We start from the raw sequence: 45,050 nt of genomic DNA on the forward strand, positions 1-45,050 counted from the left end.
GCCATGCGTGGATGGCCGTTCCCGTAGATCCACGCCATGCGTGGATGGCCGTTCCCATAGATCCACGCCATGCGTGGATGGCCGTTCCCATAGATCCACGCCATGCGTGGATGGCCGTCCCCGTAGATCCACGCCATGCGTGGATGGCGCTTACGGCATCCAGCCCAACAACTGCTGCAGGCGCTGATGCGGGTCGTCCATCTGCAGCAGCTGCAGGCGCTGCCGCTCGGCCAGCGGCAGCAGTTCGGCCAGCCGCCAGCCGACCCAGCTGGCCTGGTCCAGCAGCGCCGGGCTGGCCGGCGCGTAGGCCTCGCCGGCCTGTTCGATGATGTGCCCCAGCACCGTGGCCAGCAGCGCATGCTGCGGCTTCAGTTCGTCATCGGGGTCTTCTTCGCACCAACGCACGTCGGCCACGACCAGGCCGTTGTCACGTACGCGGGTACGCTCGACATGGAAACGACGCGTGCCACGCAGGCGCAGCTGCAGAACACCATCGGCGCCGACATCGAAATCCTCGATGCGTACCTGTACGCCGAAGGCCGCTGGTGTGGCCGGCTCCCCCACCTCCTGTCCTTCCAGGATCAGGCAGACGCCGAAGCCTTCGCCGTTGCGGCCGGTATCGCGCACCAGGTCCAGGTAGCGGCATTCGAACACCCGCAGGCCGACCGCCGCGCCGGGTACCAGCGCGGTGTGCAGCGGGAACAGCGGCAGCGACACGTCGCTGCTCATCGCGCCTGCAGGGCGGCGAGGAAGCGGCGCGGTGCGCCGTCGAAGCCACCGTTGGACATGAACACCACGTGGTCGCCGCTGCGCACGCTGGACTGCAGCTGCGCCAGCAGTGCGTCGGTGTCGGGCACGGCATGGGCCTGGCCGCGCACGGCGGCGATCACTGCCGCTGCATCCCAGGCCAGTTCCGGCCGGTGCAGGAACACCACCTCATCGGCCAGCGCCAGCGACGGCGCCAGTGCCTGCGCGTGTGCGCCCAGCCGCATCGAATTGCTGCGTGGCTCCATCGCCACCACGATGCGCGCCTGCCCGACCTTGGCGCGCAGGCCATCCAGGGTGGTCGCGATCGCCGTGGGGTGGTGGGCAAAGTCGTCGTAGACGGTGATGCCGTCGTGGCTGCCGATCACTTCCATGCGGCGCTTGACGCTGCGGAAGCGGGCCAGCGCCGGGATTACCTCGGCCGGGGCCACGCCCACCGCATGTGCGGCGGCCAGTGCGGCCAGGCCGTTGAGTACGTTGTGTCGGCCCAGCAGCGACCAGTGCACATCACCCAGCGCCTGCCCGCGGTGATGCACGCGGAAGGCGCTGCCATCGGCGGCCAGCAGCTCGGCATGCCATTCCAGCGACGGGTCGAAGCCGAAGCGCTCGACCGGGGTCCAGCAGCCCATCTGCAGCACCTTGGCCAGGTGCGCGTCCTCGCCATTGACGATCAGGCGGCCGCGCGCGGGCACCGTGCGCACCAGGTGGTGGAACTGGCGCTCGATGGCTTCCACGTCCGGGAAGATGTCGGCGTGGTCGTATTCGAGGTTGTTGAGGATGGCCACCAGCGGCCGGTAGTGCACGAACTTGCTGCGCTTGTCGAAGAAGGCGGTGTCGTACTCATCGGCCTCGACCACGAACTCCCGGCCCTGGCCCAGGCGGGCGGACACGCCGAAATCCTCGGCCACGCCGCCGATCAGGAAGCCCGGCGAACGCCCGGCACTTTCCAGCAACCAGGTGAGGATGGTGGTGGTGGTGGTCTTGCCATGGGTGCCGGCCACGGCCAGGGTGTCGCGGCCCGGCAGCACCTGCTCGGACAGCCACTGCGCGCCGGAAATGTAGCGCTGGTCAGCGTCAAGCACGGCTTCCACGGCAGGGTTGCCGCGCGACAGGGCGTTGCCGATCACCACCTCGGCGGTGTCCGGCGGCACGCTGTCGGCGCGGTAGCCCTGGTCCAGGACGATGCCCAGCTGCTCCAGCTGGGTGGACATCGGCGGATAGATGGCCTGGTCGCTGCCGCTGACCGTATGGCCCAGTTCCCGCGCCAGGGCCGCCACGCCGCCCATGAAGGTGCCGGCGATTGCAAGGATATGTACGCTGCTCATGACCGGAGATTGTGACCGATCAAGGCTGTATAGGGCCATTGCCAGCGGCCTGGGTCAGACAAGTCCTACACCGCTTGTGAGAAAACTCCAATCGGCTGTAAGGGATATCCCGATAGCGCAGGTATGTGAACCCGTACACAATTCAGCATGCCAGCCGCAGTACCCGAACCGGTCCTACTCCCCAAGAGGCCATCCCCAAGGGAGCTCATGCTGCGGAGCCCTGAGCAAGCTCATCGCTGGCACCTATGAAACGAAACAGGCCTGGTCCGCAAGGACCAGGCCTGTTTCGTTGTACCGCTACGGTGGCCGGCGCGCGGCCGGCCGACCGCCATCAACCCTTGATCGCCGCCAGGATGCGGGCTTCGATCTCGTCCAGCTCACCGACGCCATCGACGCGGGCCAGGGTGCCACGGCCGGCGTAGAAATCGACCACCGGGGCGGTCTGGTCGTTGTAGACCTGCAGGCGCTGGCGCACCGCTTCGGGGTTGTCATCGGCGCGACCCTGTTCCTGCGCGCGGCCGGCGATGCGCTCGACCAGCAGCTCGGTGGCCACGACCAGCTGCACCACCGCGTCCAGCGGCTGGCCGATTTTGGCCAGCAGGGCGTCCATCGCATTGGCCTGGGCCACATTGCGCGGGTAGCCATCCAGAATGAAGCCCTTGGCGACATCGGCCTGGGTCAGGCGCGATTCCAGCATGCCCAGCAGGATGTCATCGGACACCAGGTTGCCGGCATCCATCACCGCCTTGGCCTGCTTGCCCAGCTCCGAGCCCGCGGCGATTTCCGCGCGCAGCATGTCACCGGTCGAAATATGGGCGATGCCCAGCTTTTCCTTCAGGCGCGTCGCCTGCGTCCCCTTGCCCGAACCGGGCGGTCCCAACAGAACCAATCGCATTGACCTGACTCCAACGTGTTGAAAACAAAGAAGGTTAGCGCACCGGACGGACCGGTATCGCTGCACCGCAATAGCGCCACTTTAGCGCATCCGGGTAATGTCACTGCAATGTCCCCCTCCCAGAGCAGGTAGAAGCATGCGCAACGGTACCCTCCTCTACGCCCAGTCCGGCGGCGTCACCGCGGTCATCAACGCGACGGCGGCGGCGGTCATCGAGCAGGCCCGGGCCAAGGGCATCAAGGTCCTGGCCGCCCGCAACGGCATCCTCGGCGCCCTGCGCGAGGAGCTGATCGACACCAGCAAGGAGAGTGCCGCTGCCATCCGCGCCCTGGCCCACACCCCGGGCGGTGCCTTCGGTTCGTGCCGGGTCAAGCTGAAATCGCTGGAGGCTGACCGTGCCCGATACGACCGCCTGCTGGACGTGCTGCGCGCCCACGACGTGCGCTGGTTCCTCTACAACGGCGGCAACGACTCGGCCGACACCGCACTGAAGGTCTCGCTGCTGGCCAAGGCGTCCGGCTACGACCTGACCTGCATCGGCGTGCCCAAGACCATCGACAATGACCTGGCGGTGACCGACACCTGCCCGGGCTTCGGTTCAGCCGCCAAGTACACTGCGGTCTCCGTGCGCGAAGCGGCGCTGGACGTGGCGGCGATGGCCGAGACCTCTACCCGCGTCTTCATCTACGAGGCGATGGGCCGCCACGCCGGCTGGCTGGCCGCTGCGGCCGGCTTGGCCGGCAACGGCGAGGACGAGGCCCCGCACATCATCCTGCTGCCCGAGCGCGCTTATGACGAGGCCGCCTTCCTGGCCAAGGTCAAGGCCGTGGTGGAACGCGTGGGCTACTGCGTGGTGGTGGCCTCCGAAGGCATCGCCACTGCCGATGGCCGCTTCGTCGCCGATGCCGGTGGCGGCAAGGATTCCTTCGGCCATTCGCAGCTGGGCGGCGTTGCCGCACACCTGGCCGGGCGGGTCAAGGACCAACTGCGCCTGAAGGTGCATTGGGCCCTGCCCGACTACCTGCAGCGCTCGGCCAGGCACCTGGCCAGCAGGACCGACTGGGAACAGGCGCAGGCAGTGGGCAAGGCCGCCGTGCGGCTGGCACTGAAGGGCCAGAACGGGGTGATGCCGGTGATCGTGCGCAGCAGCGATGTGCCCTATCGCTGGAAGATCGAGGCCGCGCCGCTGGCGAAGATCGCCAACCACGAGAAGAAGATGCCCGCCGGCTTCATCCGCCGCGATGGCTTCGGCATCACCGCCAAGGCGCGCGCCTACCTGTCGCCGCTGATCAAGGGCGAGGCACCTCTACCCTATGGCACTGACGGCCTGCCGAAATATGTCACGCTGAAGAACGTGGCGGTGAAGCAGAAGCTGCCCGCGTTCGAAGGCTGAAAGCCAGTGCCGACCAAGGCAGGCTCCAGTAGATCCACGCCATGCGTGGATGTGGCATCAAGTGCCGACCAACGGTCGGCACCCACCTGCAATCAATGGCAGGCTTTGCCTTCCACCTGCAGTTGCGCGGCGAACATCGTCACCTGCGGGATCCTGCCGGCGGCCGCCTGCTTCTTCGCGTCTTCCAGATAGATGCGCGACTGGCCCTGCCCATCCAATGCCTGGGTGTTGCTTACCGGCAGGCGCCACACCCGCACCACCGCCTGTTGGGCCGGGCACGCGGCGCTGGGCACGCGGATCACGTCGTTGAGCTTCCAGCCCTTGTCGGCACTCGGCTGGGCCTTGGTGTAGTCGACGAAGCGCGCGCGTGGCTGGCATTGTTCGCTGGTGCGCACTGCAGAGAAGCGATACGGCTCGGCGGCCTGACCGGTGAATGCACCCTCCAGGCGCGCACACGCCTCGGGGATCTGTCGCAGCGTGTGCACCGCGCCCACCGCCTGTGGTGCACCGACGGCGCGCTGCAGCTCAGGGGTTTCCGCAGCGACGGCCGGCAACGCCGGGGCCAGCGCGGCAAGCATCAGCAGGGACAGACGCATGGGGGATCTCCTTCAGGACTGTGCGCAGGCTTGCAGAGATTGGCTTAACGGGGTGCAAAGGTCTGTGGCTCTCAAAGCATGCCCATGGACCGGCGGCGGGTCCCGCGCGCATGGCGATGCGTTCATCTGGAGGGCGCCCACGGGTCATGCGGCGCGGCCCGGCGCTACCATCCGGTCGCGGACGGACGCATACTGCGGCCACCAGGGAATGCTGAACACCGCCATACGTCGGACGACCGCCTCGGTCGGTACGGGTTGGTTGCAAGCTGCAGCCCGTCGTCCCCCTCGTGGTGCCGTTCATCGCCACTGGATGCTCACCATCCATTCTGCGGAGGGGTCTGATGCTGGAACGTCATGGGCTGTCACTGGCGCTGGGCTGCGCCATTCTCGCGATCCTGTTCGGAATCGTCTCGGCGCGCTGGATCCTGCGCCAACCCACCGGCAATGAACGCATGGTCGCCATTGCTGCGGCGATCCAGGAAGGCGCGCGTGCTTACCTCAACCGCCAGTACCTGACCATCGGCGTGGCCGGCGTGGTGTTGTTCGTACTGGTCGGCATCTTCCTCAGCTGGTATACGGCAATCGGTTTCGCGGTCGGCGCAGTGCTGTCCGGTGCTGCCGGCTACATCGGCATGAACGTCTCGGTACGCGCCAACGTACGCACCGCCGAGGCCGCACGCCATGGCATCAGCGCGGCGATGGACGTCGCCTTCCGCGGCGGTGCCATCACCGGCATGCTGGTGGTCGGGCTGGGCCTGCTGGGCGTGGCCGGCTACTACGCACTGCTGCTGCGTCTGGGCCTGCCGATGGAACAGGCGCTGCATGCACTGGTCGGATTGGCGTTCGGTTCCTCGCTGATCTCGATCTTCGCACGGCTGGGCGGGGGCATCTTCACCAAGGGCGCTGACGTCGGTGCCGACCTGGTGGGCAAGGTGGAAGCCGGCATTCCCGAGGACGACCCGCGCAACCCGGCAGTGATCGCCGACAACGTCGGTGACAACGTCGGCGACTGCGCCGGGATGGCGGCCGATCTGTTCGAGACCTATGCGGTCACTGTCATCGCCACGATGCTGCTGGGCAGCCTGATGCTGAGCGAAGCCGGCGCCAATGCGGTGCTGTATCCGCTGGTGCTCGGCGGGGTGTCGATCATCGCCTCGATCATCGGCGCGCTGTTCGTCAAGGTAAAGCCCGGAGGCTCGATCATGGGCGCGTTGTACAAGGGGGTGATCGTGTCCGGCGTGCTGGCGGCCATTGCGTTCTATCCGATCACCACCGGGTTGATGAACGACAACGTGCATGGCCCCCTGGCGCTGTACGGCTGCGCGCTGATCGGCCTGGTGCTGACCGGTCTGATCGTGTGGATCACCGAGTACTACACCGGCACCCAGTACACGCCGGTGCAGCACGTGGCGCAGGCATCGACCACCGGCCACGGTACCAACATCATCGCTGGCCTGGGCATCTCGATGAAATCCACCGCACTGCCGGTGGTGGCTGTGTGCGCGGCGATCTGGGGCGCCTATGCACTGGCCGGCCTGTACGGCATCGCCATCGCCGCCACCGCGATGCTGTCGATGGCCGGCATGATCGTGGCGCTGGATGCCTACGGCCCCATCACCGACAATGCCGGCGGCATCGCCGAGATGGCCGAGCTGCCTTCAGACATCCGCGACATCACCGATCCGCTGGACGCAGTGGGCAACACCACCAAGGCGGTGACCAAGGGCTATGCCATCGGCTCGGCAGCGCTGGCGGCGCTGGTGCTGTTCGCCGATTACACCCACAACCTGCAGGCCGCCAACCCCGGCCAGGAGTTCCGCTTCGACCTCAGCGACCACACGGTCATCATCGGCCTGCTGATCGGCGGCCTCATTCCCTACCTGTTCGGCGCGATGGCGATGGAAGCTGTCGGACGTGCCGCCGGAGCAGTGGTGGAGGAAGTGCGACGCCAGTTCCGCGAGATCCCCGGCATCATGCAGGGCACCGGCAAGCCGCAGTACGACAAGGCGGTGGACATGCTGACCCGCTCGGCGATCCGCGAAATGATCGTGCCTTCGCTGCTGCCGGTGGCGGTGCCGGTGGTGGTCGGCCTGTTGCTGGGGCCGCGTGCGCTGGGCGGCCTGCTGATCGGCACGATCGTCACCGGCCTGTTCGTGGCCATTTCAATGACCACCGGCGGCGGTGCCTGGGACAACGCCAAGAAGTACATCGAAGACGGCCACTTCGGCGGCAAGGGCAGCGAGGCGCACAAGGCTGCGGTGACCGGCGATACCGTCGGCGACCCGTACAAGGACACCGCCGGCCCGGCGATCAATCCGCTGATCAAGATCATCAACATCGTGGCGCTTCTGCTGGTGCCGTTGCTGTAGATCCACGCGGCGGGGCCAGAGCCTGTTCCCTGCGGAACGGGATCCGGCCCGGCTGCCGCCGCACAGGCAGCCGAGCATGGCATCGGCTCTACAAGAGCAGTCGAGCAGGCTCGACGCTACAAAAAGCCGTCAACGCCCGCGCAGGTAGAACGCTACCGGCACCATCACCTCCACCGGGTCGCCGGGCACCTCGGCCGGCGGCACCGGCACCGGGCTGGCGCGCTGCACGGTGTCCAGCGTTTCCTGGTCGAGCAGGGCGAAGCCGCTGCCGCGTTCGATGCGTGGACTGGACACGCGCCCGTCGCGGTACACGGCAAACCGCACATACACCACGCCCTGCTGGCGCAGCCGCTCGGACTGGCGCGGATAGCGGCGGTGCTGCTGCAGATGGCCCAGCAGCAGGCCCTGCCAGCTCGCATTGGCGCGGCTGCGCTCGCCCGCAGTGGTCTGTTGCGCCGCATAACGGTTCGAGGCTTCGGCGGCCACCTCCGGCGGTGCCGTGGTGCGGTCGACCGTGGCGTCGGCGCTGTCCTGCTCGGCGCTGGCCGGCACCGGCGGCTTCGGCACAAGGTCGCCCTTCGGCTGCGGTGGCACCTTCGGCGCGGGCACCTGCTCGGGCACGCTCTCGCGACGCTGCTGCTCCTGCTGCAGGGGGCCGGTCGGCAGCGCACGCGGCGGTGCCGGCGGTGCCTGCGCGGCGGGTGCCAGCTCCAGCATCAGCGCCGCGGGCGGGGCCACGGCAGCCACCGGCGCAGCGCGCGCATGCCACCACCACACCACACAGACCAGCAGCGCGTGTGCCAGCAGCACGATCGCCAGGCTGGTCGCCCAGCGCCGCAGCGTGCTCATCGCGCGCCCTGCTCCAGTCCCACCAATGCCACCTTCAGGTAACCCGCCGCACGCAGGGCATCGAGGGCCGCCATCAGGTCGCCATACGGCACGCGCTGGTCGGCGCGCAGATAGATGCGCTGCTGCGCATCACCGTGCGTGGCCGACTGCAGTGCAACACCCAGCCCATCGCGCGGCACCGGCTGTTCGCCCACGCGCAGCGACAGATCGGCCTGCACGGTCACATACACCGGGGCCTGTTCGCTGGGCGTGGCCTGCGCGCTGCTGGCCGGCAGCTGCACAGGCACCGAGACGGTGGCCAGCGGCGCGGCCACCATGAAGATGATCAACAGCACCAGCATCACATCGATGAAGGGTGTGACATTGATCTCGTGCGCCTCTTCGGGCGTGTCATCGCGGTCGGATGCGGTCCTGATCGCCATGGTCGTCGCTCAGTGCACCGCGCGCAGGGCGCTGGCCGGTGCGCGCGTGGCGGCACGATCAAGATCACGCGAGACCAGCTGCTGCACGGCCGCCGAAAGATCACCCAGCAGCCCGCGCAATCCCGCCAGCACACGGCTGAAGTGGTTGTAGACCAGCACCGCTGGAATCGCCGCGACCAGCCCCAGCGCGGTGGCCAGCAGCGCCTCGGCGATGCCCGGTGCAACCACGGCCAGGTGGGTGGTGTTGCTGTGCGCGATGCCGATGAAGCTGTTCATGATGCCCCACACGGTGCCGAACAGGCCCACGAACGGGGCGACCGCACCGATGCTGGCAAGCACACCGATGCCACGCCGCTGCATGCGGGCGGTTTCCAGTTCCAGCCGGTCAAGACGCGAAGCAACCCGGTCTTTGATGCCATCGCGACACGCCAGATCCTGCGACAGCCGCAGTTCGCTGCGGGCCGCGTGCAGCATTGCGGCGGCAGTGCCTTCGGCGAGCACGGCATCCACATCGTCAACCGGCAGGCTGGGTGTCTCCAGCAACCGCGCACGCGCCGCACGCAGCGCGCGCGCGTGGCGCGACAACTCCCAGCCCTTGGCCAGCAGCACGGTCCAGGTGGCCAACGACGCGGCGGCCAGCGCGATCATCACCGCCTTGACCACCACATCGGCGGCCAGATACATGCCCCACGGCGTCAGCGCGGGCGTAGCCAGGGGCGTGAGGTCAGCAGGCAGCATCGTCGGGGGTTCCATCAGCATCGGAGGGAGACGCGCGGCGTCGCGCCGCACGCGTTTCGGCATCGCCCAGGTCCACCAGCGGCGTGGGGTCGAGCCGGGGTGCCGGCCGGCTCAGCACATAGCCGGCACTGACCGCAAAGAACAGGCCCACGCCCAGCAGCAGCCGCCAGGAGGGCTGCGCGCCCCAGTAGAACAAGGCGAAACCTACGGCCATGCCGACGCTGGCGAAGACCTTGCCCTTGTGCGATACCGCCCCTTGCTCACGCCACAGGCGCAGCGGGGGGCCATAGCGCGGATGGGCCAGCAGGCGCTGTTCGAACGTCGGCGAACTGCGGGCGAAACAGCCCACCGCCAGGATCAGAAAGATGGTGGTGGGCATCACCGGCAGCAGCGCGCCGATCACACCCAGTCCGACCATCAGCCAGCCCAGCGCGAACCAGAGCCAGCGCATCAGCGGCGGCCGCTCATGCGCCGAATTCCACTTCGACGTGGCCGTGCACGCTGCGGAAAGCCGCGTCGGCAGCGTCGATCACCTGCTGTTCCTGTTCGGCCGACAGCGGCACCGCGTCCAGCGCCGCGGTGAATTCGCGCCAGTGGCGCGCGGCACCATCGGGGTGCGCGGCCAGGTGGCGGGCACCGAAATCACGGTCCAGGCCCAGTGCGGCGGCCATCTTGTAGAGCACGGTGCCGCCCAGATTGGAGCCTTCGGCCACGTACAGCCAGCCCAGCGCGGCCGGCAGCGGCAGGTCCGCCTCCAGCGGGGCGATGTCCTGCCCCGGCAGAGTCTGTTCCAGGTCCTGCAGGTCGCTGCGGACCTGGGGCAGACGACGGCGTTCGTGCAGTGACGGCAGCAGCTGGTCCAGCGCCGGGCTGGCGTACAGCGCGTCGATGCTGCGGTGGAAGCGGTACTGCACGCGCAGGAAGCGGGCGAAGTTGCCACGGTCGGCGAAGATGTCGCCGGCCATGATGCGCTTGTCGAGGGCACCATGGCTGTCACGGGTGGCGGCCTTCAAGCGCACGCTGCGGCTGTCGTCGGGGGAAGTTGTTGCGGTCATCGGGAAGTGCCAGGGGAAGCGTCGGTGATGAGACGTACCGCGAGGGGCTTCCCCCAAGGCGGCATGCGTTGATAATGCAGCTTACCTTTCCCCTGCCAGGCAGTTTCAGATGATCACCACCGAACCGAGCATGACCAACCTGTTCCTGCAGCTGGGGCTGGACGCCGGCGCTGAGGCCATTGCCCGGTTCATCGCCGACCACCAGCTGCCCACCGAAGTGGCCGTGGCCGATGCCCCGTACTGGAGCGATGCACAGCGGCAGTTCCTGGCCGAATCGCTGCAGGCCGATGCGGCCTGGAGCACGGTGGTGGACGAGCTGAATGAAGCGCTGCACGAGGAAGCGGTGAAGGCTGCGACCGGGCGCTGAGCACGGAATTGGTAACGCCAGGCATGGCCCGGCGCTACGGTTTCTGCTGCGTGATCCGCCGGGCGTGGCCCGGCGCTACCGTTTCCGCTGCGTGATCCGCCGGGCATGGCCCGGCGCTACCGGTCTGTCAGTAGATCCACGCCATGCGTGGATGGCCGGTCAATACTTCCAGGTCAACGCCAGGCGCGCGGTGCGGCCCGGGGCCGGCATCACGCCCAGGGCAAGCGGGTCCAGGTAGTAGCGGTCGGTCAGGTTGTCGACGTTGGCTTCCACCGACAGCTGGTCGTTGAAGCTCCAGCTGGCGAACACGTCCACCAGGGTGGTCGGCCGGTACAGCTGCTGGATCGCCGACAGGCCGACGTTCCATTCCTTGTCCAGCTTGCTGATCGGCCCGGCGTTGTGGACCACGCGGGTACCGAAGGTCAGCCGCTCGTCGAACAGGCGTGAACCCGCGGTCAGGTTGACCATGTAGCGCGGCGGGTTCTGCGTGTTGGAGTACGACCCCTCGAAGCCACCGTCGACGCAGTCGGGCGTGTTGGCCAGTTCTTCGATCCTGCGCTGCGCGCCATAGGCACGACGCTCGGCGGCGATATCCGGCGCGCAGGTCTTGGCCTTGAAGTAGTAGTGGGCCGAAAGATCGGCGAACAGCGTGCCGCTGTCATAGCTGGACTGGAACTCCAGGCCCGACACCTTGAACCGGTCGACGTTGCGGATCAGGCCGGCCGACAGCGTGCGGTAGTCGCGGGTAATCAGGTCGTCGATGCGGGTATCGAAGTAGGCCAGCTTCAGCGCCAGGCGATCGCCGGCGGTGAACAGGTCATGGTGGAGGGTGCTGGCACCGAGTTCCCAGCTGCGCGCACGCTCGGGCTTCAGTTCGGATACCGGCTTGGCTGCCGTGAACAGGCCCAGGGTGGTCTCGAAAAGGCTCGGCAGCTTGGTGCCTTCGGCATACTTCAGGTAGACCATGCTGTCTTCGCTGAAGCGGAAGGCGACGCTGGCGGTCGGCGAGAACGCGCTGTCGCGGCGACGGATCGGCGTGGACCAGGTCCAGCTGACCGGCACTTCCAGGTCTTCGGCATCATCGGCGTCGTAGAAATTCCATCCCGCGATGTCGGCCACCGTGCCCCGCTCATAGGGCGAGGCCAGCAGCGAAGCCTGGGTGAATTCACCGTTGGCATCCGGGTACCAGTTCAGCAGCGCGATGCGCTTGGCACGCCACGCCGGCAGATTGGGATCGCCGTTGAGCAGTTCGGTGTAGCGGTACTGGCCCTTCACCTCGTACTGGTCCGGGGTGGCCAGGCGGTTGCGGTCGTGCACGTCCACGCGGTTCCAGCGGCCCCCGGCCTGCACTTCCCAATGTTCGTCCGGCGCCCACTTCAGCGACGCCACGGCACTGTATTCCTTGCGCTCGGCGTTGCGCAGGAAGCGGTTGTTGACCAGGTCGTCGTGCATGATCGGCGCGGAGCTGCCCGGCGCGATGTCCTCATCGCTGTAGGACAGGCCGTAATCCAGGGTGAAGCGGCCCGCCTCGGTGTCGAAGATGGACGTGTTGCTGGCATCCAGGCCGAAGCGCTTCTGCCGCAGCGGGTTGCGGTAGGCGTCCTTGTAGCCGGGGTTGCCGCTGAAGCTCGGTGCGTCGTACCACTCGGTGCGACGGTCGTAGTACCACGGGGTGATGCCGGTCAGGCTGTTGTACATCACGCTGTCGGCGTCGGTGTACCAGGCGTTGATGCGCAGGTCGACCTTGTCGCTGTCCGGGTTGAAGCGGTAGCGCGCGCTGTAGCTGTCCATGTCGACGTGCCCCGGGTCCCACTGCGGCACGCGGTCGCGGTCCACGCGGATGATCTGCGAGGCCATGATCTCGCCGGCCGTGCCTTCATAGCGACGGTAGCCCAGTTCCAGGGTCTGCGCATCATCGATGCGCCAGGTGCCCTTGAGCAGCGCCGACTTCGACCGCGAGGACGTGTTGAACACCTCGGTCTGCGGCGGGTTCAGCGGCGCCAGAGTGCGACGGGTCTGCGGAAAGTCGTCGTAGCCGTGCTTGCCGGAAAAGTAGTTGCCGTTGTCGCGGTACGCATAGGCGGCAACCAGATCGAAACGATCCCAGTGGCCGGCCGCAGCGACGTTGAAGAACTGGCTGCCGGTGGCGTCGCGGTGGGTGCGCGGTGCAGCGTCATAGCCCGGCAGGTTGTTGGCACTGCCGTTGGCCAGGCCACCACGCACGCGCACGCCGACATCGCGGCCCTCGCGCAGGACGTCATCGACGTTCAGCGTTTCCATTTCCACCACGCCGCCGATGCCACCAGACGCGTTGGCCTGCAGGCTGGGGCCCTTGGTGATGGTCAGCCGCGAGATCAGGTCCGGGTCCAGATAGGTACGCTGCGACTGGCCGGCGTAGCCACGGTAGGTGTCCATGCTCGACTGGCCGCCATCGATGATGACCGGTACGCGGCTCTGGCCCTGGATGCCACGGATGTTGACGTCGAAGCCGTTGCCCACGCGCGGGTCACCGGCGGTGACGCCCGCGATGCCCTTGACGATGTCGCCATTGGAGGTGCCGCGGAAGCGTTCCAGCTGGGTGCGGGTGATCGTGGTGGTCGAACCGACGCTGCGGTAGCTGTCGAGCAGCCGCGCTTCATCGCTGACCGCACCACCTTCGATGTGCTCGCCGGACACGCTGAGCGTGTCGGTGACGATGACGCCGCTGCCAGCCTGGGCCGGCGCCGCTTCCAGGGTGACCGCATCGTTGCCGACGCGGCGCGCGACCAGGCCACTGCCCTGCAGCAGGCGCGACAGGGCATCACTGGCCGACAGCGTGCCGGTAACCGCCTGCGAGGTGACGCCGTTGCCGAGGGTGGCCGGATAGGCGACCTGTACGCCGGACTGGCGCATGTAGGTGCGTAGTGCGGCATCCAGCGGCTGGGCGGGAATGTCGAAGCGCAGCAGGGCGGCAGGTGCGGCCGTGCTGGACTGGGCCAGAACGGTCGGGGCGGTGCTGGCCAGGCCGGCGGCCAGCAGGGCGACGCACAGATGGGACGGGCGCGGCGCGCGGCCCGGACGACGGAAGTCGGACATGGGAAACCTGTGAGGGGAACGGAGCCGCAGGCGCGGCGTCATCCGCGCAGGCGCGGACACAACGACGTACGTGGCGGCGGCGGGTACGTTCGTGGGGTAAGACGAATGGGGTGGGCGCAACCCCAAGGCAGATTCACCGATTACGTGCGATGCGTGCGGCTCATCCACGCATGGCGTGGATCTACCGGTGGACGATGGCCACGCCGAGCGGCAGGCGGGTTACCTGCAGGCCAGCGGTGGCCGCCAGGGCATCAAGCGCCTGTTCCGGCTGGTCGATGCGCAGCGCGGCGCTGACCGCCGGCAGTCCCGACAGATCACCGCGCACGAAGGTCGGCCCACGCCGGTAGCGGCCCACATCGCGTACCGCATCGACCACGGTTGCCTCGTCCAGCAGCAGTTCCCCCTGGCGCCAGGCACCGACGCGGTCGGCGGCCACATCCGCCAGGCGGGTCACCCCGCTGTGCGCGCCATACATCGCGCGCTGGCCCACCTGTAGATAGGTCCATCCGCCATCCATCGGATTGGCCACACGCACACAGCCCTGCCCCACTTCGGTTTCCACCGTATCGCCGTGGCGGGCAACGGTGAACGCGGTGGAGATGTCTTCGACCACGCCGTTGCCGGCGGCCACGCTGAAACGCCGCTGCGCATCGGCGGTCACCTCGAACCAGGCACGGCCCCGCAGCAACTGGATGCGGCGCGCATGGGCATCGAAACGCACGGCAATCGCGCTGTCGGCGTCCAGTACCGCGCGGCTGCCGTCGGGCAACTGCACGACCTGCACATGGTGGTTGCTGCGATGGTCGGCCTGCAGGCGCAGCCAGGCATCCGGCCAGGCCACCAGCAGTGCCACCACGGCGGCGGCAGCGGCGGCCCAGCGCAGGTTACGCCGGCGCGGGCGACCCGCCGCTGGCGACGACGCCACTGCGGTGGCTGGCGCCAAGGGCGAGGGCCCGAGGCTGCGCCACAGCCGGCGCTCGTGTTCGAAGGCACGACGATGGGCCGGCTGGGCCAGCCAGTGCTCGAAGGCCTGCATGCCTGCATCGCTGTGCTCGCCCGAGGCCAGGAACACGACCCAGGCCCGGGCCTGTTCCGCCACGGGGTCATCTGCGTGGGCGCTGGTGGGGAAGTGCGGGCTCATCGGCTGGCGGGCGGGTGCGGTCAAGCGCGGTGGGAAGGACGGGGCCGCATCGCGCCCCATGGATCAAGACGCTCGTGGTGCCATGGGCCCCAAGGATGATGGATCATCGCCCGTCGCGCGCCCATGCCAGCCGGCTGAGGGCGCTGCGCACATGGTTTTCCACCGTGGTGACCGATACGCCGAGACGGCGCGCGATCTCGGCCTGGGTCAGGCCCTGCAGCCGGTTGAGGCGGAACATGGTGCGGGTGGGCTCGGGCAGATGTCCGGCCGCGTCCAGCACGCGCTGCAGCTCGTCCTGGGCCATCACCTGTTCTTCGGTGGACACCTCGTCCTCCTCCTGCCAGAGGTAGTGCTCGGCCAGCAGACGGTTGCGGCGCGTCGATTCGCGGCCATGGTCGGTAGCCAGGTTGATGGCCAGACGGTAAAGGTAGGCCCGGGGGTTGTCGATGCTCTGCTGGTTATCGACGCCACGGGCCTTGAGCCAGACTGCCTGGATCACATCCTCGGCGCCACTGTCGCCGCCGAGGATGCGCTGCACCCTGCGCAGCAGCGCCGGCCGTTCGCGGATCAGCAGTTCGGTGAGGGTGGCGGCATTGGAAGGCATGCGCGGGCGACGGGAGGTACGGGGGCGGCGCGCATGCCACTCCGTAAATGCGAATCAGTCACGTTTACTGCGGACCTCCGGCCCTCACAGGCACTCGGTCAGACCGTCGTAGACACTGCGCGAGGTACCGGGCAACGGCACATCGATGGAATCCCGAGCGGGAACGGCTTCCCAGGCCTGCAGCAGCGTCTCCAGCGGTGTGCCTGCGGCCAGCGACAGCGGGCAGGCATAGCTGCGCAGGTCCGCATCGATGCGGCCATCGCCCTTCACCGAGGTGTTGCTGCCGGCAAAGGTCCATATGCAGTGGGCCACATGCCCCGTGGCCCGCTCGACCGAGCAGCGCAGGCGCATGGCCTGCAGGTTGTAGTACTCGCCTTCGCAGAAGGTGTCGCCACAGACATCATCGAAGCCGGCCACGAGCGCGCGTTCGACGTCGCCAAAACGCTGCCAGCCGCTGGCCTGGTCCGGATACAGGCGGGCATCGACGTAGCCGTCGCTGGCGAGGAGGGGCAAACTGGCCAGGCACAGCGGCAGGCCGAACATCAGCAGAAGGGAGCGCATCATCCCTGCCTCCCTTGGTTACCGGCGCCCTGCAGGCAGCCCAGCAGCCCATCGAACAGGCCCCGGCCCAGCCCGGGGAACGCGCCCTCGCCCCCCTCCGGCCCCGACAGCGCCGCATGGAACTGCTCCACCGGCACCCCGGGCAGCAGATCAACCGGGCAGACCCAGCGACCGTTGTCGACCTCCACCTCGCCCGTGCTGGGGTGCACGCGCAGCTCGCTGGCGGCCACCACCCAGGCACAGCCGGTGACGGTGCCGGACAGCCGTTTCACCGCACAACGCACCTGCATGACCCGGTAATTGCTGTAGTCCCCGGCGCAGATCGTATCGGCGCAGATCCGGTTGAAACCCTGCATCAGGGCCGCTTCCAGATCGTAGAAGCGGTCCCAGTTGGCCTCGCTGGTGGGGTAATCAACCAGATCGACATGGCTGCCGGCCACCGCCGAAGGGGCGACAGACAGCAGCACGGCAAAGCTACAGCAATGCATCCAGCGCATGGTGGTACTCCTCGGGAATGAGGCAACCAGCCTGCGCCGGCAGGCACCACCGGGCCCATCGGGAAACCCCGCCCTGGCCGCTGCGCCGGAGGACTGGACGAAGGTCGGCCCTGCCCTACCCTGCACAGCGCCCGGCAAAGGCATAAAATGGTGAGCTATCCGTCTACATCCCCCACCTGGAGCACACCATGGGTCTGGAACTCGTCTCGCCCGGCAAGAACCCGCCGGAAGAAATCAACGTCATCATCGAGATCCCGAAGGACTCGGAGCCGGTGAAGTACGAAGTGGACAAGGAAACCGGCGCGATCTTCGTCGACCGCATCCTGTCGACCCCGATGCGCTACCCGTGCAACTACGGCTACGTGCCGAGCACCCTGTGCGGCGATGGCGACCCGGCCGACGTGCTGGTGGTCCTGCCGCTGCCGCTGGTCCCCGGTTCGGTGGTGCGCTGCCGTCCGGTCGGCGTGCTGAAGATGAGCGATGAGGCAGGCAGCGATGAGAAGATCCTGGCCGTGCCGGTCTCGAAGATCTTCAACGGCTACGCCCATGTCGAAGACATCGCCCAGGTCTCCAGCCACTGGCTGGAACGCATCGGCCACTTCTTCGAGCATTACAAGGACCTGGAAAAGGGCAAGTGGGTCAAGCTGGACGGTTGGGGTGGCGCGGCCGAGGCCAAGCAGATCCTGATCGAGGCGCACCAGCGCCACCTCGACAGCAAGGCCTGAGCCTGAACAGGATCGCTCCGGTGCAGGGCGCCGGAGCGATCTTGGTCACGTTTCAACACTGCGGGCCATCACTGTTGGCGCCGTATTAGGTAAATTGCGTCACTTCACACGTCATCGGCGCACGCCGTCGAGACAGCCAGGGGAATGTGTCGTGCGTATTCTGCTTGTTGGGGATTCAGACAGCCTGCCGGCTGAGCTGAGCGAATTCATTGCCGATCTTGGGGAAGACTGGCAGCCGCTGACCGCCGTCGATGGTCATACGGCGATGTCTGCGGTGGCTGCGCAGGGCGTGGACGCGGTCATCGTCTGCCCGCAGCTGCCCGACCTGAATGCAACCACATTGCTGGGTCAGATCCGTACGCTGCGCCCGGAAACCATCCGTATCGCGCTGGTCGATGCCCAGCATGGCAACCGGCCGCCGCCGGCGCGCCTGATCGGCGTGGCCCACCGCTTCCTGCCGTTGCCGCTGGCACCGGAAGTGCTGCTGGAAGCGCTGACCAGCCTGGAAGAGCTGCGCGAGGTGCTGGACAGCCCGCGCCTGCGCGACGCCATCGGCCGCATCGAGAAGCTGCCCTCGCCGCCGCACCTGTACCTGAGCCTGACCCAGGCGCTGGAACACGACGACGACACCGACAGTGGCGACGTGGCCAAGCTGGTCGCTGCCGATCCGGCAATCGCGGCCAAGGTACTGCAGCTGTCCAATTCGGCGTTCTTCAGCCAGGGACGCACCATTGCCGACCTGCGCACGGCGGTGACCCGCCTGGGTCTGGCCACGCTGCGCGACCTGGTGCTGGCCAGCGAAGTGTTCTCCGCGCCGACGCTGTCCACAGCCGAGCGCAATTCCTTGCAGCAGCGTGCACTGATGGCTTCGCGGCTGGCCGCCCGCCTGCTGCCCGAATCCAGCGCCGAGCTGGGTGCTACAGCCGCCCTGCTGGCCGATATCGGCCTGCTGCTGCCAGGCGTGCGCAACGAGCGCAGCGAGCCGGCGCAGGCCGGCGACCCGCGCCCAGGCCATGCCGAGGCCGGTGCCTACCTGCTGGGCCTGTGGGGCCTGCCGATGCCGATCATCGAAGCGGTGGCCTTCCACCTGCAGCCGCAGCGCGCCAGCACCCGCAGCTTCTGGGTAACCGGCGCAGTGCATGTGGCCTTGGCGCTGGTCAACGGCGAACCGGTGGATGAGGAGTACCTGCAGCGTGCCGGCGTGCTGAACAAGCTGCCGCAGTGGCGCGAGCACGCCAACACCCTGATGGGGCTGGCACCGACCGAAGCCTGATCCACGCGGCATCGGAGGAGAACGAGGGGCAGGCCGCAGGGCCTGCCCTTTTTTCATGCGCAGCCAGGCCCGCGCACAAACAAAGAGGGCGGACCTATCGGTCCGCCCTCCTCTCATGCGTGTTGCGACGCTTCGATGGATCAGAAGCGCTGGGTGTACTTCATGTACAGGAAGCGACCCACATCGAAGCCACCGTAGTAGGCGAACGCCGAGTTCGGGGCCGAGTACATCAGCGGACCCTTGTGATCGAACACGTTGTTGGCGCCCAGGGCGATGGTGGCATCCCACGGAGCCTTGTAGCTGACCTGCAGGTCGTGGAAGGTGTTCGAACCGGTCTTGCGCAGCGGGTCAGCTTCGCCGTTGGCAAAGTGGTCCGGCGCATTGCACCAGAACTCACCGGTGTCGATGCAGCCTTCCTTCATGCCCGAGTAGTAGCGGGCGGTGTAGTTCACACCGAAATCACCGTACTGCCAGTTGATGCCGAGGTTCGAACGCACGCGGAACAGGCCGGCTTCGCCGACGCGACCGATCATGATGTTGTCGCCGTCGCTGTTCTGGCCCTGCTCGTCGTACTTGGCGGTGTAGCTCGTCGTCCAGTCGATGTTGAACTGACCGATGGCCAGTTCCGGCAGACGGTACTTGATGCCCAGGTCGTAACCTTCGGTTTCCATCTTGCCGAGGTTGGCGGTGCCGTAGGTAATGGCGCTGACGTGGCCGTCATCGGCACGCACGACATCGGCACAACGGGCCGAGTTGCCCAGCACGTAGCAGTCACGCAGGATGCGGTCGACGCTGTCAGCGATGATCATGTCGCTGATTTCGTACTTGTACCAGTCCAGCGAGAGGTCCAGGCCCTGCACCCACTGCGGGCTCCACACCAGACCGAAGGTGGTGCTCTTGGAGGTTTCCGGCTTCAGGTTCGGGTTGGCACCGGAGATGAACTGGTCACCCGACTGGCACGGCAGGGTCGAGCAGACCTTGCCCGCCTGGCCCACCTGGGTGTAGCCCACCGGCACGCCGGCCTGACTGCACGCTGCGTTGCCGTTGACCGAGCCCGGAGCGGTGATGCCGCACGGATCGATGTACGACTCGAAGCTCGAGCTCAGGCCACCGTACAGGTCGCTGATGGTCGGCGCACGGAAGCCTTCAGCATAGGTACCGCGGACCAGCAGGCCTTCGATCGGACGCCAGGTCAGGCCGAACTTGCTGTTGGTGGTGCCACCGAAGTTGCTGTAGTCCGAGTAACGGCTGGCAACGTTCAGGGTCAGTTCCTTGGCGAAGGCCACGTCGGCCAGCAGCGGCACGTTCAGTTCGAGGTAGACCTCGTTCAGATCGTACTCACCGCGGGTCGGCTTCTGCCCCAGGCCGGTGGACTGGCCCGACTGCGCGAAGGCGTCCGGCACGTAGCTGCCTTCTTCCTTGCGGTGCTCGACGCCCATGGCGAAGCCCAGATCACCGGCCGGCAGGGTCACGATGGAACCGGCCAGGTTGGCGGTGAAGCTGGTGGTCTTGGTGACACCACGGGTGGTGAAGGTCGGGAACAGGAAGTCCTGCAGATCCTGGTCAGCCAGCGAACCCTGGCCTGCAACGCCGTACGGCAGCAGCGGGTTCCACGGGCGGCAGCCCGACAGCGCCGGGTCCAGCACGCCAGCGACGCCGCACTGGGCAACGCCGTTGCCATCGATGTACGAAGCGCCCAGGGCCTGGCGGGCACCGATCAGGCTCATGTCACCGCGGTTGGTCTTGATCGACTCGTTGCGGTTCCACAGTGCGCCGACGTCCCAATCGAAGGTCTTGCCGGCGAAGTCGAAGTAGCCGCTGATGGTCGGGGCGAAGCGCAGGGTCTTGAGCTGGCTGTCGGTGGTACGCGGCACTTCCCACAGGCGACGGCGGAAGCTGACGTTCTGGCCGACCGGGTTGAAGGCACTGCTGCCGCTCAGCGGGGTGTTGATGTCCGACGAAGCGGACTGGTACGGATAGCCGGCGATCTGCTGGAAGGTCTGACGCTCGTTGTAGAGCAGGTCAGTGTTCAGGCTGATCGAATCGGTGAAGTCGTAGGTGCCGTTGATATAGACCGACTTGCGCTTCACGCCGGTCAGCAGGGTCATCTGCTGGTTGGCATTGGCGTATTCGTCTTCAGTCAGCTCGTGGTAGTCAGCGGGGTTCTTCGGGTCGCCGCCCTGGTTCAGGGTCTGCCACACAGCGGTCTTGCTGTCTGCGCAGTTGTACAGGGTCGGGTTGCACCAGCTGCTGTTCTGGCTGACCGGGCTCCAGTCTGCCGAGGTCGAGTTCGGACCCAGCGCGCCGTCACGGCTGTACCAGCGGTCCTTGGCCCACACCGGATCCTGCTTGTTGTACTCGGCCGACAGGGTCAGGCTGCCACGCTCACCGCGGGCGCCGAGGGTCATCGAGTAGGTTTCGGTGTCACCGTCGCCGTTGCCGTACTGGCCGACGTAGACGTTGGCTTCGCCACCGTCGAAGTTCTTGCGGGTGATCACGTTCACGACGCCGGCGATGGCATCCGAACCGTAGATCGAGGACGCGCCGTCCTTCAGGATCTCGATGCGCTCAACGGCCGACATCGGGATCTGGCTCAGGTCCTGCAGGCCCGAGGTGGTGGCGCCCAGGCGCTTGCCGTTCATCAGCACCAGGGTGCGCTCGGCGCCCAGGTTGCGGATGTCGACGTAGTAGCCGCCGACGTTCTCGCCCGAAGCCAGCGACTCCGAACGGGAGATGGCCGGGGAGCCTGCCGAGGTCAGGTTGTTCAGCACGTCAGCGACGCTCGAGAAGCCCTGCTTTTCAAGGGACTCACGGGTCATCGTCAGGATCGGCTGCTGCGTCTCCATGTTGGCGCCGCGGATGCGCGAACCGGTGACCGAAATACGATCGAGGTCGGTGGTGCCGGAAGCAGCTTCCTGAGCGGAAGCGAACGCCGGCGTCAGCGCCAGCGCAATGCCGGCCGGCAGCAGGCCGAGCCGCACTGCGGGATTACGGAAGTTCATCAATCTCTCCAAGGTACGTGTTAGCAGCGTGTTAAAACACCCCAGCACGTTACGATTGCGTTGCAGCGCTGTATTTGCGCGAGACACCCGGAGACTTTGCTGATTGTGGCGGAAGCTTCGCGCCGTTTTCACGAAAACGCGAAGCCGAGGTGCCATAGCGCGCCCGGAATGCACGGGCAAAGCTGCAGCAATTGTCGAAGCCGCTGGCCGCCGCCACTTCGCCCACCATCATGTCGGTGTCGCGCAGCAGATCGGCCGCGCGTTCCAGGCGCAGGCGCGCGGACAACGACTGCGGGCTTTCCTCGTACAGGCTCTGGAACGTCTTGGAGAGATACCAGCTGGAGAAGTTGGTCAGTTCAGCCAGTTCGCCGATGCGCACCACGCGGTGGCTGTTGCCTTCCAGATAGAGGCGGGCGCGCTGCATGCGGCCGAACACCTGGCGCTTGCGGCTGCGCGAGCGGCCCGGGCAACGCTGCACGTTGTCGGCCAGGCTGCGCTGCAGGCCCGCCAGGTGCAGCAGCAGCGGGCGCAGTGCCGGCGCGGGCAGGCCACTGGCCAGCGCATCGCGCCACAGGCGCAGTCCGACGCGGGCGTCGCCCCTGCTCATCTGACCGCGACCTGCATAGAGGCCACAGTCGGCCATCTCGGCCAGCACGCGCAGCGCTTCGGGATTCAGGCTCAGGCCCACGCACAGACCGTTGCGCCCGGCCTGCACCAGTGGACGCGATTCCTTCTCGAACGCGATCCATTCACCCTGGCGGAGCCGGAACCGGCCTTCCTTCGCTTCCACCCACGACGTGCCGCGCACCTGCATCCACACGGTAAAGGTGGTGCCGGCGGTCTGCAGGCTGCCCAGGCGGGCAACGCCCAGGCAGGTCGGAGCTACATCGTCGACGGCCTTGTCGAGGGAGACGGTTTGGCCGCGATCGGCCAGGGTGAGTTGACGCATGAGGGCACCACGGATTTGCCAAGTACAGGCCTCCGTTTTGCCCAATCAGGCAGCTCGGCGTCAGGAAAGACTGACGAGATCACCACGAATTCGCGCCGAGATCGCTACGAAAAAGTTACGAAGGCCCTTTTTTTTTGAACATCAGCAACTTGCTGAAGGCGGGGAACAATGCCGGTGACTGTTTCGGCAGGCGCATGACGCCGATGTCCGCACCATCGCTGACGGCCAGGGACACATAGAGGTCATTGCCGTCGGCGCTGGCGCTGAGACCATTGCCGCCACTGAGCCGCAGCGCGTCCAGGCAGCGCTCCGGTTCCTCCCGGCCATCACGCATGCGCAGCAGCGTGGTGGCGCAGGCATTGGTGGTGCCGAGGTAGTCGAGGCCGCCCTGCCCCGCCACGGTCCAGACCCGGTAGCGCCAGCGGCTGGGCTGATCCTGGCTGATCTGCTGCACGCTGGCCGCGTCCAGCGCCGCATCGATGGACCACAGGCCGCTGGCGGCCAGACGGGTGTACACGACCCGACCGCTGCTGCGATCAAAGCGGGCCTGCGAGACGCCGTCCACGCTGGCCAGGCGCCGCCACGGTTGCCGGGTGCGGTCGAACAGACTCAAGCGCGTGTGCTGGTCGGCGTCACGCTCGAGGATCAGCAGTTGTCCGGGGTCCGCACCGTACAGCGCCTGCAACGGCTGCTCGACCGGCACCGGCAGCAACTGCAGCCGTTCGTCACGCGGGGCGATCTCATAGAGCACGGCCTTGCCGTGCCGGTCGCGTCCTACCACCAGCACCTGCCGGCTGTCCTGCGACCAGTCCGGTGCTTGCCGTGCCTCCGGCCGCAGGCCTTCAATCGGCCGCAGCGAATCGGGCCGCCGCATGTCGGCCCACCACAGCGCGAAGCTGCCCGAGCGGTCGGAACTGAAGACCAGCTGGTGGCCATCGGGGGCCAGCATCGGCTGTCCATCACGCCCGCTGGAGGCAAACAGACGCTCGCTGCTGCCTGAGGAGGACATCCTGAAGATGCCAAACTGGGCGCGTCGATGGACGAAGGCGAGCATGTCACCCCGCCGCGACACCGCTGGCCACTGCGCATCGTCCAGGCCGGCATCGCGCAGCGTGCGTCGCGCGACGTCCAGATAGTAGAGACGAGCTTCGCTGTCCACCCGGCGACCAAAGACAATGCTCCGGCCATCGCCCAGCCACGCCCAGCCGCGCAGTTCGGCCGCTTCGTTGGTCAGCTGTTCGGGCGTGCCGCCCGCTGCCGGCACCCGCCACAGATCGCCCAGTTGCGGGTTGCGTACGAACACCAGCCAGCGGCCGTCGGGAGAGTAGCGTGGCGCGTAGTCGAAGTCGTCCTCGTCAACGGCGTAATCGAGCGCGCGCCATTGCCCGGTCGGCAGGTCCAGCACGCGGATGCCGCGATGCGCGTAGCGGCCCACCATGCTGCCGAACACCAACCCGCGACCGTCCGGGGTCCAGTCGAAACTGAGCAGTTCGGTACCATCGCAGCGGGTGGCCTGACGCAGCGCACCGCCGGTGGCACTGGCGATCAGCACCTGGCAGCTGCCGTCGGCACCAAACCGCGCGAACGCGATCTCGCGGCCATCGGGCGACCAGGCAGGGAAGCGATCGTTGGCGCCTTCCGGTGGCGCCAGCAGCTGCCGCGCCGGGGCATTGCCCGAGGTCTGCACCTTGATGGCGTTGCCGCCTTTGCCGTCCTCGTTCGCACCCTCGTACGCCACCTGCGAACCATCGGGCGAAAGTGTGGGATAGGTCTCAAAGCCAGCGGTGGCGGTAATGAGTCGATACGGACGTTCAGGGCTGCCGATCACCCGCGTGCCATCTTCAACGGCCGCATCCACCGGCGAGCTCGACAGCGTCGGGCGACGCGCCAGCAGCGCGGCCATCACCAGCAGGGCCAGCAGCATGGCAACGCCCAGGGCCAGCAGCAGGCGCCGACGCCAGTAGCGCCAGCGACGACGTGCCGGCGACTGCGCCCTGGGCAGCGCTGCGGCGTCCGGTGCGTCAACAGCCGGAGCGACGACGGGCACTGCATCGTCCACCCGATCGGGTGCCACATCGGCGAGCACCTGTACAGGCACGAGCAGACGGTAACCGGTCTTGGCGATGGTCTCGATGTAAGCCTGGCTGTTGTCGTGGCCGCTGCTGAACGCCTTGCGCAGCTGCGTCACGGCCTGGGTCAGCACGTCATTGGTGGGCAGCGTGTCCGGCCAGACCTCGGCGAACAGTTCTTCACGGGTCACCACCCGCCCCGGCTGACGCAGCAGCACGCGCAGCACGCCCAGCGCCTTCGGCGTGAGCCGGCGCGGACGACGCGCACCCGCAACCTCGACCTCACGCGAGGACAACGTCACGATGCACTCGCCGATCCGGATCCGGTCGGCTTCAGACGGCTGGGTTTCGCTGCTGATCATCTGCTACAGGAAGATTAAAACGAGCCACGGATGCAACGGCTGTCCGGCACAGCGTGTCCGAGGCGCAGCGAGAAGCCAGATTCCGCAAAAAGCATCGGCGCATACCGCAAAAAAAACGAAGCCGGCGAATACTAGCCTATGCAGGTTGCCTCGCCTATGCGTGGTGGACATCAGGCTCTCTCTCGCCGACGCATTCACATAAGCAGCACCATCATTCGCGCCCCTCTGGGCGCGAAATTTTTATCCTGGGTTCATTTTCAGAGACGTCGGATCATGGTCAATCCGACAAGCCGCGAAACGACCAGAGCGACGTACATGACCCCGGAAAACTGCTCCAGCATGACCAATGCGCGTGCCTGTGGATGCAGTGGCACGACATCGCTGAGGCCCACCCCGGACAACAAGCTGAAGCTCAGGTAAAGCAACTCCATCCAGGTGCGCTGCGGCCCTTCTGTGCTGCCCTGGAAACTGCCCGGATACCACTGCTGGCAGACTGCGAATGCGAACGCGAATGCCCACGCGAGCAACGTGAACGTGGCCCCAACAGCGAACAGTTCATCGCGCGTGACTTTATGGTCCTGCAGCATGTAGGCGATCAACGCCCCGGCGGTGTAGAAATACAGCAGGCTCTCCAGCAACTGTGCGGTGGTGCCCAGCGCCGGGCGATCCAGCAGCGCAGCGGCAATGGAGAACACCACCGAAGGAATGGCCAGCAGAAGGGCCAGCCAAGTGCCCAGCGGGCTGCGCTGCACCACCCACAGCGCAAGGCCCAGCACCGCCATGCCGAACACACCCAGTGCTGCCCGCCCGGCTGCAGTGTCATCCAGCGCCGGGTACGACAGCACGGCCATCAGCTGCGCACCCAGCAACCAAGCGGAAGGATGACGGCGGGCGATGGCCAGCCAGCGGGTGGTGATGGCAATGGGCATGGCATGCCTCCGGGGGCGATGGGTGCGAGCATAGCCGGTACTGCACGCACGTGAGGTGGTAGCGCCGGGCCATGCCCGGCGGCTTCCACAGACCGCTGCGCTCGTCGGGCATGGCCCGGCGCTACCACTGCCACCCCGCCTCGGTGTAGTCGCGCACATCCTGGGTGATCTTCATCGAACAGAAGTGCGGGCCACACATCGAGCAGAAATGTGCCTGCTTGTGCGCGTCCTTCGGCAGGGTCTCATCGTGGAAGGCCTTGGCCTTCTCCGGATCCAGGCCGAGGTGGAACTGGTCTTCCCAGCGGAACTCGAAACGCGCCTTGCTCAGTGCGTTGTCGCGCACCTGCGCGCCCGGATGGCCCTTGGCCAGGTCGGCCGCGTGCGCGGCGATGCGGTAAGCCATGATGCCGTCGCGCACATCCTGGCGATTGGGCAGGCCGAGGTGCTCCTTCGGCGTCACGTAGCAGAGCATCGCGGTACCGAACCAACCGATCATCGCCGCACCGATCGCGCTGGTGATGTGGTCGTAGCCCGGGGCGATGTCGGTGGTCAGCGGTCCCAGCGTGTAGAACGGGGCTTCACCGCACTCGCGCAGCTGCTTGTCCATGTTTTCCTTGATCAACTGCATCGGCACATGGCCGGGGCCTTCGATCATGGTCTGCACATCGTGCTTCCAGGCGATCTTCGTCAGTTCGCCCAGCGTCTCCAGCTCGCCGAACTGTGCCGCGTCGTTGGCATCGGCGATGCAGCCGGGGCGCAGACCGTCGCCCAGCGAGAAGGTCACGTCGTAGGCCTTCATGATTTCGCAGATCTCTTCGAAATGCGTGTAGAGGAAGTTCTCCTTGTGGTGCGCCAGGCACCACTTGGCCATGATCGAACCACCGCGGCTGACGATGCCGGTCACGCGCTTGGCGGTGAGCGGCACGTAGCGCAGCAGCACACCGGCGTGGAGGGTGAAGTAGTCCACGCCCTGCTCGGCCTGTTCGATCAGCGTGTCGCGGAAGATCTCCCAGCTCAGCGCTTCAGCGCGGCCGTCGACCTTTTCAAGCGCCTGGTAGAGCGGCACGGTACCGATGGCCACCGGGGAATTGCGGATGATCCATTCGCGGGTTTCATGGATGTGCTTGCCGGTGGACAGGTCCATCACCGTGTCGCCGCCCCAGCGGATGGCCCAGACCAGCTTCTCCACTTCTTCGGCAATGCCTGACGACAACGCGCTGTTGCCGATATTGGCGTTGATCTTGGTGAGGAAGTTGCGGCCGATGATCATCGGCTCGCTTTCCGGGTGGTTGATGTTGTTGGGCAGTACCGCGCGCCCGCGTGCGATTTCATCGCGCACGAATTCCGGGGTGATGATCGTCGGGATGGCGGCACCGAAGGACTGCCCAGGATGCTGCTGCAGCAGCGCTGCATCCTGGATCGCTTCCAGGCGCTGGTTCTCGCGGATGGCAACGAATTCCATTTCCGGGGTGATGATGCCGCGTCGCGCATAATGCATCTGGGTGACATTGGCGCCGGCGCGCGCACGACGAGGCAGCCTGCGTGCGGGGAAGCGCACCGCGTCGAGCTTCGCATCCTGCGCGCGTCCCCGGCCGAACACGGAACTCAGGCCATCGAGCTGTTCGGTATCGCCGCGCGCTTCCACCCAGGTGCGGCGCAGCGCGGGCAGGCCTTCGGAAAGATCGATAGGCACATCCGGATCGGTGTAAGGGCCGGAGGTGTCGTAGACGGTGACCGGCGCGTTCTCTGCGCCACCGAACAGGGCCGGCGTGCGGGTCAGTGCGATCTCGCGCATGGGCACGCGCAGGTCTGGCTGCGAACCCGGCACGTAGATCTTGCGCGAACCCGGAATCGGTCGGGTCACCGACTCGGAAAGTTGCTGGGCCTGTTGCTGCAGGGCGGAGGGCTGTGCGTTCATCGGGCATCGTCCAGTTGGGTCAGGGACGAAGCGGCGGCGCACTGCGCACCGCGCCCGGACGGTCCTTGGGCGGACTCCGGGCACGGTTGCACTGCAAAGCTTCCCTACGCCGGTATGAACCGGATCAGGTTCCAAGGGACTGTCTCAACCGTGGCCATCGGGCCGCGGTACCCCCGCTTCTTGGCGGGCATTAGAGCACAGCGTCAGCGGTTCGGGGTCAGAGCCCGCTGCGCCGCAACGGGCTCTGACCTCCACCTCGTTAACGGAACGGTGACACTCCGTTCAGTAACGTGATTGCTCGCCGCCCACGCGGCCCTCGCTGCCAGCTCTGGCTCGCTCCCCTCAATCCCTTGATCGGAGAAGCTCCTTCATGGTGTTTCGCGTTTCCATCGCACTGGTGCTCGTACTGGTGCTGCTCGCCGGCTTCGCGCCAGGCCCCTTCAATACCGTGGTGCAGTCGGTCCTGGCCGATGTGATCCGCAGCGTCGGCTGGTTGTATCTGCTGGTGGTGTTCCTCGCATTGACCTTCCTGATGTACCTGGCCTTCGGTCGCTTCGGCAACCTGCGCATCGGTGGCGAGGACGCCGAACCCGAGTTCTCGCGCGCCAGCTGGATGTCGATGCTGTTCGCTGCCGGCATGGGCATCGGCCTGGTGTTCTGGGGTGCGGCCGAACCGATTTCCCACTTCACCAAGCCACCAGAAGGACTGGAACCGCAGAGCATGGATGCCGCACGCGCCTCGATGCGCTATGCGTTCTTCCACTGGGGGCTTCATCCTTGGGCAATCTACGCACTGATCGGCTTGGCAATGGCGTGGTTCCAGTTCAATCGCAACGGCCGCGGCCTGGTCAGTGACATGCTGCAGCCGATCATCGGCCGCCACCATCGCGGCTGGATCGGCAAAACGGTCAACGTCGCCGCCGTGGTCGCTACCGCAATCGGTGTGGCCACCACGCTGGGCTTCGGCACCATCCAGATCGCCGCTGGCGTCGAACGCGTGTTTGGCCTGCAAGCGACCGTTGCGGTGCAGATGATCATCATCGCGGTAGCGTTCGTGCTGTACATGGCCTCCACCGCCAGCGGCGTGGAACGTGGGGTGAAATGGCTGTCCAACTTCAATCTGGCCTTGGCCGCGCTGCTGGCAGCGATCCTGCTGGTGCTGGGGCCCACGGGCTTCATCTTCGATACGTTCACGACCACGCTGGGTTCCTACCTCAACCAGCTGGTGACCATGAGCCTTCGCATGTCGCCGTTTTCCGGCAGCACCTGGGTGGCGGATTGGACGATCTTCTACTGGGCATGGTGGATCTCGTGGGCGCCGTTCGTGGGTTCGTTCATCGCCCGCATCTCGCGGGGCAGAAGTGTGCGCGAGTTTGTGATCGGCGTCGTGCTGGCACCCACGCTGCTTGGCTTCTTCTGGTTCTCGGTGTTCGGAGGTACCGCGTTGTGGTCGCAGATCTTCGGCCATGCCGACCTGGTGCAGGCGCTGGGCAACGGGTATGAAACGGTGCTGTTCACCCTGTTCGACAGCATGCCCGCCGCCCTGCTGCTTTCATGCATAGCCCTGGTACTGCTGATGATCTTCTTTGTGACCTCGGCCGATTCGGCGGTGCTGGTGCTGGCCAGCATGTCCACCGACGAGGCCGGCGATCCACCGCTGAAGCGCAAGCTGGCGTGGGGTATTGCGGTTGCACTGATCGCAGCGGCATTGCTGCTTGCCGGCGGACTGGATGCGCTGCAGGGGATGATCACGATCGCGGCGCTGCCGTTCGCGTTGCTGATGGTGCTGGTGATGGTGTCGCTGTACCGGGTGCTGGACCAGGATTACACGCGGGAGCGACGCCAGGCGCAGCGCCAGCGACACATGATCGACTCGTGGATTGCGCGGGAGATGGCGGCGCAGGAAGAGACCCAGGCGGAGGCGGCGCGCGCGCAGGAGCGGGACTGAGGGTGTTTTGCAGCCCGCGGCTGCACCGCTTTTTCAAGCAAATGCAACGGCAGGAGCAGAAGCGGCTCTGGGTTGATATGGGTTTGGCGGGGAGGGGGCAGATGGCGGGACACGCCGCAAGTACGTCCCTGTAGGCTCGGCCACGGCATCCATGCCGTGGACGGTCCCGCCATCTGCCCCCTCTCCGCCTCCGACAGTTTCCCGGTGACGGCAGTAGATCCACGCCATGCGTGGATGAGGTATATCGGAAAACAAGAAGGGGTCGGATGCGTTTTCCTGCGGAAAACGCATCCGACCCCATCCAAAGCGCACGGCTGTTGCTGTTGCTGTTGCTGTTGCCTTTGCTCTTGCTCTTCTTTTTTCTTTTCCTGCGGTGGCGGCCACGGAAACTGTCCGTGGCCGGGCGGGTGGGTTGGGCGGGGGTGTCAGCCGCATGGATGCGGCTGCCAAGCCTCCAGGGACGGATTCACGGCATCCCCCGACCAGCCCACCCGCCCGGCCAACCCAAGCATCACTGGAACCACCCCCACCGCAGAGGGGGCTGCGCCCGTTGGCCGGAAAACTCAGTACCCCGCCGCCTGCCCATCCTTGCGGCTCTCCGACGCGCCGTAATACACGCCCGTCTCCGGGTCACGCATGATCGCCTGGTAGCCACCATACGGGCCGTCGGCAAACACGATGCGATGCCCCTTGCGCATCAGCGCACGCACCGTCTCATACGGGAAGCCGGTTTCCAGGTTCACTTCACCGCCATCACTCATCGCCATCGCCTGCCCGGTCGGTTCGGTCGAACCTTCGTGCTGGATGCGCGGCGCGTCACCGGCTTCCTGCAGGTTCATGCCGAAATCCACCAGGTTCATCACGATCTGCGCGTGGCCCTGCGGCTGCATCGCGCCGCCCATCACGCCAAAGCTGGCGTACGGCTTGCCATCCTTGGTGATGAAACCGGGGATGATGGTCTGGAACGGGCGCTTGCCCGGTGCGTAGCCATTGGGATGGTTCTTCTGCAGCACGAACATCTCACCCCGGTCCTGCAGGATGAAGCCCAACCCCGGCGGTGCCATGCCGCTGCCCATGCCGCGGTAATTGGACTGGATGAGCGAAACCATCATGCCGTCGGCGTCGGCCACGGTCATGTAGATCGTGTCGCCCTCCTCCAGCTGCTTCGGCGTGCCCGGCTGCACTTCCTTCAACGCCTTGTCCATGGAGATCAGCGCACGGCGCTGGGCCGCGTAGTCCTTGGAAATCAGTTTCTGTACCGGGGCCGGTTGGAAGGCCATGTCGGCGTAGAAGCGTGCACGGTCGGCGAAGGCCAGCTTCTTGGCTTCGACGAACAGGTGCACGTGTTCGGGCGAGCCGAACGGAATCTTCGAAAAGTCGTAGCCTACCAGCACGTTGAGGATCTGCAGCGCGGCGATGCCCTGGCTGTTGGGCGGCAGTTCCCACACGTCATAGCCACGGTAATTGCTGCTGACCGGCTCGACCCACTCGCCATGGTGGTCGGCCATGTCCTGGTAGCTCAGGTAGCCTCCGTTGGCCTTGAAGTAGTCGCCGATGATGTGGGCGATGGCGCCCTTGTAGAAGGCATCGCGGCCGCCGTCGGCAATCTGCTGCAGGGTGTCGGCCAGGTTCGGGTTCTTCCACATCTCGCCCTTGCGCGGGGCGTGGCCGTTGATCGTGAACTGCTCGCTGAAGCCAGGGTACTTGGACAGCTTGGGTACCGAGCGGTCCCAGTAGTAGGCGATGACCTCGGCCACCGGATGGCCCTCGCGCGCGTAGCGGATGGCCGGGGCCAGGTTGTCGGCCATCGGCTTGCGGCCAAACCGCTCGTGCAGGGCGAACCAGCCGTCGACCGCACCGGGCACGGATACCGGCAGCGGGCCGGTGGCGGGGATCTCCTTCAGGCCGCGGCGCTGGAACTCGGCCAGGGTCAGCGACTTCGGCGAGCGGCCCGAGCCGTTGTAGCCGTAAAGCTTCTGCGTCTTCGGGTCCCAGACGATGGCGAACAGGTCGCCGCCGACACCGTTGCCGGTCGGCTCCATCAGGCCCAGGGTCGCGTTGGCGGCGATGGCGGCGTCAACCGCAGAGCCGCCTGCCTTCATCACGTCCAGCGCGACCTGGGTGGCCAGCGGCTGCGAGGTGGCGGCCATCGCATGTGGGGCGATCACCTCCGAACGGGTGGCGAAGGTGTGGCCGGTGATGCGGTCGGCGGCGAAGGACAGCGCGGGCATCGCAGCGAGGACGGCGGCGGCCAGCAGGGAACGGGCAATGCGTCGGGACACGGTCGGGTTCCGATGGAAGGGTGGTCCCCGATCTTCGCCGTTGCGGCCTTCACGCGGTATCGGGCAGAGGTCATGGGCGCCTGGATATCCCGGCGGGAGCGGGCGGGGGCGGCTGGTCAGGACACGCAAAAGCCCCTCCATGGTGCTCGATGGCGCCATCCATGGCGCAAACGGTCCTGCCCAGCCGCCCCCGCCCGCTCTAGACAGATTGCTGCGAGCGCGGACACAACGGCCCCTCATTCCCGCGCAGAAAGACCCCCTGAAAAGAGTGAATTCCGGTTCACCGAAACACTTTCGCTGGAAACCATCCTTGTGCCACAAGCGATTGCGCCGGATGCAGCGGAAACAAAAAAAATATCCGTTGCCAGGGTTGACACTGCCGAATCGCCCATGTTTCCCTCGGTCTCATGTTGCATCACACCACGCCACTGCGAACCCACGTTGAAGCCGCCGACATCGGCGCCGCCTCGCTGCGTTCGATTCTTGTGCTCGTACTTATTACCCAGCCTACAGGTGCGGGACGAGCCAGCGTGTAAGCAACAGACACACCGGAACTCATCAAAAACCCGCACCCGCCCCGGTGCGGGTTTTTTCATTTCAAGACCTGGTTTCAGACGCAACCACCATGAACACCTCCAACAGCAAAACCCGGACCTGCCACACCACGACGCCTCGTGGTGGCTGTGCCCGTGCGATGCGCCGCGCCTCCCCCACCGTTTTCCCCTGACCGGCCGGTACGTCGCTTCGACTGCCGGCCGTCTTTTTCTTCCCACGCAAGGAACCTCCCCCATGAGCACCAACGACCTGCCCCAGACCAAGATCGCCGTCATCGGCTACGGCAGCCAGGGCCGCGCCCACGCACTGAACCTGCGCGAATCCGGCTTCGACGTGGTGGTAGGCCTGCGCCCGGGCGGCCCGACCGAAGCCAAGGCGCAGGCCGACGGCTTCACCGTGGTGGCGCCGGCCGAGGCGGTGAAGAACGCCGACCTGGTCGCTGTGCTGACCCCGGACATGGTGCAGAAGAAGCTCTACAACGACGTGCTGGCGCCGAACATGAAGCAGGGTGCCTGCCTGCTGTTCGCCCACGGCCTGAACGTGCATTACGGCATGATCGAGCCGCGCGCCGACCTGGACGTGGTGCTGGTTGCGCCGAAGGGCCCGGGCGCACTGGTGCGCCGTGAATACGAGATCGGCCGTGGCGTGCCGTGCATCTGGGCGGTCTACCAGGATGTCAGCGGCAACGCAGCGCAGCACGCGCAGGCCTACGCCGCCGGCCTGGGCGGCGCGCGCGCCAACCTGATCCAGACCACGTTCAAGGAAGAAACCGAAACCGATCTGTTCGGCGAACAGGCGGTGCTGTGCGGCGGTGCCTCGGCACTGGTGCAGGCCGGTTTCGAGACCCTGGTGGAAGCCGGCTACCAGCCGGAAATCGCCTACTACGAAGTGCTGCACGAACTGAAGCTGATCGTTGACCTGTTCTACGAAGGCGGCATCTCGCGCATGCTGGAATTCATCTCCGAAACCGCCCAGTACGGCGACTACGTCAGCGGCCCGCGCGTGATCGACGCTGGCACCAAGGAGCGCATGAAGGAAGTCCTCAAGGACATCCAGGACGGCACCTTCACCAAGAACTGGGTGGCCGAGTACGAAGCGGGCCTGCCGAACTACAACAAGTTCAAGCAGGCCGACCTGGAGCACCCGATCGAGAAGGTGGGCAAGGAACTGCGCGCCAAGATGGTCTGGTTGCAAGGACAGGCCGCGTAATCACGCGGCCCTCCCCCACCCGCTTTGCAAGGTTCCCCATGAACTCTCCCACACACCGCAGCGCGCCGCCCAACGGCGCGCGCTGGCTGACCCAGGCGCTGGAGGCCGAGGGCGTCCGTACCCTGTTCGGCTATCCCGGCGGCACCATCATGCCGTTCTACGACGCGCTGGTGGATTCGTCGCTGAAGCACATCCTGGTGCGCCACGAGCAGGGTGCGGCGCTGGCAGCCAATGGCTTCGCCCGCGCCAGCGGCCAGGTCGGCGTCTGCGTGGCCACCTCCGGCCCGGGCGCCTCGAATCTGGTCACCGGCATCGCCGATGCCATGCTGGATTCGGTGCCGATGGTCTGCATCACCGGCCAGGTCGGTACGCCGCTGCTGGGCACCGACGCTTTCCAGGAACTGGATGTGTTCGGCCTGACCCTGCCCATCGTCAAGCACAGCTGGCTGGTGCGCAGCGTCGACGACCTGCCGCGCGTGGTGGCCGATGCGTTCCGCATTGCCCGCGAGGGCCGCCCCGGCCCGGTGCTGATCGACCTGCCCAAGGACGTGCAGCTGGCCGACGCCAGCCACCTGCCGGCGCACGTGCCGGCCACCGTCGAGCCGCCCGCTGCCGCAGCCGATGCAGCCATTGCCGAAGCCATCTCAGCGCTGACGGCGGCCGAGAAGCCGGTGGTCTACGCCGGCGGTGGCATTGCCCTGGGCGAAGCCGTGCAGGACCTGCGCGACTTCGTCGAGGCCAGCGCCATCCCCACCGTGATGACCCTGCGTGGCCTGGGCGCGCTGCCGCCGCAGCACCCGCACTCGCTGGGCATGCTGGGCATGCACGGCACCCGCGCGGCCAACATGGCCGTGCAGGAAAGCGACCTGCTGCTGGTGCTGGGCGCTCGCTTCGATGATCGTGCCACCGGCAAGCTGGCCGAATTCGCCCCGTTCGCCCGCGTGGTCCACATCGACGCCGACGCCTACGAGATCTCCAAGCTGCGCAGCGCCGATGTCGCCGTGCCCGGCAACGTCGGCCATGCCATCCGCGCCCTGCGTGCGGCCTTCCCCTCCCCCAAGGCCCACCAGGACGCCTGGCGCAAGCGCTGCGCCCAGCACCGTGATCGCTTCGCCGCCCGCTACGACGCGCCCGGCCAGCACATCTATGCCCCGGCGCTGCTGAAGCGCCTGAGCGAAGTGGCGCCCGCCGATACGGTCATTGCCTGCGATGTCGGCCAGCACCAGATGTGGGTCGCCCAGCACTGCCGCTTCAACCACCCGCGCAACCACCTGACCAGCGGCGCGCTGGGCACCATGGGCTTCGGCCTGCCGGCGGCGATGGGCGCGCAGTTCGCCTGCCCCGACCGCACCGTGGTGCTGGTGTCCGGCGATGGCAGCTTCATGATGAACGTGCAGGAGCTGGCCACCATCGCCCGTTGCCGCCTGCCGGTGAAGATCGTGCTGCTGGACAACAGTTCGCTGGGCATGGTGCGGCAGTGGCAGGAACTGTTCTTCGCCGAGCGTTACAGCGAGATCGACCTGTCCGACAACCCGGACTTCGTCGCCCTGGCCAAGGTGTTCGGCATCGCCGCCACGCGCATCGACAGCCGCGATGACGTGGAAGGTGGCCTGGCCGCACTGCTGGCCGAGCCGGGCCCGGCACTGCTGCACGTGGCCATTGATGCGCGCGCCAACGTGTGGCCGCTGGTGCCGCCCAACACCGCCAACAGCACCATGCTGGAAAGCAATCCCGCCCATGCACGCCAGGAGACCCCCAATGCAATACCGGCTTGACCTGGTGCTGCACCCGGCCGAAGGCGCGCTGCTGCGCGTGATCGGCATGGCCGAGCGACGCGGCTTCGCACCGCGCGCGATCAACGGCGCGCCGGTGGCCGCCGATGACGGACGCTGGCACCTGCAGCTGGTGGTCGATGGCCAGCGGCCGCCGGACACCCTGTGCCGGCAGATGGAAAAGATCTACGACTGCGTGTCGGTACAGCTGACGCCCGTGGAAGGAGCTGCCTGATGAACACCCGTACCGTAGTGACCACGGTGCCGGCACGGAGGCGTCTTCTTCGCCGCCCGTGCCCGCACCGGGCGCATACCGGCAACCCGCTGGTGGCCCATGCCGGCCGCTGATGCCAGCACCGAAAGCGATGTCGGCGACGTAAGCGTTGCCGACGTACTGGCTGCGCAGGCCCGCCTGCGCCGCTTCCTGCCGCCTACCCCGCTGCATCATGCCGAGCGCTTCGGCACCTGGCTGAAGCTGGAAAACCTGCAGCGCACCGGTTCCTACAAGGTGCGCGGCGCATTGAACGCACTGCTGGCCGGCCGCGAGCGCGGCGATACCCGGCCGGTGATCTGCGCTTCGGCCGGCAACCATGCCCAGGGCGTGGCCTGGGCCGCCTATCGCCTGGACGTGCCGGCCATCACCGTGATGCCGCACGGCGCGCCGGCCACCAAGATCACAGGCGTCGCCCACTGGGGCGCCACCGTGCGCCAGCACGGCAACAGCTACGACGAGGCCTTTGCCTTCGCCGTGGAACTGGCGCAGCGCCATGGCTACCGCTTCCTGTCCGCCTTCGACGATGCCGATGTGATCGCCGGCCAGGGCACGGTCGGCATCGAACTGGCTCCGCATGCACCGGACGTGGTGATCGTGCCCATCGGCGGCGGCGGCTTGGCCTCCGGCGTGGCGCTGGCACTGAAGTCGCAGGGCGTGCGCATCATCGGCGCGCAGGTCGAGGGTGTGGATTCCATGGCCCGCGCGATCCAGGGCGATGTCAGCGAGATCGCCCCGGTGCCATCGCTGGCCGATGGCGTGCGGGTGAAGGTGCCCGGCTACCTGACCCGCCGCCTGTGTGCCTCGCTGCTGGATGACGTGGTGATCGTGCGCGAAGCCGAACTGCGCGAAACCCTGGTCCGCCTGGCCCTGGAAGAACACATCATCGCCGAGGGCGCAGGTGCATTGGCCCTGGCCGCCGGCCGCCGCGTGGCCGGCCGCCGCAAGTGTGCGGTGGTGTCCGGCGGCAACATCGATGCCGGCGTGCTGGCCGGCCTGCTCACCGACATCCGCCCCCGGCCGCCACGCAAACCGCGCCGGCGCCGCGCTGAATCCCCGCGCCCACCCGCCCGGACCAGCGCCTCCACCTCTTTCCCTTCCCACCTGCAAGCCGCAACGCCCGCTGTCGAGGAGATTTCCCTGTGACCACCATCGAACGAATTACCACCCCGCGCATCCGCATCTTCGACACCACCCTGCGTGACGGCGAGCAGTCCCCCGGCTGCAGCATGAGCCCGCCGCAGAAGCTGGTGATGGCGCGTGCGCTGGACGAACTGGGCGTGGACATCATCGAGACCGGCTTCCCGGCCAGCTCGCAGTCCGACCGCGAAGCGATGGCCCTGATCGGCCGTGAGCTGCGCCGCCCGAGCCTGACCCTGGCCGTGCTGTCGCGCTGCCTGCAGGCCGACATCGAAACCTCCGCACGTGCTCTGGAAGCGGCTGCCAACCCGCGCCTGCACCTGTTCCTGTCCACCAGCCCGCTGCACCGCGAGCACAAGCTGCGCATGACCCGCGAGCAGGTGCTGGAATCGGTACGCAAACACGTCACCCTGGCCCGCTCGTACGTCGACGATGTCGAATTCTCGGCCGAAGATGCGACCCGCACCGAGCTGGACTACCTGATCGAAGTGGCCCGCGTGGCGATCGCTGCCGGCGCCACCACCGTCAACCTGCCCGACACCGTCGGCTTCACCACGCCGGAAGAGATCCGTGCGATGTTCCAGCAGGTCATCGCTGGCGTGGCCGACGTACCCAACGCAGCCAACGTGATCTTCAGCGCGCACTGCCACAACGACCTGGGCCTGGCCGTGGCCAACTCGCTGGCCGCCGTGGAAGGTGGCGCACGCCAGGTCGAGTGCACCATCAATGGCATCGGTGAACGCGCCGGCAACTGCTCGCTGGAAGAAATCGCCATGGTGCTGAAGGTGCGCCAGGCCTTCTACGAGCAGGACACCGCGATCAACACCCCGCGCATCGTCGGTACCTCGCAGCTGCTGCAGCGCCTGGTCGGCATGCCGGTCCAGCGCAACAAGGCAATCGTCGGCGCCAATGCCTTCGCCCACGAATCGGGCATCCACCAGCACGGCATGCTGCGCCACCGCGGCACCTACGAAATCATGCGCCCGGAAGACGTGGGCTGGGAAGATTCGCAGATGGTGCTGGGCCGCCACAGTGGCCGCGCCGCCGTCGAATCGCGCCTGCGCGCGCTGGGCTTCTGGCTGGAAGAAGATGAGCTGAAGCTGGTCTTCGAGCAGTTCAAGACGATGTGCGAGCAGCAGCGCGTGGTCACCGACGCCGATCTGCAGACCTTGATGCAGGGCGGTGCCAACACCCAGGGCTACCGCCTGGCCTCGATGACCATCAGCGATGTCGGCAGCCGCGCCAATGCCCTGGTCGAACTGTCCGACCCGGAAGGCAACCGCGTGGCCGAAACCGCGCAGGGCGACGGCCCGGTCGATGCCCTGTTCGGCGCACTGTCCTCGGCCACCGGCGTGCAGCTGCAGCTGGACAGCTACCAGGTGCACAGCGTGGGCATCGGTGCCGATGCGCGTGGCGAAGCCAACCTGAGCGTGCGCCACGAAGGCGTGGAGTACGACGGCACCGGCACCAGCAAGGACATCATCGAAGCCTCCGCACTGGCCTGGCTGGACGTCGCCAACCGCCTGCTGCGGCAGCGCCAGGCGGCTGCCAGCAGCACCGACACCCCGACCGCCGCCACTGCCTGAGGAACCAGAGATGAGCGCCTTCGACACCGCCACCCCGGCCGCTGGCCAGCAGTGGAACGCCCAGGACTATGCGATCGATGCCGGCTTCGTGCCGCTGCTCGGCGGCGCGGTCGCGCGCCTGCTCGACCCGCGTGCGGGTGAACGCATTCTCGACCTGGGCTGTGGCGATGGCGTACTCAGCACCGAACTGGCCCTGAGCGGTGCACGCATCCACGGCGTGGATGCCTCGCCGGAACTGGTCCATGCCGCCCGCGCGCGCGGCGTCGATGCGCAGGTGATGGATGGCCACGCGCTGACCTTCAACGCCGAGTTCGATGCGGTGTTCAGCAATGCCGCGCTGCATTGGATGGGCAAACCGGACCGCGTGCTGGAAGGCGTGCGCCGCGCCCTGCGCCCCGGCGGCCGCTTCGTCGCCGAGTTCGGCGGCCATGGCAACGTGACCACGATCATCGCCGCGGTGCAGGCCGCACGCGTGGCCCATGGCCACGGCGCCAGCGCGTTCCAGTGGTACTTCCCCACCGCTGATGCCTACGCCGACCGCCTGCGCCAGCACGGCTTCCAGGTGCAGCTGATCGAAACCACGCCGCGCCCGACCGCGCTGCCGACCGGCGTGGCCGGCTGGCTGCGGGTGTTCGCCGCGCCGCTGCTGGACGATCTGCCAGACGATGCCCGCGCCACCGTGCGCGAGGCCGCCGCAGCGCTGCTGGTCGAACTGCCACGCAATGCGGCCGGCCAGCCGCTGGCCGACTACGTGCGCCTGCGCGTACTCGCCCGCCGCCGCTGACTTGACCGTTCCGCTTTCTTTATTGATTTTGCTCTTTCGTACTTCTGCCAGGCATACGCATGACTTCCGCACCCCGCACCCTGTACGACAAACTGTGGGACGCCCACGTGGTGGTTCCCGAATCCGACAGCGCGCCCGCCGTGCTGTACATCGACCTGCACCTGATCCACGAGGTCACCTCGCCACAGGCCTTCACTGAACTGCGCGCGCGCGGCCTGGTGCCGCGCCGCCCGGACCGCACCAAGGCGACGATGGATCACTCCACCCCGACCCTGCCGGCCGGTGCCGACGGCAAGCTGCCCTACGCCAGCGCCGCCTCCGAGGCGCAGGTCGCCACCCTGGCGCGCAACTGCGCCGAGCATGGCATCGAGCTGTTCGACATGGCCTCCGACAACCGTGGCATCGTCCACGTCATCGCGCCGGAACAGGGCTTCACCCAGCCGGGCATGACCATCGTCTGCGGTGACAGCCACACCTCCACCCACGGTGCCTTCGGCTCGCTGGCTTTCGGCATCGGCACCAGTGAAGTCGGCCACGTGCTGGCCACGCAGTGCCTGCTGCAGCGCAAGGCCAGGACCTTCGCGATCACCGTCGACGGCCCGCTGGCACCGGGCGTCGGTGCGAAGGATGTGGTCCTGCACATCATCGGCGTGATCGGCGTCAACGGCGGCACTGGCCACGTCATCGAGTTCCGTGGCAGCACCATCGAAGCGATGGACATGGAACAGCGCATGACCCTGTGCAACATGTCGATCGAAGCGGGTGCGCGCGCCGGCATGGTCGCGCCCGACCAGGTCACCTTCGACTTCGTGGCCAACACCCCGCGCGGCCCCAAGGGCGCCGATTTCGACGCCGCCGTGGCCCGCTGGCAGCAGTTGCGCAGTGATGAAGGCGCACGCTTCGACAGCGAAGTACGCATCGACGCCGCCGACATCCGCCCGACCCTGACCTGGGGCACGCACCCGGGCACCGCCATCGCCGTGGATGCGCCGATTCCGGCCGCCAACGATGCCGCCGCGCAGAAGGGGCTGGACTATATGCACTTCCACGCCGGGCAGGCGCTGGCTGGCACGCCGGTGGACGTGGTGTTTGTCGGCTCGTGCACCAACGGCCGCCTGAGCGACATGCGCGACGTGGCGCAGGTGCTGCGTGGCCGCCAGGTCGCCCAGGGCGTGCGCATGCTGGTGGTGCCGGGCTCGGAAATCGTCAAGCGCCAGGCCGAGGCCGAAGGCATCCACGAGATCGTGCGCGCGGCCGGTGCCGAATGGCGCGAGCCGGGCTGCTCGATGTGCATCGCCATGAACGGTGACCTGGTCGCCCCCGGCCAGCTGGCCGTCAGCACCAGCAACCGCAATTTCGAGGGCCGCCAGGGCCCCGGCTCGCGCACCCTGCTGGCCTCGCCGATGAGCGCGGCGTGGGCAGCGGTGAAGGGCCAGGTGGCCGACACCCGCGAACTGTTCGCACAGGAGGTGGCGTGATGGCCGGTTTCCGTACCCTGACCTCGTCCAGCGTGGTGCTGGCGCAGACCAACATCGACACCGACCAGATCATTCCGGCGCGGTTTCTGTCCACCACCGAACGCGCCGGCCTGGGCCGCAACGCCTTCAATGACTGGCGCTGGCAGGCCGACGGTTCACCGGTGGCCGGCTTCGCATTCAACCAGCCGCACAATGCCGGCCGCAGCATCCTGCTGGCCGGTCGCAACTTCGGCTGCGGTTCCTCGCGCGAACACGCACCGTGGGCGCTGACCGACCTGGGCCTGCGCGCCATCGTCAGCAGCGAGATCGCTGATATCTTCCGTGGCAATTCGCTGAAGAACGGCCTGCTGCCGATCGTGCTGGACGAGGCCGACGTGCAGGCGCTGATGCAGCGCCCGGACGATGAACTGACCATCGATGTGGCCGCACGCGAGCTGCGCACGCCCGATGGCCGCGTCTATTCCTTCCCGCTGGATGGCTTCTCGCAGACCTGCCTGCTGGAAGGTGTCGACCAGTTGGGGTATCTGTTGGGCCGTGTCCCTGAAATCGAACGTTACGAGAGTGAGCATGCACGCTGAAATTGTTGTCCTGCCCGGTGATGGCATCGGCCCGGAAGTGGCCGCCGCCGCAGTGGCCGTCCTGAAGGCCGTCGCCGAACGCTTCAACCACACCTTCACTTTCAGCGAGCACGACATCGGTGGCATCGCCATCGACCGCCATGGCGAGCCGCTGCCGGCCGCCACCCTCGCCGCCTGCCAGGCCGCCAACGCGGTGCTGCTGGGCGCGGTGGGTGGCCCGAAGTGGTCCGACCCGAATGCCAAGGTACGCCCGGAGCAGGGCCTGCTGGCAATCCGCAAGGCGCTGGGCCTTTACGCCAACCTGCGCCCGGTGCGCACCCATGAGGCCGCGCTGCACGCCTCGCCGATCAAGGCCGAGCTGCTGCAGGGCGTGGACTTCGTGGTGGTGCGCGAACTGACCGGCGGCATCTACTTTGGCGACAAGACCCGCGACGCCGACAGCGCCAGCGACCTGTGCCGCTACACCGTGGCCGAGATCGAACGCGTGCTGCGCAGCGCCTTCCGCCTGGCCCAGCAGCGCCGCGGCAAGGTCACCTCGGTGGACAAGGCCAACGTGCTGGAAACCTCGCGCCTGTGGCGCGACGTGGCCGCGCGCATCGGCCGCGAGGAATTCCCGGACGTTGCCCTGGAGCACCAGCTGGTCGATTCGATGGCCATGCACCTGCTGGCCAAGCCGCGCGAGTACGACGTGATCGTTACCGAGAACATGTTCGGGGACATCCTCACCGATGAAGCCTCGATGCTGGCCGGTTCACTGGGCCTGCTGCCGTCGGCCTCGCTGGGCGAACCGGGCGCGGTGGGCATCTACGAGCCGATCCATGGTTCAGCACCGGACATCGCCGGCAAGGGCATCGCCAATCCCTACGCGACCATCTTCAGCGCCGCCATGCTGCTGCGCCATTCGCTGGGGTTGGAAGCCGAAGCTGTAGTAGTGGAAGCCGCCGTGCATGCGTCGCTGGATGACGGCGTGTTCACCGCCGACCTTGCGGCCAAGGGGCAGGCGGTCAGCACCGCCGCAGCGACCGACGCGGTGCTGGCAAAGCTCAACTGATCCGGCCTTTCCTTCGGACCTTGCGCGCAGCCACCCATGGGGTGGCTCTACTGTAGAGCCACCCCATGCGTGGATGGTTCGAACCCCGCGCAGTAGAGCCACGCCATGCGTGGATGATTCGAACCCCGCGCAGTAGAGCCACGCCATGCGTGGCTGCCTTACTTGGTGGTGTACCCACCATTGACCAGAATCGTCTGCCCGGTCATCCACCAGCCATCGGTCACCAGGAAGCGGATCCACGGCACGATATCGGCGATATCAGTCAGGCCGGTACGAGTGAATGCGGACAGCGCCGCCGCAGTCTTGTGGTACGCCTGCGCATCGGCACTCTCGGCCGGGTAGAAGAACGGCGTGTCCATCGGACCGGGGCCGATCGCGGTCACCGAGATGCCGCGCTCACCGAACTCCTTCGACGCCGCTCGGGTGAAGTGCTCGACCGGCGCCTTGGTGCCGGCATAGCTGGAGTAGAACGGCGTGTAGGCACCCAGCAGCGAGGTGACCAAGGTGCAGATGCGACCACCGTCGTTGACGTGGCGACCGGCTTCCTTGAGGAAAAAGAACGCCGCCTTGGCGTTGACCGCGCTCATCTCGTCGTACTCCGCTTCGCTGATGTCCAGCAGCGGCTTCTTCAATACCTTGCCCACCGTGTTGATGGCGATGTCGGGACGGCCGACTGCGGCCACGGCATCGGCGAACAGGCGCTCCATCGCTGCCGCCGACGTCAGGTCGCCCTGCAGTGCCACCGCCCTGCTGCCCGCGGTCTGCACCGCAGCGACGGTGGCTTCGGCGTCGGCCTGGGTGGCGGCACTGTTGTAGTGAACCACGATGGCCTTGGCACCTTGTGCGGCGAAGTCGCGGGCGATCAGCCCACCCAGGTTCTTGGCGCCACCGGCGATCAGCACGGTCTTGCCCTTGAGGGAATGGTTGGTCATGGCCTCAGTCTCGGAAGGGGGCTACCCGGGGTGGCAACCCTGCCCTGACGACGATATCGTGCAGAAAAAGCGGATAAAGCCCGCCACATTGACTTAACTTTCCAGAGCCAGCGAACAATGGATCGGATTGATCGCTTCCGCATCTTCACCCGGGTGGTTGAATGCGCCAGCTTCACCCGCGCCGCCGACCAGCTCGGCCTGCCCCGCTCAACGGTCTCAGCGGCGGTGGCCGAACTGGAGCAGCGGCTCGGCGTCCGCCTGCTGCAGCGCTCGACCCGCCGCGTCTCCACCACCCACGACGGCGATGTGTTCCATGCGCGCTGTCTGCGCCTGATCGCCGAGGTCGAGGACGCCGAGTCGCTGTTCCGCCAGGACGACGCGCAACCGGTGGGCCTGCTGAAGATCGACGTGCCCAGCCGCATCGGCCGCCGCATCATCGCCCCTGCCCTGCCAGATTTTTTCGCGCGGCACCCGCAGGTGGAAGTGGACCTGGGCATGACCGACCGAACAGTGAACCTGATCGAAGACGGCTGCGATGCCGTGCTGCGGGTCGGTCAGTTGGGTGACTCCAGCCTGGTGGCACGCACACTGGGCCAGCTCGACTTCGTCAACGTTGCCGCGCCGGGCTATCTGCGCGAGCACGGTGTGCCGCAGCGTCCTGCCGACCTGCAGCAGCATCGTGCGGTGAACTATGCCTCGCCGACCACGGCGCGGGTGGAACCGTGGGAGTGGCAGGAGGGCGCGCAGCTGCGCACATTGCCGATGCCAGGCTGGGTGCGGGTGAACAGTGCAGAGGCATCCATCGCCTGCTGCGTGGCCGGGCTGGGGTTGCTGCAGATTCCGCGCTACGACGTGCAGGTCGAACTGCAGTCAGGCGCGTTGGTAGAGGTGATGCCGCAGTACGTGGCGCAGCCGTTGCCGGTGACCCTGCTGCAGCCGCATCGGCAGCACCGTGCGCAACGTGTGCAGGTATTTCTGGAGTGGCTGCTACCAGTGCTGCGAACCGGCCTGCAATTGCAGTAGATCCACGCAATGCGTGGATGGCCGGGCCGGGGTATCCGCAGCCACCCGTGGGGTGGCTCCACTGATGGCACGGAAGGCGCGTGCATCCGTGCCAACCAAGGTTGACACCCACCTGGGAAGGGACCAACCGACCCCGGCCGGATATTACGCCCCGGATTCGTCCGGCTTGACCCGGAACCACGCTGCATACAACGCCGGCAGGAACACCAGGGTCAGCACCGTGCCCACGATCAAGCCACCCATGATCGAGATCGCCATCGAGCCGTAGAACGCGCTGCGTGACAGCGGGATCATCGCCAGCACGGCGGCAAGCGCGGTCAGCACGATCGGGCGGAAGCGGCGCACGGTGGCGTCGATGATCGAATGCCAGCGGTCATGCCCGGCGTCGATGTCCTGCTGGATCTGGTCGATCAGGATCACCGAGTTGCGCATGATCATGCCCGCCAGCGCAATCGTGCCCAGCAAGGCCACGAAGCCGAATGGCGCGCGGAACAGCAGCAGGAACAACGTCGCGCCGATGATGCCCAGCGGCGCGGTCACCAGCACCATCGCCGCACGCGAG

Annotated in this window: 38 protein-coding genes and 1 riboswitch; of the genes, 16 read left to right on the forward strand and 22 right to left on the reverse strand. The window is 67.0% G+C overall.

The genetic code is table 11. The annotated features are described in order from the left end of the window. Positions 1–150 precede the first annotated feature (150 nt). The 3 genes from ACQKDV_RS01930 to ACQKDV_RS01940 all read right to left on the reverse strand — a co-directional run bounded on the left by ACQKDV_RS01930 (position 151) and on the right by ACQKDV_RS01940 (position 2,985). Positions 151–729: an LON peptidase substrate-binding domain-containing protein gene (locus ACQKDV_RS01930; RefSeq protein WP_427782107.1), complete on the reverse strand. Its 579-nt coding sequence runs from the start codon at positions 727–729 to the stop codon at positions 151–153. Further along, positions 726–2,090, reverse strand: coding sequence for a UDP-N-acetylmuramate:L-alanyl-gamma-D-glutamyl-meso-diaminopimelate ligase (gene mpl, locus ACQKDV_RS01935; protein ID WP_427782108.1), 1,365 nt, complete (start codon positions 2,088–2,090; stop codon positions 726–728). The genes ACQKDV_RS01930 and mpl overlap by 4 nt, the downstream gene beginning before the upstream one ends. A 331-nt stretch (positions 2,091–2,421) precedes the next feature. Continuing rightward, on the reverse strand, positions 2,422–2,985 hold the full coding sequence (locus tag ACQKDV_RS01940) for an adenylate kinase (protein ID WP_427782109.1): 564 nt from the start codon (positions 2,983–2,985) through the stop codon (positions 2,422–2,424). A 136-nt stretch (positions 2,986–3,121) separates the two neighbouring features. Between ACQKDV_RS01940 and ACQKDV_RS01945 the strand changes: the two genes are divergently transcribed. Then, on the forward strand, positions 3,122–4,378 hold the full coding sequence (locus ACQKDV_RS01945; protein ID WP_427782110.1) for a 6-phosphofructokinase: 1,257 nt from the start codon (positions 3,122–3,124) through the stop codon (positions 4,376–4,378). A 92-nt stretch (positions 4,379–4,470) separates the two neighbouring features. Here the strand turns inward: ACQKDV_RS01945 and ACQKDV_RS01950 are convergent, their stop codons facing one another. Next, positions 4,471–4,974: a hypothetical protein gene (locus tag ACQKDV_RS01950; protein WP_427782111.1), complete on the reverse strand. Its 504-nt coding sequence runs from the start codon at positions 4,972–4,974 to the stop codon at positions 4,471–4,473. Positions 4,975–5,315: 341 nt separating this feature from the next. Here ACQKDV_RS01950 and ACQKDV_RS01955 point away from each other — a divergent pair, with 341 nt between their 5' ends. Next, positions 5,316–7,343, forward strand: coding sequence for a sodium-translocating pyrophosphatase (locus tag ACQKDV_RS01955; protein WP_427782112.1), 2,028 nt, complete (start codon positions 5,316–5,318; stop codon positions 7,341–7,343). A gap of 129 nt (positions 7,344–7,472) precedes the next feature. Here the strand turns inward: ACQKDV_RS01955 and ACQKDV_RS01960 are convergent, their stop codons facing one another. From ACQKDV_RS01960 to ACQKDV_RS01980, 5 genes are read right to left on the reverse strand one after another with little or no spacing between them, the layout of a single operon-like run. Next, positions 7,473–8,192, reverse strand: a complete 720-nt coding sequence (locus tag ACQKDV_RS01960) for a TonB family protein (protein ID WP_427782113.1) — start codon at positions 8,190–8,192, stop codon at positions 7,473–7,475. After that, positions 8,189–8,614, reverse strand: coding sequence for a TonB system transport protein ExbD (exbD, locus tag ACQKDV_RS01965; RefSeq protein WP_427782114.1), 426 nt, complete (start codon positions 8,612–8,614; stop codon positions 8,189–8,191). The genes ACQKDV_RS01960 and exbD overlap by 4 nt, the downstream gene beginning before the upstream one ends. 9 nt (positions 8,615–8,623) lie before the next feature. Next, positions 8,624–9,352 (reverse strand): tonB-system energizer ExbB, encoded by a 729-nt coding sequence (gene exbB, locus ACQKDV_RS01970; protein ID WP_427782115.1) that lies wholly within the window; start codon positions 9,350–9,352, stop codon positions 8,624–8,626. Continuing rightward, on the reverse strand, positions 9,339–9,803 hold the full coding sequence (locus ACQKDV_RS01975) for a YbaN family protein (RefSeq protein ID WP_427782116.1): 465 nt from the start codon (positions 9,801–9,803) through the stop codon (positions 9,339–9,341). Before ACQKDV_RS01975 ends, exbB begins: the two co-directional genes overlap by 14 nt. Positions 9,804–9,816: 13 nt before the next feature. Then, positions 9,817–10,407: a biliverdin-producing heme oxygenase gene (locus ACQKDV_RS01980; RefSeq protein ID WP_427782117.1), complete on the reverse strand. Its 591-nt coding sequence runs from the start codon at positions 10,405–10,407 to the stop codon at positions 9,817–9,819. A 109-nt stretch (positions 10,408–10,516) separates the two neighbouring features. Here ACQKDV_RS01980 and ACQKDV_RS01985 point away from each other — a divergent pair, with 109 nt between their 5' ends. Further along, positions 10,517–10,774, forward strand: coding sequence for a DUF2789 domain-containing protein (locus tag ACQKDV_RS01985; RefSeq protein ID WP_427782118.1), 258 nt, complete (start codon positions 10,517–10,519; stop codon positions 10,772–10,774). A gap of 159 nt (positions 10,775–10,933) precedes the next feature. On the opposite strand, the gene ACQKDV_RS01990 is transcribed toward ACQKDV_RS01985, so the two are convergent. The 5 genes from ACQKDV_RS01990 to ACQKDV_RS02010 form a co-directional block, all read right to left on the reverse strand. Further along, positions 10,934–13,849, reverse strand: coding sequence for a TonB-dependent receptor domain-containing protein (locus ACQKDV_RS01990; protein ID WP_427782119.1), 2,916 nt, complete (start codon positions 13,847–13,849; stop codon positions 10,934–10,936). A 181-nt stretch (positions 13,850–14,030) separates the two neighbouring features. Then, positions 14,031–14,990 (reverse strand): FecR family protein, encoded by a 960-nt coding sequence (locus ACQKDV_RS01995; RefSeq protein ID WP_427782142.1) that lies wholly within the window; start codon positions 14,988–14,990, stop codon positions 14,031–14,033. 103 nt (positions 14,991–15,093) lie between these two features. After that, a complete protein-coding gene (locus ACQKDV_RS02000) occupies positions 15,094–15,594 on the reverse strand; it encodes an RNA polymerase sigma factor (protein WP_427782120.1) in 501 nt (166 codons plus the stop codon). An 84-nt stretch (positions 15,595–15,678) separates the two neighbouring features. Next, complete coding sequence (locus ACQKDV_RS02005) at positions 15,679–16,158, reverse strand: hypothetical protein (RefSeq protein WP_427782121.1); 480 nt, start codon at positions 16,156–16,158, stop codon at positions 15,679–15,681. Next, entirely contained in the window at positions 16,155–16,622 is a 468-nt protein-coding gene (locus ACQKDV_RS02010; RefSeq protein WP_427782122.1) for a hypothetical protein, read from the reverse strand. Before ACQKDV_RS02010 ends, ACQKDV_RS02005 begins: the two co-directional genes overlap by 4 nt. A 218-nt stretch (positions 16,623–16,840) precedes the next feature. On the opposite strand from ACQKDV_RS02010, the gene ppa reads away from it, so the two are divergent. Together ppa and ACQKDV_RS02020 are read left to right on the forward strand one after the other, a co-directional pair. Beyond that, the gene (gene ppa, locus ACQKDV_RS02015; RefSeq protein WP_427782123.1) at positions 16,841–17,377 is read left to right on the forward strand and encodes an inorganic diphosphatase; all 537 of its coding nucleotides are present in this window, start codon (positions 16,841–16,843) and stop codon (positions 17,375–17,377) included. A gap of 151 nt (positions 17,378–17,528) precedes the next feature. Then, on the forward strand, positions 17,529–18,650 hold the full coding sequence (locus ACQKDV_RS02020) for an HDOD domain-containing protein (RefSeq protein WP_427782124.1): 1,122 nt from the start codon (positions 17,529–17,531) through the stop codon (positions 18,648–18,650). A 140-nt stretch (positions 18,651–18,790) separates the two neighbouring features. On the opposite strand, the gene ACQKDV_RS02025 is transcribed toward ACQKDV_RS02020, so the two are convergent. From ACQKDV_RS02025 to thiC, 5 genes are all read right to left on the reverse strand, one after another. Beyond that, complete coding sequence (locus ACQKDV_RS02025) at positions 18,791–21,652, reverse strand: TonB-dependent receptor (RefSeq protein WP_427782125.1); 2,862 nt, start codon at positions 21,650–21,652, stop codon at positions 18,791–18,793. 49 nt (positions 21,653–21,701) lie between these two features. Next, positions 21,702–22,601 (reverse strand): helix-turn-helix domain-containing protein, encoded by a 900-nt coding sequence (locus tag ACQKDV_RS02030; protein WP_427782126.1) that lies wholly within the window; start codon positions 22,599–22,601, stop codon positions 21,702–21,704. A 115-nt stretch (positions 22,602–22,716) separates the two neighbouring features. Next, positions 22,717–25,032 (reverse strand): winged helix-turn-helix domain-containing protein, encoded by a 2,316-nt coding sequence (locus ACQKDV_RS02035; RefSeq protein WP_427782127.1) that lies wholly within the window; start codon positions 25,030–25,032, stop codon positions 22,717–22,719. A gap of 257 nt (positions 25,033–25,289) precedes the next feature. Further along, positions 25,290–25,961: an ion channel gene (locus ACQKDV_RS02040; protein WP_427782128.1), complete on the reverse strand. Its 672-nt coding sequence runs from the start codon at positions 25,959–25,961 to the stop codon at positions 25,290–25,292. Positions 25,962–26,082: 121 nt separating this feature from the next. Beyond that, positions 26,083–27,879, reverse strand: a complete 1,797-nt coding sequence (thiC, locus tag ACQKDV_RS02045) for a phosphomethylpyrimidine synthase ThiC (protein WP_427782129.1) — start codon at positions 27,877–27,879, stop codon at positions 26,083–26,085. A gap of 83 nt (positions 27,880–27,962) precedes the next feature. Beyond that, a riboswitch (TPP riboswitch) is annotated at positions 27,963–28,064 on the reverse strand. A gap of 185 nt (positions 28,065–28,249) precedes the next feature. On the opposite strand from thiC, the gene ACQKDV_RS02050 reads away from it, so the two are divergent. Beyond that, positions 28,250–29,827 (forward strand): BCCT family transporter, encoded by a 1,578-nt coding sequence (locus ACQKDV_RS02050; RefSeq protein ID WP_427782130.1) that lies wholly within the window; start codon positions 28,250–28,252, stop codon positions 29,825–29,827. 563 nt (positions 29,828–30,390) lie between these two features. Here ACQKDV_RS02050 and ggt read toward each other — a convergent pair. After that, on the reverse strand, positions 30,391–32,109 hold the full coding sequence (ggt, locus tag ACQKDV_RS02055) for a gamma-glutamyltransferase (RefSeq protein WP_427782131.1): 1,719 nt from the start codon (positions 32,107–32,109) through the stop codon (positions 30,391–30,393). Between the two features lie 789 nt (positions 32,110–32,898). Between ggt and ilvC the strand changes: the two genes are divergently transcribed. The 9 genes from ilvC to leuB all read left to right on the forward strand — a co-directional run bounded on the left by ilvC (position 32,899) and on the right by leuB (position 42,533). Beyond that, on the forward strand, positions 32,899–33,873 hold the full coding sequence (ilvC, locus tag ACQKDV_RS02060; protein ID WP_324810512.1) for a ketol-acid reductoisomerase: 975 nt from the start codon (positions 32,899–32,901) through the stop codon (positions 33,871–33,873). Between the two features lie 38 nt (positions 33,874–33,911). Then, a complete protein-coding gene (gene ilvG / locus ACQKDV_RS02065) occupies positions 33,912–35,648 on the forward strand; it encodes an acetolactate synthase 2 catalytic subunit (protein ID WP_427782132.1) in 1,737 nt (578 codons plus the stop codon). Further along, on the forward strand, positions 35,632–35,880 hold the full coding sequence (locus tag ACQKDV_RS02070) for an ACT domain-containing protein (RefSeq protein ID WP_108766244.1): 249 nt from the start codon (positions 35,632–35,634) through the stop codon (positions 35,878–35,880). The genes ilvG and ACQKDV_RS02070 overlap by 17 nt, the downstream gene beginning before the upstream one ends. Before the next feature lie 99 nt (positions 35,881–35,979). Next, positions 35,980–37,062: a threonine dehydratase gene (locus ACQKDV_RS02075; RefSeq protein WP_427782133.1), complete on the forward strand. Its 1,083-nt coding sequence runs from the start codon at positions 35,980–35,982 to the stop codon at positions 37,060–37,062. Beyond that, the gene (locus ACQKDV_RS02080; protein ID WP_427782134.1) at positions 37,059–38,642 is read left to right on the forward strand and encodes a 2-isopropylmalate synthase; all 1,584 of its coding nucleotides are present in this window, start codon (positions 37,059–37,061) and stop codon (positions 38,640–38,642) included. The genes ACQKDV_RS02075 and ACQKDV_RS02080 overlap by 4 nt, the downstream gene beginning before the upstream one ends. Positions 38,643–38,652: 10 nt before the next feature. Then, positions 38,653–39,426: a class I SAM-dependent methyltransferase gene (locus tag ACQKDV_RS02085; RefSeq protein WP_427782135.1), complete on the forward strand. Its 774-nt coding sequence runs from the start codon at positions 38,653–38,655 to the stop codon at positions 39,424–39,426. A gap of 59 nt (positions 39,427–39,485) precedes the next feature. Beyond that, complete coding sequence (gene leuC, locus ACQKDV_RS02090; protein ID WP_427782136.1) at positions 39,486–40,904, forward strand: 3-isopropylmalate dehydratase large subunit; 1,419 nt, start codon at positions 39,486–39,488, stop codon at positions 40,902–40,904. Next, positions 40,904–41,482, forward strand: coding sequence for a 3-isopropylmalate dehydratase small subunit (gene leuD / locus ACQKDV_RS02095; protein ID WP_313143660.1), 579 nt, complete (start codon positions 40,904–40,906; stop codon positions 41,480–41,482). The genes leuC and leuD overlap by 1 nt, the downstream gene beginning before the upstream one ends. Then, positions 41,472–42,533: a 3-isopropylmalate dehydrogenase gene (gene leuB / locus ACQKDV_RS02100; RefSeq protein ID WP_427782137.1), complete on the forward strand. Its 1,062-nt coding sequence runs from the start codon at positions 41,472–41,474 to the stop codon at positions 42,531–42,533. The genes leuD and leuB overlap by 11 nt, the downstream gene beginning before the upstream one ends. Before the next feature lie 158 nt (positions 42,534–42,691). On the opposite strand, the gene ACQKDV_RS02105 is transcribed toward leuB, so the two are convergent. Beyond that, positions 42,692–43,465, reverse strand: a complete 774-nt coding sequence (locus tag ACQKDV_RS02105; protein ID WP_427782138.1) for an SDR family oxidoreductase — start codon at positions 43,463–43,465, stop codon at positions 42,692–42,694. 117 nt (positions 43,466–43,582) lie between these two features. On the opposite strand from ACQKDV_RS02105, the gene ACQKDV_RS02110 reads away from it, so the two are divergent. After that, positions 43,583–44,488 carry a LysR family transcriptional regulator gene (locus ACQKDV_RS02110; protein ID WP_427782139.1) on the forward strand — a complete coding sequence of 302 codons (906 nt, stop codon included), beginning with the start codon at positions 43,583–43,585 and terminating at the stop codon, positions 44,486–44,488. A gap of 144 nt (positions 44,489–44,632) precedes the next feature. On the opposite strand, the gene ACQKDV_RS02115 is transcribed toward ACQKDV_RS02110, so the two are convergent. Further along, positions 44,633–45,050, reverse strand: a 418-nt coding sequence (locus ACQKDV_RS02115; protein ID WP_427782140.1) for an efflux RND transporter permease subunit, incomplete at its 5' end; no start/stop codon positions are given.

Origin of the sequence: Stenotrophomonas sp. NPDC077659 (assembly GCF_050268705.1) — a bacterium.
In the GTDB taxonomy this organism is placed as follows: domain Bacteria; phylum Pseudomonadota; class Gammaproteobacteria; order Xanthomonadales; family Xanthomonadaceae; genus Stenotrophomonas.

Bases quoted from the DNA above. Each gene is read 5' to 3' on its own strand.
- ACQKDV_RS02035 (WP_427782127.1), bottom strand. From the start codon at position 25,032: ATGATCAGCAGCGAAACCCAGCCGTCTGAAGCCGACCGGATCCGGATC.
- ACQKDV_RS02000 (WP_427782120.1), bottom strand. From the start codon at position 15,594: ATGCCTTCCAATGCCGCCACCCTCACCGAACTGCTGATCCGCGAACGG.
- exbB (WP_427782115.1), bottom strand. From the start codon at position 9,352: ATGCTGCCTGCTGACCTCACGCCCCTGGCTACGCCCGCGCTGACGCCG.
- ACQKDV_RS01975 (WP_427782116.1), bottom strand. From the start codon at position 9,803: ATGCGCTGGCTCTGGTTCGCGCTGGGCTGGCTGATGGTCGGACTGGGT.
- ACQKDV_RS02070 (WP_108766244.1), top strand. From the start codon at position 35,632: ATGCAATACCGGCTTGACCTGGTGCTGCACCCGGCCGAAGGCGCGCTG.
- ACQKDV_RS02040 (WP_427782128.1), bottom strand. From the start codon at position 25,961: ATGCCCATTGCCATCACCACCCGCTGGCTGGCCATCGCCCGCCGTCAT.
- exbD (WP_427782114.1), bottom strand. From the start codon at position 8,614: ATGGCGATCAGGACCGCATCCGACCGCGATGACACGCCCGAAGAGGCG.
- ACQKDV_RS01960 (WP_427782113.1), bottom strand. From the start codon at position 8,192: ATGAGCACGCTGCGGCGCTGGGCGACCAGCCTGGCGATCGTGCTGCTG.
- ACQKDV_RS02025 (WP_427782125.1), bottom strand. From the start codon at position 21,652: ATGAACTTCCGTAATCCCGCAGTGCGGCTCGGCCTGCTGCCGGCCGGC.
- leuD (WP_313143660.1), top strand. From the start codon at position 40,904: ATGGCCGGTTTCCGTACCCTGACCTCGTCCAGCGTGGTGCTGGCGCAG.
- mpl (WP_427782108.1), bottom strand. From the start codon at position 2,090: ATGAGCAGCGTACATATCCTTGCAATCGCCGGCACCTTCATGGGCGGC.
- ilvC (WP_324810512.1), top strand. From the start codon at position 32,899: ATGAGCACCAACGACCTGCCCCAGACCAAGATCGCCGTCATCGGCTAC.
- ACQKDV_RS01990 (WP_427782119.1), bottom strand. From the start codon at position 13,849: ATGTCCGACTTCCGTCGTCCGGGCCGCGCGCCGCGCCCGTCCCATCTG.
- ACQKDV_RS02075 (WP_427782133.1), top strand. From the start codon at position 35,980: ATGCCGGCCGCTGATGCCAGCACCGAAAGCGATGTCGGCGACGTAAGC.
- ACQKDV_RS02005 (WP_427782121.1), bottom strand. From the start codon at position 16,158: ATGATGCGCTCCCTTCTGCTGATGTTCGGCCTGCCGCTGTGCCTGGCC.
- thiC (WP_427782129.1), bottom strand. From the start codon at position 27,879: ATGAACGCACAGCCCTCCGCCCTGCAGCAACAGGCCCAGCAACTTTCC.
- ACQKDV_RS01940 (WP_427782109.1), bottom strand. From the start codon at position 2,985: ATGCGATTGGTTCTGTTGGGACCGCCCGGTTCGGGCAAGGGGACGCAG.
- ACQKDV_RS02030 (WP_427782126.1), bottom strand. From the start codon at position 22,601: ATGCGTCAACTCACCCTGGCCGATCGCGGCCAAACCGTCTCCCTCGAC.
- ACQKDV_RS01930 (WP_427782107.1), bottom strand. From the start codon at position 729: ATGAGCAGCGACGTGTCGCTGCCGCTGTTCCCGCTGCACACCGCGCTG.
- ACQKDV_RS02050 (WP_427782130.1), top strand. From the start codon at position 28,250: ATGGTGTTTCGCGTTTCCATCGCACTGGTGCTCGTACTGGTGCTGCTC.
- leuB (WP_427782137.1), top strand. From the start codon at position 41,472: ATGCACGCTGAAATTGTTGTCCTGCCCGGTGATGGCATCGGCCCGGAA.
- ilvG (WP_427782132.1), top strand. From the start codon at position 33,912: ATGAACTCTCCCACACACCGCAGCGCGCCGCCCAACGGCGCGCGCTGG.
- leuC (WP_427782136.1), top strand. From the start codon at position 39,486: ATGACTTCCGCACCCCGCACCCTGTACGACAAACTGTGGGACGCCCAC.
- ACQKDV_RS02110 (WP_427782139.1), top strand. From the start codon at position 43,583: ATGGATCGGATTGATCGCTTCCGCATCTTCACCCGGGTGGTTGAATGC.
- ACQKDV_RS01945 (WP_427782110.1), top strand. From the start codon at position 3,122: ATGCGCAACGGTACCCTCCTCTACGCCCAGTCCGGCGGCGTCACCGCG.
- ACQKDV_RS02085 (WP_427782135.1), top strand. From the start codon at position 38,653: ATGAGCGCCTTCGACACCGCCACCCCGGCCGCTGGCCAGCAGTGGAAC.
- ACQKDV_RS01950 (WP_427782111.1), bottom strand. From the start codon at position 4,974: ATGCGTCTGTCCCTGCTGATGCTTGCCGCGCTGGCCCCGGCGTTGCCG.
- ppa (WP_427782123.1), top strand. From the start codon at position 16,841: ATGGGTCTGGAACTCGTCTCGCCCGGCAAGAACCCGCCGGAAGAAATC.
- ACQKDV_RS01980 (WP_427782117.1), bottom strand. From the start codon at position 10,407: ATGACCGCAACAACTTCCCCCGACGACAGCCGCAGCGTGCGCTTGAAG.
- ACQKDV_RS01955 (WP_427782112.1), top strand. From the start codon at position 5,316: ATGCTGGAACGTCATGGGCTGTCACTGGCGCTGGGCTGCGCCATTCTC.
- ACQKDV_RS01995 (WP_427782142.1), bottom strand. From the start codon at position 14,990: ATGAGCCCGCACTTCCCCACCAGCGCCCACGCAGATGACCCCGTGGCG.
- ACQKDV_RS01985 (WP_427782118.1), top strand. From the start codon at position 10,517: ATGATCACCACCGAACCGAGCATGACCAACCTGTTCCTGCAGCTGGGG.
- ACQKDV_RS02105 (WP_427782138.1), bottom strand. From the start codon at position 43,465: ATGACCAACCATTCCCTCAAGGGCAAGACCGTGCTGATCGCCGGTGGC.